Raw genomic sequence first — 57,236 nt, 5'->3', positions numbered from 1 at the left:
CGCCATCATCGGCATCACGCTGGTCCTGATCGCGGTGTTCATCCCGATGGCGTTCTTCCCGGGCTCCGTCGGCATCATCTACCGACAGTTCTCGATCGCGATGGTGACCTCGATCGCCTTCTCGGCCTTCCTTGCGCTCTCGCTGACGCCCGCGCTCTGCGCCACGCTCCTCAAGCCGATCGAGAAGGGGCACGGCCACGCCAAGGGCGGCGTGTTCGGCTGGTTCAACCGCCTCGTCGAGCGCGAGACCGCGCGCTACGGCCGCGGCGTCCAGGCCTTCATCGCGAGATCCGGCCGGGTGATGCTCGTCTACCTCGCCCTCGTCGCGGGCGTCGCCTACGCCTTCGTGCGCCTGCCGGAGGGCTTCCTGCCGGTGGAGGACCAGGGCTTCTTCACCGTCGACATCCAGACCCCGCCCGGCTCCTCCTTCAACCGGACGCTGGCGGCGGTGAAGAAGGTGGAGGACCACCTGCTGGCGCAGCCGGGCGTCGCCACGGTGACGATCGTCAACGGCTTCTCCTTCTCGGGCCAGGGCCAGATGACGAGCCAGGCCTTCGTGACCCTGAAGCCCTGGGGCGAGCGCGACGCGGCAAATTCCGCGGCGAAGCTCGTGGAGGGGACCAACAAGGCGCTGGCGAGCTACAAGGACGCGGTGATCCAGGCCCTCGAGCCGCCGCCGATCGACAACCTCGGCAACGCATCGGGCTTCTCGTTCCGCCTGCAGGATCGGGCCCAGAAGGGCTACTCGGCGCTTATGGCGGCGCAGGAGCAGCTGCTCTCGCTCGCCAAGAAGAGCCCCGTCCTGCAGAAGGTCTACGTCGAGGGCCTGCCGCCCGCGCCCCAGGCCGAACTCGTGATCGACCGCGAGAAGGCGGCCGCACTCGGCGTCGGCTTCGCCGACATCAACGACACGATCCAGGTCAATCTCGGCTCGGTCTACGTCAACGACTTCCCGAACCGGGGCAAGATGCAGCGGGTGATCGTGCAGTCCGAGGACCTGCAGCGCCTCAACGCCGCCGACCTACTGAACTACGGGGTGAAGAACAGCCAAGGCACCATGGTGCCGATGTCCTCCTTCGCCGACCTGCGATGGGGCGTCGGTCCAGCGCAGATCATCGGCTTCAACGGCTACCAGTCGGTGCGCATCACGGGCGAGCCGGCTCCCGGCTACACCACGGGCGAGGCCATCGCCGAGATGGAGCGGCTCGCGGGGCAGCTGCCGAAGGGCTTCGGCTACACCTGGACCGGCCAGTCGCTGCAGGAGAAGCAGGCGGGGAGCCAGGCCTCCCTGCTGCTCGCGCTCTCGGTGCTGATCGTGTTCCTGTGCCTCGCCGCCCTCTACGAGAGCTGGTCGATCCCGTTCTCGGTTCTGCTCGTGATCCCGCTCGGCGTGATCGGCGCGGTGGCGGCGGTCTACCTGCGCGGCATGCCGAACGACGTCTATTTCAAGATCGGCCTCATCACGATCATCGGCCTGTCGGCCAAGAACGCGATCCTGATCGTGGAGTTCGCGCGTGACCTGTGGAAGCCCGGGACCTCGATCGTCGACGCGACGATCCGGGCCGCCACGCTCCGCTTCCGGCCGATCGTGATGACGTCGCTCGCCTTCATCTTCGGCGTGGTGCCGCTCGCCATCGCGACGGGTGCCGCTTCGAAGAGCCAGCAGGCCATCGGCACGGGCGTGATGGGCGGCATGATCTCCGCGACCGTGCTGGCGGTGTTCTTCGTGCCGGTCTTCTTCGTGGTGGTGATGCGGATCTTCAAGCGCAGGCAGGTCGAGGACGGCACGCGGCCGGTGACGGAGCCCGGCGCCGTCCGAGGGCCGGAGCCGCACCGCGTGCCGGCGGAGTGAGGGGCGCAGCCGCCAGGGCTGCGGCCTAATCGATTCCCGCGATCGCGAGCCGCAGGTGCTGCGGCCCGCGAAGCGCCGCGCCCGGCCGGTAGGGCGGCGGATCCGCGATCAGGCGGGGCTTCCGGAGCCGTCCCGCGAGCGCCGCGAGGGCAGCCTCCGTCTCGAACCGGGCGAGCGGGGCGCCGACACAGTAATGCAGGCTGCCGCCGAACCCGAAATGGCGGTTGTCGTGGCGGTCCGGATGGAAGCGGTCGGGATCCGCGTAGGCGCAGCCGTCGCGCCCGGCCGCCGCGAACAGCAGCACCACCGGCGCGCCCTCCGGGATCGTGACGTCCGCGATCGGGATGTCGGCCAGGGCCTTGCGGGTGCGGAACTGGACCGGCGGGTCGAAGCGCTGCACCTCCTCGAGCACGCGCGGCGCCCATCCGGGCTCGGCGCGCAGGCGCTCGAGCGCGTCGGGGCGGCGCAGCAGCGCGAGCATGCTGTTCGTGATGAGGTTCACGGTGGTCTCGTGGCCGGCCACCAGCATCAGGATCGAGGTCGCGATGAGGTCGTAATCCCCCATCCGGCCGATGCCGGAGGGCGCTTCGTTGGCGAGGCCCGACAGCATGTCGTCCGCCGGATGGCGGCGCTTCTCCGCGATCAGGTCGGCCATGTAGGCCGAGATCTCGTCGAAGCAGCGGCTGTTCTTCGCCCTGATCTCGGCGTCGTCGAGGCTGTCGGGCTCGAGCGCGGTGGCGAGCTGCGTCGCCCAGCCGTGGAATTTCGGCTCGTCCTCGGTCGGCACCCCGAAGAGCTCGCAGATCACCGTCACGGGCAGCGGGTAGGCGAGGTCGTCGACGATGTCGATCTCGCGCGCGCCGCACTTCCTGTTCAGGAGGTCTGCCACGAGCCGGTCGGAGCGCCGGCGCATGGCCTGCACCCGCTCGCGGGTGAACTGATGCATCACGGCGGCCCGAAGCCGGTCGTGGTCCGGCGGGTCGCGGAAGATGAAGGGCCGGTGCGTGTCGGTGATGTGCTCGCGGATCGGCTTGACGATCCAGTCGGTGAACGGGTTCCCGGTCAGCGGCCGCTCGGAGGGCGGCAGCGTCTCCGAGCTGATCCGGGGGTCGTACAGGAGGCTTGCCACGCTCGCATGCGTCGCGGCCACGTAGGTCCCGTCGTGCTGGCGCGAGACCGGGCTCTCGCGCAGCCGCGCGAAGAGGGGATAGGGATCCGCCCGGTTCTTCGGGTCCTTGATCTGATCGAGGAGGGTTGGGTCGGCCATCGGGTCCTTCCGGCGGGTGTCGAGGGGCGGCACGCCACCGGGCTCAGGAAAGGCCCGGCGCCAGCACCGCGAGGCGCGCCGGCTGATCCGTCGCGGCGCTGATCGGCGGGAAGGGCGCGCGGTCGGCGACCTGCGCCGCGTAGGCCGGCAGCCAGCGGGCGCAATCGACCGAGACGGCGGCGATGCAGCGCCCGGCCCGGCCGTAGACCGCGAGGAAGCGCCCCTCCTCCGGAGAGCCCTGCGCGATCACGAGGCCGTCGGCGCCCTTGGTGAGGCCCACCGACTTGATGTTGAGCCGATGCTGCGTCGACCAGAAGGTCGGCAGGGCGCCGTAGGGTTTCCCCGGCGCCCCGCCGGCGAGGAGCCGGCCGGCATGCTCGGCCTGCTCGATCGCGTGGCCCCAATGCTCCAGCGCGACGCGCGCGCCGCCGTAGAGCGGGTGGGGGAAGCGCGCGACGTCGCCCGCCGCCGCGATCCGGGTGTCGGGGCGGCCATCCGCGTCGAGCGCGTGGCCGGCCGCGTCGCAGTCGAGCCCGCCCTCGTCCGCGCTGAGCCCGGCGCCGTCGAGCCAGTCCGTGTTGCGCACCACGCCGAGCGCGATCACCACGATGTCGGCCTCGATCGCGCCGCCGCCCGCGAGATGCGCCCGGGCGACCCGGCCCCTGCCGTCATCCTCCAGCCACTCGACCTCGGCGCCGCAGCGCAGGTCGAGCCCCCGGGCGGCGTGAATCGCCCCGATGACGGCGCCGAGATGGGTGCCGAGCACCCGCGCGAGCGGCGTCGGCGCGGGCTCGACCAGGGTGACGGGAAGGCCGAGGGCACGGCAGCCCGAGGCCACCTCGCAGCCGATGAAGCCGCCCCCGACGACGAGGACGCGCCGGGGCCCGGCCGCGAGATCAGCCCGCAGAGCCGCCGCATCGGCGCGGTCGCGCAGCGTGTGGACGCCCGCGAGCCGGCCCTCGTGCGGGTTCGGCCAGGAGCGCGCCCTGGCACCGGTCGCGATCAGGAGGCGGTCGTAGGCGAGACGCGAGCCGTCCGCGAGGCGCACCGCGCGATTCGCTCGGTCGAGTCCGGTCGCGGCGACGCCGAGTTTCCACTGCGCGTCGAGGGGCACGAGGTTCGGCAGCGCGGTCGCGTCGGCCGCCACCTCGCCCGTGAGCACGTGCTTCGAGAGCGGCGGGCGATCGTAGGGCCGATGCGGCTCCGCTCCGACGACGGTGAGCGACCCCGCGAATCCGGCACGGCGCAGGCTCTCCGCGCCGCGCAGGCCGGCGAGCGAGGCTCCGACCACGACGGCGCGCTCCGCGGCGGTCCGGCTCATAGCTCGCCCTGCCCCGGATCCTCGACGCGGATGGCCTGGACCGGGCAGGCGATGCGGGCGCGCTCGAGATCGGCGCGAGCCTCGGCCGGCGGCGCCGGGTCGTAGAACAGCGCCTCGCGCCCCTCGATGACGAAGTGCTCGGGCGCCGCGTAGCAGCACTGGGCGTAGGCTTGGCAACGGTTGAGGTCGACCACCACCCGCAGTCGCCTGGCGCTCGGGCTCGGGCTCGGGCTCGGTTCGGGCGTGGCTTGGCGGGCGGAATCGGACATGGAGGCGGAAAGCGTTGGCGGCGCCGGCGGTTCCCGCGGACGGCCGGTCGCGCCGCGCTCAGGCCGGCAGGCCGATCCGCCCCCAACCCGGCAGCTTGAGGGCCGGGCGGCGCAAGTCGAGACCCGCCACCGCGCCGAGCAGGTTCAACTCGACGCCCTCGACCCAGCCCAGGGTGAGGCCGGCATAGCCGCCGAGGCTCAGCCGGATGCCGGTGCCGCTCGGCGTCACCTCGGCGATCCGGCCCGGCGGGGTCCAGTCCTTGCCGAGCGCCGTCGGCGGCAAGGTCGCCCCGCTCGCGGGGATGCGAGCCAGGACGTGGGCCGCGAAGGTGTTCGAGTTCGGCCCCGGCCAGGCCTGATAGGAGCCGAGCGCCCGGTGCGGATAATCGGCCACCGCGGCGCGAATCGCCGGGATGGCGCGGGCGGCGGCAGGCCCGTCGAGGGCGAATACGCGCTCCGGAGCGTTGCCGAACCAGCGCCCGTCCGGCGCGAAGGCGTCGGTGCGCACCGGGCTTCCCCACCCGACCACGTCGTAGCGGCTGTAGCGCGGCGCGCCGGTCTCCTTCACCACCACCCAGCTGTGATGGGCGAAGACGCCTCGCCAGCGCCCGACCCGGGCGGCGTAGATCCGCACCAGCGCCTCCGGGTGCGACTGCGCCGGCGGCAGCAGCCCGGCGCTCGACCAGTCTGCCGCCGCCCAGCTCGACTCACGCTCGCTCCGGCTCAGCCACCACAGGGCGCGGGTGGCCAGCGGCAGCAGGAACACGATCAGGACGGCAAGGACGATGAAGCGCGCGGCGACAAGCAGGGCAGTGAGCATGCCCACCGCATGTCATGTGCGGCCCCGCTCGGCGCAAGCGGAAGCGGCGTCGCAGGAGCGTCCGTCCCGGCGCCCGGGGTGACGCCGCGCCCGCAACGACGGAGGCCGGCCCCGTCGCCGGGGCCGGCCTCCGCATCGCTCGCGCATCCCCTCGGCCGCGCGCTTCCGTTCAGCAGGGCGCGCAGGACGGTGCGGCTGCGCGCTCGAGGCTGCCGTCGAGGCTCAGAACCCGGCGATTATGCGCGATCGCCCCGCAGCAATCGCAGGCCGCGTTCTGGAGACGCGCCCGGTCGAGGAGATCGACGCGGCCGCGCGTCGAGCGGATCAGGCGCTCGCCCTCGATGATGTGCAGCGCGACCGTCACGCTCGCCCGCCGTACCCCCAGCATCTGCGCGATGTGGTCGTGGGTGAACGGCAGGGTATCGCTCTCCAGGCGCTGGTGCGCCTGCAGGAGCCAGCGGCACAGACGCTTCTCGAGAGAGTGGCGGCTGTTGCAGGCGGCGATCTGGTAGGCCTCTTCCAGGCTCATGCGCACGTATCGCAGGAGCAGGGCGCGGGCCTGCGGCGAGGCTTCCATCAGGCGCCGCAGGGCCGCCGCGGGCACCCTGTAGGCGGGCGCCCCGACCTGGACGACCGCCCTGTGGGACGCCGGATCCGTGCCGAGAAGGGCCGAGGCGCCGACGAGATCGTGCCGGCCGACCATCGCGACCTCGACCTCGGCATTCGCGGCCGGACCGCTGCGCACGAGGACCGAGACGAGCCCTCCGGTGGGGAAGGTGACGTAGGCCGGGCTCGCACCGGAATGGACCAGCGTCTCCCCGGCGGTCATGGTGACGGCCTCGAGCTCCTCCGCCCAGTTCTGCGGCGCATGCCGCAGCAGGGCTTCCAGAAGGCCATTGCTGCCGGGGGGCGGACGATGCGAGACGCCCTGCTGCCCATCCCTCGGACCGACCAGTGCTGCCCCGTTCAGGAGCGTGGCGCTCACCTCCGGGATGCACAACCTGATGTTGGTCTCGTTCATCTTACGGCGACTCCCGTCCTCACAGGCGCCCGACGGATGCCCGAAGACACCCGGAAGGCACGCGCGGCCAGTTCATCGCAGCCCCATCCGTACTAACCTGAGCAGCCGGCGGCGGCGTCGCGATCTCTCTGGCTTTCCTCAGGGTCCGATTTCGGCGCAGGGAGCGCGCGGCGCCAATAACATATGATGGTACTAATGATTCAAGCTCGCCTTCTAGTACCTTTTCCCGCGCGAACGTACTCCGTTGTACGACCTTCTTTTGGCTAATTAGGTGGCACAGCCAAGCTATGGCCGCGCTGCCACCTGAAGGTGCACTTGCGGAGCATGAAACGGCTTGCGGAGCATGAAACGGAATGCGCCGCCCGAAACGCGCCGAGTTTCCTGGACGGGCCGGCACGGCTCCGTTAAGTTTTCCTTCACGAAGCCGCCGTCCTGCCGGCGCAGCGTCGCCGGGATGCGAGACGCGCTCGTGCCTGCGCCGGATAACCGGGAGAGCACCATGCCGATCGGAGCGCGCCGCGGTCTCGGAGCCGCCCTGTTGCTGGGGCTGGCACTGGGCGCCCCGCCGAGCTGGGCGGAGGATCCCGCGCCGCCCGCGCGGGCCTGGACCGATCCGCCGGTGCGCGGCAGCGCCGCCTCGCCGGCCGCGCAGCCGCTCCCTCCCAAAGCCGCCGAGGCGGCATCCGAGAAGCCGGCCGAACGGGCCGAGGCCGCGAAGCCGCCCGCCGCGCGTCAGGCCCGCCGCTCGAGCCGCCAGAAGGCCGCCGCGGTCAGCGCCTCCCGCGCCGTGCGCCGGCACGCCGAGCGGCGAATCGCCGTGGCGGCCCTCCATCCGACCCGCCCGCCTCGCGCGCGCGCGCGAAGTTCGGCTTCGTCGCGGACGAGCCCCTACGCGACGTTCGTGGTGCGCGAGCGCTACGCGACGCCCTACGGCGCCCCATACCCGGTCGGACAGATCGGCGCGCCGGTCTACGGCTACACGCTCGCGGACGACCGGCTGCGCCGCATCGAGGCCGCGCAGCGCGCCGGCTACATCGTGGTCCGCGCCCGCTCCGTGCAATTCCCGGACGGGCGCTCGCTGCGCACCTACCGGCCGCTGGAAGAGGGTGACGACGACGAGTGAGGCCCGCGCGGGCTCCGTGCCGGCGGGTTAGCCGCCGTCGCGCGGCAGGTTGTCGGGCTGCATGAAGCGGAAGCTCACGTCCGGCCGCCGGGCCGAGGTCTCGCCGGCCTTGATGATGGCGACGCGCAGGGCGGCGCCGCCGACGAGCACCGCCAGCGCCGCCAGCGCACCCTCGCCGCGGCCGGGCCTGCGGCCGGTCAGGCGCGCGGCGGCGTAGAGGCCGAGGGGGAGCGCCGCGCCGAGCCCTGTCGCCACCACCTTCTCGACCGCGCCGGCCGTGCCGGCGAGCGCCGGCGCGACGCCCCGGCGCCGGTAGACCGCGGCCGAGACCACGTCGCCCGCGAGATCGACCGCCAGCGCCACCGCCGCCAGGGTCTCGAGGCGCCGCCTCAGGCCGCCGTCGCGCTCGCCGAGCCAGAGCGCCATGGCGCCGCTCGCCACCGCCGAGGCGCCGAAGCGCACGGCGAGGCTCCGGGGCGCGGCGGCCCAGAGCGGCGTCGAGGTCGCGGCGAAGAGCGCGGCCGTGTAGGTCGAGAGCCCCGCCCCGAGCGCGGCCGCGGGCAGGCTCGCGGCGCGGGCGAGCGTCCGGGCCGGGCCCGGCGCAATGCTCCGGTCGGCGGCGAACTGCGCCGCCGCGGTGAGCGAGGCGACACCCGTGAAGCCGGTCAGGATCCAGGTCCCGATCGACATGGGCGAGGTGCCCTTGGCGACCCGGAACATGTTGTAGAAGCGCTCGGGCGTGTGCAGGTCGTAGACGAGGAGGGCCGAGCCGATGGTGGGCGCCAGGAGCGCCGTGTAGCGGCCCCGGCGCACCAGGTCCTCCGCGCCCCGCCCCATCGAGAGGTCGGCCACCGTCGCGATCAGCGCGCTCGCCCCCGACAGGCCCGCCAGGAAGACGTAGCCGCCGACGACGCCGGCCTCGAACGGCGCGGGTTTCAGCGCCTGGCGCCCGTAATAGGTCGGCCCCCGCCAATGGCCGCCCACCCGCCCAGGCTCCGGCATGTCGCGCAGGGAGGCGGAGCGCGGGCGCTCGGGCACGTCCTCGGGAGACCGGGCGGCGACCGGGTAGGAGGCCGTCACGGGCGACGCTCCGCGTCCGAGAACAGGAGGGCGGCGGCGAGCGTCAGGCCGGCCACCGCCGCGAGGCCCGAGGCGAGGCTCGGGGTGATCCGGCGCGAGGGCCGGGTCGGGGCGGAGGGCAGGTTGTAGACCTCCGGCGCGTCGGTCAGCAGGAAGAAGGCGTTGAGGTGGCTCATCCCGCCGGTGGCGCCGGGCGCCCCCGGCGTGCCGTAGAGATAGGCGGACGGGACGCCGCGCCTGTGCAGGTCCTCGACCCGCTTCCCGGCCCGCGCCTGCAGGTCGGAGAGCTCGCCGAATTGGATCGAGTCGGTCGGGCAGGACTTGGCGCAGGCCGGCTCCAGGCCGCCCTTGAGGCGGTCGTAGCAGAGCGTGCACTTGTGGGCCTTGCCGTCGAGCTTGCTCACCTCGACGACGCCGAACGGGCAGGCCGGCACGCAGTAGCCGCAGCCGTTGCAGACGTCCTGCTGCACTACCACGGTGTCGAACTCAGTCTTGAACAGCGCGCCCGTCGGGCAGGCCTCCATGCAGGGGGCGTGGTGGCAGTGCTTGCACACGTCGCTCATCATCAGCCAGCCGCTCTGGAAGGGCTGCTGGACGGTCGAGCGCACGCCGCCATCGCCGCTCTTCTCGACGAAGCTGACGTGGCGCCACGTATTGGCGGAGAGCGCGCCCGAGTTGTCGAAGCTCTGGCCGGTCAGCCCGAGATTGTCCGCCGGCAGGTTGTTCCACTCCTTGCAGGCCACCTCGCAGGCCTTGCAGCCGATGCAGACGGTGGTGTCGGTGAAGAAGCCGTAGGAGCGCCCGGGCTCGATCCTGACGCCGGCGGTGAGCTCGGATTCGTCGGGGATGACCCGGTCGAGGCTCGATTGGTGGTGCTGGGCGGCCCGGGGATGCATGTGGAAGACGTTGTCCATCACGCCCTCAGATCCGCTCGATGCGCTCGGCGAGATAGCCGATCTCGTTCCGGGCCGGGGAGTAGGTGACCCGGATCCGTGCCTGCTCGCGCTGCAGCGGCTCGAGATCGTCGTCCTCGGCCAGCATGTGGGGAGAGAGGACGAAGAGGTGCGCGACGCCGTCCTCGTCGGTGAGCTGAAAGCGGCTTTCCTGGGCGATCGTGACGATCCCGCGCATCGTGGGCATGCCGCTCCGGCCTCTCGTGTCTCGGGCCGCACGGCGGAGCCGCGCGCTTCAGTTCGGAACGTTCCAGAGGCGGTCATGTTTCCCGGGGCGCGGCCGGGCGCCGCCCGTGCGGAACAAGGCACTCCGGGCGGCGGTTTGCGATGTCGAGCAGTCGGCCGCCGAGCGCTCGACCGGGTCGGTCGCGGGCGGTGCTGGCAGCGGTTCAGCGAGGGCAGCACATGGCGCAGGACGAAGACGGGCGAGGCCATCCCTGGCGGCAGCGCAGCCGCGTCGTCGGCAAGGGCATCGGCGCGCGCCTGTCCGGCTTCCTGCGCGACTGGTCCCTGCCCCGCCAGTTCGCGGGCGAGGACGTGCAGTCGAGCGCCGCCAGATCCTCCGCCTCCGAGCGGCTGCGGCCGCGGCTCGAGGAGGCGGACCGGGTCGGTTCCAGCATCTGCCCGTTTTGCGCGGTGGGCTGTGGCCAACTCATCTACGCCAAGAATGGACGGCCGATCCACGTCGAGGGCGATCCCCGCTCGCCCGTCAACGCGGGCACGCTCTGTCCCAAGGGCGCCGGGACGCTGGGCATGCTGCTCTCGCCCGAGCGCGTCACCCGGGTGCTCTACCGGGCGCCGCGCGCGACGGCCTGGGAGGTGAGGCCCCTCGACTGGGCGATGGAGCGGATCGCGCAACTCACCCGCCGAGCCCGCGACGAGACCTTCGCGGAGACGCTACCCGACGGGCGCATCATCAACCACACGGTCGGGATCGGGTCGCTCGGGGGGGCGACCATGGACAACGAGGAGAATTACCTCATCAAGAAGCTGTTCGGCGGCGGTCTCGGCATGCTGAACATCGAGAACCAGGCCAGGATTTGACACTCGTCCTCGGTGCCGAGTCTCGGCACCTCCTTCGGGCGCGGCGCCGCCACCATGGCGCTGTGGGACCTCGCCAATTCCGACTGCATCATCGCGATGGGCTCCAACATCGCGGAGAACCATCCGATCGCCTTCCGCTTCGTCACCGAGGCGCAGCGCCGCGGCGCGACCATCATCCACGTCGATCCGCGCTTCACCCGCACGAGCGCGCTCGCCGACATCTATGCGCCGCTCCGCTCCGGGACCGACATCGCATTCCTCGGCGGCATGATCCGCCACATCCTGGAGAACGACCTCTGGTTCCGCGACTTCGCCCTCGAATACACGAACCTCGCCCACATCATCGAGGATGGCTACCAGGATCCGGAGCAGAATGACGGGGTGTTCTCGGGGTTCGACGCGGATATCCGCGCCTACAGCCAGGACACCTGGCAGTACAAGGGCAAGACGGTGCCCTCCTCCATCGCCGAGCACCGCGAGCAGACCAAGGAGCAGGACGGCGGCGACTACGAGAGCATGACGGAGAGCCCGCCGCCGCAGGACCGCACGCTCCAGCACCCGAACTGCGTCTACCAGATCCTGCGCCGTCACTACGCGCGCTACACGCCCGAGATGGTCGAGCGGGTCACCGGCTGCCCGCAGGAGACCTTCCTGAAGGTCGTCGAGACGCTGGCCAGGAATTCCGGCCGCGAGCGCACGGGCGCCTTCACCTACGCGGTCGGCTGGACGCACCATTCGACGGGCGTGCAGATCATCCGCGCCTGCACCATCGTCCAGGCGCTGCTCGGCAATGTCGGGCGCCCCGGCGGCGGCATCTTGGCGCTGCGCGGCCATGTCAGCATCCAGGGCTCGACCGACATCCCGACCCTCTACAACATGCTGCCGACCTACCTGCCGCAGCCGAACGTCTTCCACGATCACGCGACGCTCGACCGCTACCTCAAGTCCGAGACGCCGACCACGGGCTGGTGGTCGAACATGCCGAAATACGCCGTGAGCCTCCTGAAGGCCTGGTACGGCGAGGCGGCCACCAAGGCGAACGACTGGGGCTACCAGTTCCTGCCGAAGCTCACCGGCGACCTCAGCCAGGAGCCGATGACCATGGCGATGGTCGACGGGGTGATGCGGGGTCAGTTCATGCTCGGCCAGAATCCGCTGGTCGGCGCCGTCAACGCGGATTTCGTGGAGCGGGGCCTCGGCCGGCTCGACTGGCTCGTGGTGCGCGACTTCGCGATGACCGAGACGGCGAACTTCTGGCAGAAGGGCCGCCTCGTCGAGCGCGGCGAGGTCGCGCCCGAGGCGATCGACACGGAGGTGTTCTTCCTGCCCGCCGCGATGCCCGGCGAGAAGGAGGGCTCGGTCACGAACACGAGCCGCCTCGTGCAGTGGCACGACAAGGTCTGCGAGGCGCCGGGCGACAGCCGCTCGGACCTGTGGTTCATCTACCATCTCGGGCGACGCCTGAAGGAACTCTATGCCGGCAGCCGGGAGACCCGTGACGGCGCCATCCAGGCGCTGACCTGGGACTATCCGGTCGAGGGCGCGATCGAGGAGCCGAACGCGGAGGCGGTGCTCGCCGAGATCAACGGCTACCGGATCGCTGACGGCGAGCCTGTGGCCACCTACAAGGACCTGAAGGACGATGGGTCCACCGCCTGCGGCGGCTGGATGTATTGCGGCGTCATGCCGAAGGAGGGCCACAACCTCGCCCGCTCGCGAAAGCCCGACGGGCCGGACGGGCCGGGCTCGCATCTCGGCTGGGCCTTCGCATGGCCCTCGAACCGCCGCACGCTCTACAACCGCGCTTCGGCGGATCCCGAGGGCAAGCCCTGGTCGGACGCCAAGAAGATGATCTGGTGGGATGAGGGGCAGGGGAAATGGACCGGCCTCGACGTGCCCGACTTCGTCGAGGACAAGCGGCCCGATTACCGGCCCGACTGGTCGAAGCGCCCGCACGGCATGGATGCGCTCGGGGGCAACGACCCCTTCATCATGGAGGCCGACGGCAAGAGCCAGATCTTCGTGCCGACCGGCCTGCGCGACGGACCGCTTCCGACCCATTACGAACCGATCGAGAGCCCCGTCAGGAACCCGCTCTACGGGCAGCAGTTCAACCCGGCGGCGAAGCTCTGGGGCCGGCCCGGCAACGAGCTCCACGCGCCCGAGGACCCGCGCTTTCCCTATGTCTTCACGACGTTCCGCCTCACCGAGCTCCATTGCGGCGGCGTGCCGACGCGCGTGATGCCCCACACCGCCGAGCTGCAGCCGGAGGCGTTCGTGGAGGTCTCGCCGGAACTCGCCGAGGAGCTCGGCATCCGGCATCTCGGCTGGACGGTGCTGTCGAGCTTGCGCGGCGAGATCGAGGTGAAGGCGATGGTGACGGAGCGGGTGAGGCCCTTCACGATCGACGGGCGCACCGTGCACCAGATCGGCATGCCCTGGGTCTACGGGCGCGAGGGCTATGCCCGCGGCGCTGTGGCGAATGTGCTGCTCGCGATCACGGGGGATGCCAATACCAGTATTCACACGACCAAGGCGCTCACCGTGAACCTGCGGGCGGGCCGTCTCACGCAGCTCAAGCGGGAGGCCCGCCATGCCCGCTGACGCGCCGGGCGGGGCAGCCCCTGATCGCGACGCGGATCGGCGGGTCGAGCGCCCCGGCCGGAAGGCGCTCGCCGCCCTCGACCGCGTCCTGAGCCAGCGCCCCAGGAAGGACGATCACGCCTTCAGCCGGGCCACGATGTGCCTCGCGGCCTTCCGCGACGCGTTGATCGATGGGCACCGGCGCCAGGTCTGCACCCGCGAGCGCCTCGTGCACCTCAACGGGGTGATCAGCGTGGTGCTGGCCGGCCACTTCCCGCTCGGCGACGTGCCCTGGGACGAGATTGACAGGGCGCGGGGCTGGCTGAGCGATCTCGTGGAGGCAGTCGAGCCGGAGTGAGGGGCGGGCCCGGGCCGGACGACGCTGCGCGGCCGCACTCCGTTCGCGGACGGGAAGGCCCGCCGCATCCCGCCGGAATCGGCCTCGATTCGGGCCGGCGAGGCAAATCGCCATCACGGGCCGCCGACGAAACCCCGCGCTCCGAGACCCGGCGCAGTCCGGGCTCAGCGAATCCGGCCGGGACGGGTCGGCTCGAAGACGATGCGGCGGTGGAACGCGCACCAACTCTTGCCGTCGGCCACCGGCGCGCCGCAGCAGACGGCGCGGTCGTTCGGCTCGCCGATGATGAACTTGCAGACGAAAGCGCCCGACTGGGCGAAAGGAACGCGCAGCTCGGCGGACGGCTCGGCAATCTGCTCAGCGTCGCCGATCTGGGACATGCGAACAAGTTGATTCATGTGGCGGACGGGCTCGTGAACGGTTCAGGATGCGTGGGCTGAAGCCCGGCTGGCATTGTGATCTTGCGCGTGCTGCGTCCACCGGATGCGTCCTCCGAACCCGCGCCGACGGCGGTCTCGGGGGATGAACCCCGTGCGGCCCCAAGGGAGCGGGGCGCAACAGCGTCATCGTGCTGTTATAACTGGGGTTCTTACTCCGCGAAACAAGTCCCGCATGCACATGACGCAACCGCACACAGACATTTTCGGCAGGTGGCTCCGGCGCGACTGAGCCTTTTCAGGATGAAGCGCACAAGCTGCTCAGGCCCGGCCGGCTTTTACCAGGAATGCGAGCAATGAAGCCTCGGGCCGCTGCCTTCCCGCGCCCTGGCTCGGACATACGAGATCTTTCCTGCGTAGTCTGGCGCGGGGACGGTTCACTCCGCGGGTGTCGATCGCGTGCGCCGATGCGCCCGGCGCGGCCGAGATGCGGTCTTTGGACGCTTCCGGGCGGCCGGGCAGCCATCCTCCGAGGCGGCGCGAGGCGCCTTCCTTGAGCCCGACGCCGCCGGCGTGTAGTGCCGCGCGGGCGGGCTTGAGAGGAAGATCCCGATGCGCGTTCTCGTCACCGGCTCGGCCGGATTCATCGGCTACCATGTGAGCCGGCGCCTCCTCGCCGAAGGCCATGCGGTGACAGGACTCGACGGGTTCTCGGATTACTACGACGTCGCCCTGAAGCGCGCTCGCCACGCCGACCTCGCGCGGCATCCGGGCTTCGAGCCCGTCGAGGGGCGCCTCGAGGATCCCGGCCTCCTGCACGGCCTCCTGGGCCGCGCGCGCCCGGAGATCGTCGTCCACCTCGCCGCCCAGGCCGGTGTCCGCTACAGCCTGGAGAATCCGCAAGCCTATCTCGACGCGAACCTGATCGGCAGCTTCAATCTCCTGGAGGCGGTCCGCGCCCATCCGGTGCGCCACCTCCTGCTCGCCTCCACGAGCTCGGCCTACGGCGGCAATGCCGCCCTGCCCTTCCGGGAGACCGACCGGGCCGTGAGCCCGCTGACCTTCTACGCCGCCTCGAAGCTCGCCATGGAGGCGATGGCCCATGCCTACAGCCATCTCCACGTCATCCCGACGACCGCCTTCCGGTTCTTCACGGTCTACGGGCCCTGGGGACGGCCCGACATGGCCCTGTTCCTGTTCACCGCCCGGATCCTGGCGGGCGAGCCGATCGAGGTCTTTTCCGGCGGCTCGGCCGAGCGCGACTTCACCTATATCGACGACCTCGTCGAGGCGATCCGGCGGCTCGCCGACGCGCCCCCGCCCGCTCCCGGCACGGGCGGGCCGGTCGGCGCCTTCGACACGCTGAGCGGGAGTGCCCCCTACCGCCTCGTCAATATCGGGGGCGGGCGCCCGGTTCGGCTCGACCGCATGATCGACGCGCTGGAGCGGGCGCTGGGGCGGCGGGCCGAGCGCGTGGCGAAACCCCTGCCCCCGGGCGACGTCGCCCGCACGCACGCGAGCACTGAACTCCTGCAGGCGCTGATCGGCACGGTGCCGGGCACCCCGATCGAGGTCGGCATCCCGGCCTTCGTGGCGTGGTACCGGAGCTATTACGGGGCGTGACGCCCGCCCCCGTGCAAGCGCACGCCGGATGTGGTTGAGTGCCGGCCCGACGCCGCAGGCCAGACCCAAGGACAGATCCCCCCATGGCGACATCGCCCCTCGTCACGCCCGCCTGGCTCCACGAGCGCCTCTCCGCGCCCGACATCGTCGTGCTCGACGCCTCCTGGTACCTGCCGGCCGCGGGCCGCGACGCGCAGGCCGAGTACCGCGCCGCCCACATCCCGGGCGCGATCCGCTTCGACATCGACGCCGTGAGCGACGAGGGATCCGGCCTGCCCCACATGCTGCCGCGGCCCGAGGTTTTCGCCTCGCGGATGCGCAGCCTCGGCATCGGGGACGGGATGCACGTCGTGGTCTATGACGGGATGGGCCTGTTCTCGGCGCCCCGGGTCTGGTGGATGCTGCGCACCTTCGGGGTGCGCGACGTCGCCGTGCTCGACGGCGGCCTGCCCGCCTGGGTGGCGGCCGGCTACGCCACCGAGGACGGCGAGCCCCATCCGCGCGACCGGCGCCATTTCACGGCCCGCCTCGACAACGGCGCGGTGGCGGATTCGGGCGACGTTGCGCGGGCGCTCGACGGCGGCAGCGTCCAGGTCGTCGATGCCCGCTCGGGCACGCGCTTTCGCGGCGAGGAGCCGGAGCCGCGCCCCGGCGTCCGCCCGGGTCACATGCCGGGCGCGCTGAACCTGCACTACGCCGCGCTGCAGGACGACGGCCGCCTCAAGGACCCGGCGGCCCTGCGGGCGGTCTTCGCCGGGAACGGCGTCGATCTCGACCGGCCCGTGATCACGACCTGCGGCTCCGGCGTCACCGCCGCGATCGTGTCTCTGGCCCTGGAGACGCTCGGCCGCCCGGCCCGCTCCCTCTACGATGGCTCGTGGTCGGAATGGGGCGCCGACGAGAGCCGCCCCGTCGCGACCGGCCCGGCGCAGGCTCCCCGCCGACCCTGATGCTCGGGACGCCATGATGCACCCCGGCCACGCCGGGGCGGCGTCGCACCCGCGTGCCCCTGGCTGCCCGCCTCGCCCGGCACCTCGTCATCGGCCCGTCACGCAAGCAGGATCGGGTCATTTTTGCAACGCCCGCAGCGGGAGCGCGGTGGCATCGATGCAGCCGGTTGTCCACGTTATAGCACTTGCTATATTCCGTGCCGGCATCGTGGCAGGGGGCAGGCTTGGACGGGCAGGACGCGAATCGGGGCGGGTGGAGCGGCCGCAGGAGGCTGCTGGCCTCGGCGCTCGCCGCGACCTGCCTCGCGCCTCTCGGCGCGGGTGCCGCCGATCTCGCCGCGCCCCGGCCTGCCCCGGCGCCGTCCTACATCGACTGGTCGGGCGGCTATGTCGGCCTCGAGGGCAGCGCGGGCGCGTCCTTCGGGGCGCTCGATTTCGGTCCGACCACGATCGGCGGGCGCACCGTGCCGGCGTTCCGGACGGGCGACGCCACCGGCCGCTCTGACCGGGGGCGCGATGCCACGACGGCGGTCGGCGGCCTTCTCGGCGGCTACAGCTGGCAGACGGGTCCCTGGCTCTACGGGATCGAGGTCGGCATCGCGGGCGCGAACCTGAAGCGCCCGGTGGCCTCGCCCGCACCGGGCTTCGGCTACGAGGCGGCCGATCCCGCCTTCAGCCTGATCCGTGCCAAGACCGACATCTACGGCACGCTCCGGGCCCGCCTCGGCTTCAGCTTCGAGCGCTCTCTCGTCTACGCGACCTTCGGTCTCGCGGGCGCCGAGACGCGCCTGCTCGCGAGCTATCCGGACCTGGCGGGCGGGGGCGCCGCCACGGCCCGCCGCGACCTGTCGCGGCTCGGCTTCACCCTCGGGGCGGGCGTGCAGTACGCCGTTACCGAGGAACTCGCCCTCGGCCTCGACTACCGCTACCTCGATCTCGGGCGCAGCGCCCGATTCGGCCTCGGCACCGTGCCGGGGCCCGATGGCGGCCCCGTCTCGACACGGGTCGGCTTCACCTCGCACCAGATGCTGGCACGCCTGTCCTGGTATCCAGGCGGCCTCACCCTGCCGCCCGAGCCTGACGAGGCGGCGCCCCACGACCCCGCCGCAGCGACGAGCGACCGGGTCTCGCTGCACGGCCAGACGACCTTCGTGAACCAGGGCGTGACCGGGTTCCGCTCGCCCTATCGCGGCGAGAACAGCCTCGTGCCGCATCAGGCGCAGGCGACCACCACCGCGACCGCCTTCCTCGGCCTCAAGCTCTGGGAGGGGACCGAGCTCTACTACAATCCGGAATTCTCGCAGGGCTTCGGTCTCTCGCGCACGCTCGGCGTCGCCGGCTTCGTCAACGGCGAGGCCCAGAAGGCCGGCGCGCCCTTCCCGAAGCTGCGCTCGAACCGCTACTTCCTGCGCCAGACCTTCGGCCTCGGCGGCGAGACCGAGGATGTGCCGGACGGCCCGAACCAGGTCGCGACCCGCCGCGACGTCGAGCGGATCACGGTGGTGGCCGGCAAGTTCGCGCTCGGCGACTACTTCGACGGCAACGTCTACGCGCACGACCCGCGCGTCGATTTCATGAATTGGTCCCTCTGGGCCTCGACCGCCTGGGACTTCCCGGCGAACCTGCCCGGCTTCACGCAAGGGCTGATGGTCGAGTACAACCGGAAGGAGTTTGCGATCCGGGCGGCCTACACGCAGGTGCCCAAGGAACCGTCGAGCGACGTGCTCGATCCGCGCCTATTCCGCCGGGCCGGCGCCACGATCGAGTTCGAGGAGCGGCACGTGCTGCCGGGGCTCGACCAGCCCGGCAAGATCCGCCTCGGCCTGTTCAGCAACCTCGGCAATTCTGCCAACTACCGCGAGGTCGTGGCGCTGACCCAGGCCGGGCTGTTCGGCGACGTCAACGACGCCGCCGCCGCGACCCGGCGCCCGCGCCGCAAGAGCGGCGTCTACCTGAACCTCGAACAGGCGCTCACCGCCGATCTCGGCGTCTTCGCGCGGGCGAGCTACGCGGACGGGCGCAACGAGAACCTGTCCTTCACCGATGTCGATCGGAGCGTATCGGGCGGCCTCTCGCTGAAGGGCACGGCCTGGGACCGGCCGGCCGATACGATCGGTCTCGGCGCCACCGTGAACGGCCTCTCGCCGGCGCATCGGACCTACTTCGCCGACGGGGGCCTCGGCCTCCTGATCGGCGACGGGCGCCTGACCTACGCCCCCGAGCGCGCCGTCGAGGCCTACTACGCGCTGGGCCTCACCAAGGCGCTCACGGTCTCGCTCGATTATCAGTTCGTCGCCAATCCCGGCTACAACCGCGACCGCGGCCCGGCCCATTTCTTCGGCACCCGCCTCCACGCGGATTTCTGAATTCCCGCCACCCTTTCCTGCCTCCCCGATTCGGTGCTGCGCGCGAATCAGCGACGCGTCAGCGCCTCGGCGCACCGTCGCCGCGCCGGAATCCGGCCTGCCAGATCGCCGGGCAACGGCTCCGCTCGGGCCGCATCCGGCGGGCCCGCTCGGTGCGCTGCCGTACGGCACAAGTCGTTGAAAGTGCCGGCAGAAAAATCGGAGTAAAGACATTAAACCTAAGAGAATAAACCAATATACGGCACAAATGTAGTAATTGATACTAAGATTTGGATGCGCCAAATGTTAAGCAATTGTCCATTTTGCCGCATTTTGGCCCTTTTTCGACTTACAACCGCGGCCGTCACAGCGTCCCGGATATTTCAAGAAAAAGGACTGAAATATTGGCTATCGACCCGAATAATCTCGCCGCTACGGCGCATCTCACGTTCAGCGATGAGTTCAATAGCCTGGACATGCGTCACGACCATTCGGGCTCGGGAACTTGGAATACCACCAATACCTACTCCCCAGGTGGCTATGCGGCGGAGCAGACGTGGTTTGTCGACGCAGACAGCAACAACACCGGCATGACGCCGTGGTCGGTCAATAACGGCGTCCTGAACCTGACCGCCTATGACCACGATTCCAATGGCAAGCCGGTGACCTCGGGCCATCTCGACACGCAGGGTACTTTCTCGCAGCAGTACGGCTACTTCGAGATGCGCGCCGAGATGCCGACAACGGGCACGGTGGCCGATGGCGGCCAGGGCGATGGTGTCGGCGGTGGCGCGTTCTGGCTGCTCAACCAGGACGGGTCCTGGCCTCCGGAACTCGATATCCTCGAGCAGGCGAACTGGGGCGGCATCTACACGACGCATTCGGGCGTCGGTGGTCATTCGGCCGAGAGCAGCTGGTCCAACATCCCGGACATCGGCTCCGCCTATCACACCTACGGGGTGGACTGGGAAGCGGACAAGACGACCTGGTACGTCGATGGAAAGCAGGTCTTCCAGGCTGACACGCCCGCCGACATGCACAGCCCGATGTACATGCTGCTGAACCTCTACGGCAACGACGACGGCGGTTCGGGCGATTCGACGATGCACGTCGACTACGTGCGGGCCTACGCCGAGGGGCCGGGCGCTGCCACCGCCGGCACCGGTTCCGCCGCCGTCACGGCGCCCGCCGATACCGCGGCGCCCGGCACCGAGACCGGCGCCGGTGCTCCGTCGACGGGTGATGCCGCGACCGCGACCCCCGTCGTCACGGCTCCGACGAACGAGGCCGCCTCCGGCACGGCGGGCTCCGGGACAACGAACTCGGGCACCGCGGCCGATCCCGCTTCGCAGACTCCGGTCGCGTCCCACCCGACCGATTCCGCCGGCACCACGACGCCGACGCATTCGGCCACCCCCGCGGCGCCGACCGAGACGGCGGGCGCAACGCAGCCGAGCGGGACCGCCGACACGGGCTCGGCCCAGCCGGCGAACCCGGCGAGCCCGGCCGTCCCGACCGACACCGCCTCGGCCGGATCCCAGGACGGCGCGTCCGGCCAGTCGCATCACGGTTGGGGCCACAGCGGGGGCCACCAGGATGCCTTCCATTTCGGCCAGTCCCTCAACACGGGCTCAGCCGATGCGGGGAGCGGCGCCGGCGACTGGCACGACCTGTTCCAGGGCGCGACCGCCCAGGCCGGCTGCAGCCGGGCTTCGGTCGCGGAGACCGGCTCGGAGGCCGTCCTGGATCAGGGCGCGGCGCATTGGTCCGACCATTACGCGGATGCGTCCGCGGCGCACTACGCCGGGCATCACTGAGGCGTCCCGGTCCGGACGCACCGCCGCGCAGGCGGCGGTGCGTCCGGACCGGTCGGGAACGGCGGGTCGGCTCCCGGTCGAGGGAGCCGATACCCGGGACGGAGGCGGCCCGCGCGATCGGCGCGGGCCGCCTCTCCGCGTTCGGGCCATGGGCTGGGTTGGGCGAAGACGAGTCCCACCAGCAGGAACAGCAATCCGGCGCTCGAGGGTGAGAACAGCGCCTCCTCCTGCATCAGTCCGTTCGCGAGGAGGCCGAGCGTCGCGCAAGCGAGCACGAGGCTGAGGCCGTCGCGGCGCGAGGCGAGGCGTCGGAACACCGCCCAGACGAGCAGCAGGTATGGCAGGCAGGCGATGCCGAGCTGATCGACCATCACGCCGATGGCGCTCTCGATGCCGCGGGTCAGGCCGGCCTGCTGGGCCTCGATGAAATCGATCTGCCCGTTGATGCCGGCCTCCGTCAGGTTGCCGCCCGTGCCGACGCCGTGCCCCAGGGGGTTGGCCAGGAAGGCCTTGAACCCGCCGATCAGGCCGAGCACGTGGAAGTCGCCGTGCCGCAGGCCGAGCAGGATCGCCACGAGGCTGACGAGGCCCCACAGCACCCCGAGCCCGAGCATCCTCAGGGCCGGCCCCTGGCCCGTGAGGCTGCGCGGCGCGAGCCGGACCGCGGCGCAGATCAGCAGCAGCAGGAAGGCGCCCTTGGAATTGATGCCGTAATGCAGCGGCACCTGGAGCAGAAGGATCGTTATCGGAGCCCGGGCCAGCAGCGGCAGCGAGGCGACGACGACGGCATAGCCGAAGCTGATCGGGTGCCCGGTCGGACCGACGAGCCGCACACCGGTGAGGCCGCTCTCGGCGAGGTTCGGATCGTTGAAGAGCGTCGTCTGCTGCGCCTGAAGCCATTGCGCGAAGCCGAGGAACAGCCGGAACTGGATGTCGGAGGCGCGCTCGGTGATGCGCAGGAGATACTGGTCGAAGCCGATAAGGTCGTAGAACGATTCCCTGAACAGCATCTCGGCGTAGCCGAAGACGAGGATGGCCGCGAAGGCCACGCCGAACCAGCGCAGCGGTTCCCGCCCGCAGACGCGCCCGAACGCCAGCCCGAGAATGAGGCTGACGGGCACGAGGGTCATGTTGCGCGCGTAGGCGAGCGCGCCGCCAGGCCCCGCCACCGCGACACCGAGGGCGGTGTGGGCGCCGATGAGCGCGAGCGCGAGCGCGCCGAGCCGGATCAGCCGCCGGTCGGCACGCGGGAAGGTCCGCCCGGTGGCGAGGCATTCGAGCGAGACGGCCGCGAAGATCGACGCGGTGATCAGGAAGCTGAGCGCCCGGGCGGTGTTGACCTCGGCGACCGAGGAATCCTCCCTGACCCAGAGCGCGATGGCGACGTTCTGGAAGATCAGGGCCAGCATCAGGAAGGCCGGCACGGCGGTCCGGAAGGTCAGCAGGAAGAACACCGAGAACAGGGCCGGCAGGACGAGCGCGGGCGCGCCGTAGGTCAGCAGGATCGCCGGGCAGAGGCCGAGGAACAGGATCCCCGTGGCCACGCCGGCCATCGGCGATCCGGCGCCCGGTCGTGGGAGGAGTGCGTGACGCATCCGCATGCGCTGGTCCCGTCCTGCCCCGTGCAGGGTCCGCTCCAGTACAAGCAGAGGCGCGGCGCGCGGGCGAGCGGCCATCGGTGGTAGTCCGAACGATGGGTTCGCGACGGCCCCGCGGCAGGGGGCGCCGGCCGGGGCCGGTCAGCCCCGGATTCGAAGCCGGCCGAGGCCGCGAGCTACACCGTTTGAGCCGGGGTGCCCCGCCGATGATCCGTTGCGATCGCGGATGAAGCCCGCACGATGAACCGTGATGGCCGGGCAGCCCGCCCGGCCGGCATCGCGACGGGGGCGGCGGGTCATGAAACTCTCGCAGGTCATCGAGATAGAGGACTTGCGCGGGATGGCGAGGCGCCACCTGCCGAAGATCGTGTTCGATTGGATCGAGGAGGGGGCGGGGGACGAGGCCGCGACGCGGGGCAATCTGGAGAGCTTCCAGCGCCATCGCTTCCTGCCCCGCTATCTGCGCGACGTGTCGCGGCGCGAGCAGTCCACCACCCTGTTCGGGCAGTCCCATGCCAGCCCGTTCGGGTTCACGCCGACGGGCATGCAGGGCCTGATCCGGCCGGGCGGCGAGCGCCTGATGGCGCAGGCGGCCGCGCGGGCCGGCATCCCCTACGTCCTGTCGGGCCTGTCGACCACGCCGATGGAGGAGGTTGCGGCGGCGGCCGGCGGCCGGATGTGGTACCAGCCCTACCCGACGGCCGATCAGGCGATCGTCGACGACCTGATCCGGCGCGCGCGGGATGCGGGCGCCACCACGCTGGTGGTCACGGCCGACCTGCCGGTGGAGGGCCTGCGCCTGCGCAGCCTGCGCAACCGCCGGTCCGGCCGGCCCAATCCCGGGGTGGTGCTCGAAGCGTTGCGCCATCCGCGCTGGATCCTGGATTACCTGCGCGCCGATCCGAGGCTGCAGGATCTGGCGCCCTACGCGCGGGCCGGGGCGAGCCGGCGCGAGCTGCACCTGTTGTTCGGGCGCGAATACACGCCGGTGCGGGCGAAGCAGACCTGGTCCGATCTCGAGCGCTATCGCCGGCTGTGGCCGCGCAGCCTGGTGGTGAAGGGGCTCGTCAGCCCGAGCGATGCCCTGCAGGCGGTCGAGCTTGGCGCCGACGGCATCGTGGTGTCGAACCACGGCGGGCGCCAGCTCGAGCGGGCGCCGGCCCCGCTCGACGTGCTGCCGCAGGTGCGGGCCGCGGTCGGGGACCGGGCCGCGATCCTGCTCGACGGCGGCATCCGGCGCGGCTCCGACATCGTGACGGCGCTCTGCCTCGGGGCGCGCTTCGTCTTCATCGGCCGGGCGGCGCTCTACGGGCTCGCGGCGGGCGGCCAGGCTGGCGTGAGCCGCGCGGTCGAGCTGCTGCAGGAGGAGATCGACCTCGTCCTCGGCCAGATCGGCTGCACGGCCATCGACCAGCTCGGACCCGAATGGCTGTGGCAGCCGGACCTGCCGCGCCAGGGCGTCGGCGCGCCCTCCCGCAACACGCTCTCGCTCGTCGGCTGCGCGCCGCCCGTGGCGGTCCCTGCCGGGCCCGCCGCCGCGCGCGAGACCGCGGGCGGGCGCGCCCGCTGAGCGAGGCGCGCCGCTTCGGCACTCGGAGCGGCGGCATCAGGCCGAGGCTGCCCCCGCTGGCGGCACGGTCGCCCGCCCCGTCGCGCCTACCGACCAAGGGCTACCCCGAAAGGGGGATGGCCTCGCCCCGGGCCGCGAGGGGGCGATCCCGCCGCCCCGGCGGCGTCGGGGCGGTTGCGGCCTCGTCGCGGCGCGTGCCGGGCGGGTGACGAGGCGTCGGGCGCGCCGAAGCGGTACAGATGCAGATCGATGATCGGTCGAGCACGACAGCCATCTCATGGTCGTAATACTTTTTTATCGTGCCTTAATTGCTAAGCGCCGATGATCATCGATCGTACATCTGCTTAGATCGTCCGCATCAGAACGTTCGCGCCGAACCTTCGAGTTCCGATCGCGCGACGGCTTCTCGCGTGGTCCGCGGATGTGGGGTCGATGCATGAGGAACGGTCGTAGGTCCCGTCTGCTTCCGCCGGTCGGCCTCCTCGCGATTTGCGTCGCACTTCTCGCTCCGATCGGGCCGGCGCGGGCCGCATACCTGCTGCAATCCGGCGATGTCCTCGAACTCGTGGTTGCAGGCGTGCCGGAGCTGCGCCAGCGCTCAACCATCGGGGTCGACGGCGACGTCGCGTTCCCGCTCGTCGGCCAGATCGCGGCGGGCGGGCATGAGATCGGCGATCTGCGGACGCGGCTCCTCAACCAGCTCGGTTCGAAGGTCTACCAGCAGCGCACCAATGACGGCCGCGAGGTCACGCACGTGATCCAGCCGGAGGAGGTCTCGGTCTCGGTGGTCGAGTACCGCCAAGTCTATCTCAGCGGCGACGTGGCCCGGCCGGGCGAGCAGCCCTTTCGGGCCGGCATGACCGTCCGCCAGGCGGTCGCGGTGGCGGGCGGCTTCGACGTGCTCCGCTTCCGCATGAACAATCCGGTCCTCGAATCGGCCGATCTCCGGGCGGAGTACGAGAGCCTCTGGGCGGATTACGCCCGCGAGCAGGCCCGGATCTGGCGCGTGCGCTCGGAGCTCGGCGAGAAGATCGAGACGGACCCGGCGGAGCTCAAGCTTCCCGTCGCCCCGGAACTGATGAAGCGCCTGATCACGGCCGAGGACAACCAGCTCAAGACCCGCAACGGCGATCTCGAGCGCGAGCGCAAGCACCTCCAGGACGCGATCCAGACCTCGACGGCGCAGCTCGCGGTCCTCGCCGAGAAGCGCAAGAAGGATGAGGAGGGCAACCAGGCCGACGTGGCCGATTTCGAGAAGATCCGCGAGTTGTTCCAGCGCGGCATCACGGCCAACGTGCGCATCACGGAATCGCGCCGGGCGGTGCTGCTGTCCTCGACGCAACTCCTCCAGACCATCGTCGAGATCACCAACATCGAGCGGCAGCGCAACGATTACAGCCGGCAGCTCACGCGTCTGAACGACCAGCGCCGCCTCGACCTGCTGCGTGAGCAGCAGGACACCAACGTGCGGGTGGCCCAGCTCACGGCGCGCCTGCGCGCGGTCGGCGAGAAGCTGCTCTACTCCAGCACCATGCAGTCCCAGCTCATCCGAGGCACCGGCGCCCGCCCCGAATTCCTCGTCTATCGGTCCGGCTCCAAGCACGCCGTTCCCGGCAACGAGGACACCGAGCTGTCGCCGGGCGACACCGTCTTCGTGGCGCTTCGCGGAGACGCCGTTTTCAACCAGGCGATGCAGTGACGCGCCGGTCCGCTTTGGATGGGGATCCAGTCTGATGTTGCAGCTCCGCGATAAGTTTGGTGTCGGTGCCGGCTGGACGGTGCCGGACGCGCCGGAGGCCGAGGTCGTCGACTTTGCCGGCATCCTCGCCTTCCTGCGGCGCAACGCCCGCATCTGCGCGCTCTTCACCGTCCTGGCCACGCTCCTCGGCGTCGCCGGGCTGACGCTCGTGCCGCCCCGCTACACTGCCCGTACCACCATGCTGCTCGACGTGCGCAAGCCGCGGGCGGTCCAGGACCAGGGCGCGATCCCGAACAACAGCACCACCGCCGGCTTCGTCGAGAGCCAAGTCGTGGTCCTGCAATCCACCGTCACGATCGAGCGCACGGTGGCGATGCTCCGCCTCGCCGACGACCCGGAGTTCAACGGCTCCCAGGACCTGCGGGCGGTGGTCGCCCGCCTGTGCCCCTCGCTGCTGAGCGCCGTCTGTCCGCGGCTGCTGACGAACGACGAGCCCGCGCGCGCGCGCGCCGCCGTCGAGCGCGTGCGGGAGGCCATGGTGGTGCAGCGCATGGGCCAGTCCCAGGTGATCGAGGTGACCTTCACCTCCGAGCGCAAGGAAAAAGCCGCCGAGATCGCCAACGCCCACGTGCGCAGCTACCGCGACGCCGAGGCCGCGGCTGCGACCCGTATGACTCGCGAGGCGATCGCGTGGCTGGAGGAGCGCATCGAAGCCCTGCGGCGGGGCGCCCTGGAGGCGGATGCGCGCCTGCAGGAATTCAAGAGCGGCAATACCGCGACGACGGATGCGCGCCAGCGCGCCTTCACGCTGCGCGAGCTGATCAGCGCCTCCGACAACCAGCAGGCGCTGTACCAGGGCTTCGTGCATCGCTACGCGGAGACCGCGCAGCAGCTCTCCTTCCCTCTGTCCGACATGCGCATCCTCACCGAGGCGACGCCGCCCTCCCGTCGCGCCGGTCCGCCGGCTTCCGCGCTCCTGGCCTTCGCCGCCATCGGAGGCCTCGTGCTCGGGCTGACGGTGGCGGGCACGCGGGAGAAGCTCGCCCAGGCGATCCACACGCCGGACCAGTTCGAGAAGCTCGCGGGCCTGCCCTGCCTCGCGGTCCTGCCGGCGATCCCGGCCTTGGGCCGCCGCGGCCGCGCGCCGGTCGGCCGGGACCCGGCGTCCCGCCTCTGCGCGGCGGGACCGGAGCCCGACGTGCTGCGGTTGGCCGTGAGCGACCCCGGATCGGGCTTCTCGCGCGCGATCGGGCTCCTGCTGGCCCGGCTCGAGACCCGGCCTCGGGTGAACGGCGCCGTCGTGATCGGGTTTGCGCCGGTCGCGGACGGTTCCGACCATGCTGTCCTGGCGGCCAACCTCGCTTTCCTGGCGGCCGCGCTCGGCCGCCGGACGCTGCTCGTCGACGCCGACGGGCGGGAGGCGACCCTGACGGGCCTGCTCGCCCCGGAAGCCGAGGCCGGCGGCGTCGGGGTCGCGGCGGTGCGCTGCTCGATCGAGGGGGCGCTCTACCGGGACGAGGCGACCGACATGGCCTTCCTGCCGAGTCGGTCGTTGTTCCGCACGGAGGCGGGCCATCCCGTGATCTGCCCGGATTGGGTGTCCTACGTGATCTCGGAAGCCCGCCACGCCTACGCGCTCGTCGTCGTGGCCATGCCGCACCGGTTGCAGGCCGGGGACGCGCATCACGCCATCGACGCCCTCGACGACCTCGTGCTCGTCGGTGCGGCCGGCCGCCTGCGCGCCGAGGAGGTGCGGGAGATGATCCGCACGATCCGCGGCAACGAGGACCGGGTGACGGGTCTCGTCCTCAGCGACGTCGCCGATCCGGCGATGCGCGCGCGGAACGGGCGCGGATAGGCCCGGGAAGCCGGTCCGGGCTCGGGGCCGGGGCGGATCCCAGGCCGCGAGCGCCGGTTCAGGCGTTCGGTTCCCGGCCCATCCTGCCAGCCGAGCGGGTGCGACCGAGCGCGGGCTGCGCGCCGCCGCCGGGATCGGCGAAGGCGCAAGGCCCCGTCCCGTCTCCGGGCATGCGCGCGGATGAAGCGGCTTTCGCGAGTTTTCTCCCTGATCCGGAGGTCATGGGAAACACCCGAATCCTTCACGGCTCGGCGTTTCGCGCCGAACCGGTGGCCGCTCCGGCGGAAAATGCTTCAAACTATTGATCTGGCGCGCTTTCTGATTGCCGAACCGGCAGCCACTTTGGCGGAAAGCGCGCTAGGGAGATCCGGTCAGGGCCGGCCCGAGGGTGGGGTCGAGGCTCTCGCGGCCGTCGACGCGGTGGATGAAGCCGAAGCCGTCGGCGTATTCCCAGTGCGTCCAGCCCAGGCAGTGCCGCTCCGCCGAGCCTCGCACCGCCGCGACCCAGGCGGCGCGGGCCTCCGGGGCCGCCCGGAAGGAGAGCACGCCGAACTCGTTCACGATCACCGCACGGTCGTTGCGCGCCGACCACGCCGCGACGCCCGCCAGGATCGCGTCGATCCGCTCCTGCGTCCACGGCTCGCGATATTCCTCCGCGAGGTTGTCGGCCGCGGCCGCGTGCCCCCTCTGGCGCAGGCTCGCGACCGCGGAGGCGAGGTCCGCGGACGTCGACGGGAACGGAATCCGCTGCCTGACGGGTGCCGGATTGGCCTCCCAGCTCTGGCCCTGGTGGGTGAAGCTCACGGGATCGTAGAAATGCACCGCGTAGATGATGTTCTCGTCCTCCAGCGGCGTGATCGCGTCGAGCGCCTCGGGCCGCTGGAAGAAGGTCGGCCCGTAGATCAGGGTATGACCGGGAGCGATGGTCCGGATCTGCGCGACCACCTTCGGACCCTGCCGGGCCCAGACCTCGCGCTCGACCACGGGCTCGTTCAGGACCTCGAAGAACACGCGGTCGGCCGGGGTGCCGGCATAGTGCCCGGCGAGCCGCCGCCAGGCCGCGAGGAGCACGACGAGCGCCCGATCCGGGTCCTGCCTGTGCAGCTCCTGGAACCGCGCCGCCGGGTGCATGTCGAGGGAGACCGCGTAGCCGAGCCGCAGCAGCGTGGCGAGCGCGGCGTCGATCTGGCCGAGGGAACGGGCGGCCACGGCCGGGCCGCCGAAATCGTCCGAGATCGCCTCGAGCGTGACCGGCAGGCGGACGTGGGAGAGGCCGAGCTGCCGCAGGCGGGCAAGCATCGCGACGTCGGGCTCGCGGGGCGGCCACTGGTCGGTCCAGCCCGGCAGCGAGAAGCCGCGCGCGAGCGCCTGCAACCGCCCCGGCGGCACCGCGCCGCGGCCGGGCGCCGCGCAGGAGCGCGCCGTCGCGGCCGGCCCGGGATCGGGCGCGGCAGGTCCCGCCTGCGCCGCGAGCGCCAGCAGCACGGCCATGCTCGCGGCTGGAATCGCGATCCGGCGCAGCGCCGAGGCGGTGGTCGGATTCGTTTCGGTCATCGGCACTCCTCCAATCCGGCCCGGGACGCCGGGCTCGGACCCTGTCGGATCCGGGGCCCCGGCAAGCCTCCGCCGGCAAGCCTCCGCTGTCCTGCCGAGGATGGGCGAAGCGGGGCCTCCCGACGCCTTGATCATCCGGACTAGGACAGGGGTCTTTCGCATCGGGACGCGGCAGGCCGCGACGCGCCCGGACAGCCGCGGTGAGGCCGCGCCCCGGAGGCCGCGCTCACGGGACTGCGCCCAAGGAAACTCTCCCCATCGTGACGGAGAGAGCGGTCCGGACGTTCAGGACAGCCGGGCGGCAATCCGGAAAAAGGAGTACCTCTCCCGAGCAGATCCGCCTTGGCGTCGGCCGTTGTCACCTGTCCTTGCCTTAACAATACTGCTGGAGTTGTTGATACGCGATGGGATTCGGCCCGCGACCGCTTGGGTCGCTGGCTTCACTGATAGCGGGAGCTGACGCCATGCCCATGCAAGCGGCGAGGAGGCGGATCCCGGCGCCGATCCTCAGGGCGACCGCCCCGGCGGTGCGGACGGCGCTCGTGGCGCTCGTGGCGCGCTTGGCGCGCGGCGCGCGCCGGCGCAGCGTCGGGCCGGCGGATGGATCGAATGCTTGATCTCGCCGGGCTGCGGCGCCGGGTCCCGCGCGGTGCGGGGCCTCTCGCGCGCCTCATGGGACCGGGCGCGCTCCTGCTCGGCGCGACCCTGCTGCTCGTCTCCCAGCCGATACGGGCCCTGCGGGCAATGCCGGGCGATTCCGTGATCCGCTTCCACGAGGAGGCGGGCGTGCGCCCGGGCGAGATGCGCGTCTTCCTGCACCGGCCGCCGGGCTGGAGGCCCGAGGACGGGCGTCTGCTCGTGGTTCTGCACGGGGCGGAGCGTAGCGGCGCGCTGATGCGCGATGCCTGGCGCCGGGCCGCCGACGCCTACGGGGCCCTGGTCATCGCGCCCGAATTCAGCGCCCAGCAGTTTCCGGGGCCGGCCTGGTACAATCTCGGCAACGTGCTCGACGCGCGCGGAGTCATCCGGCCCCGCGATGCCTGGACCTTCTCGGTGCTCGACCGGGCGGTCGAGGCGGTCCGCGCCGCGACCGGCGCGGCCGCCCCGCGCTACACCCTCTACGGCTTCTCCGCGGGGGCGCAGTTCGTCCACCGCTACGTTCTGCTCACGGGCGCCCCCGGCATCGACCGCGCGGTTGCGGCGAGCGCCGGATGGTACACCCTGCCCGATCCCGGCCTGGACTTCCCCTGCGGCCTGCGCGGCACCGGGGTGGAGGCCGGCACCGTCCGGGGCCGCCTCGCCTTCCCGCTCAGCATTCAGGTCGGCCAGCGCGACACGAGCCCCCGGGATTATTTCGGAAGCGAGGGTCACGAGGCCTGCGCGGATGCCCAGGGTTCGAACCGTTTCGCCCGCGGCCGGTTCTTCGTCGAGGCGGGGCGCCGCGCGGCGGCGCAGCACGACGCTCCCTTCGCCTGGCGCTTCGTCGAGGCGTTGGGCGTCGGCCATTCGGAGGACGGGCTGGCCGACCAGGCGGCCGGAACCTTGTTCGCCCTCTCCACGCGCTGAGACGCACGGCCGCCCGCGGAGCGGGCAGCAGGATGCGCGCCCGGCCCGGCCGGGCGCCTCTCCCACAGGGACGGGGCCGATGGGCGGGGACGATGGACCGGGCCGACGGGTCGGCGCCCGATCGGCGCGCCGGTCGGAGATGGCGGGGGGTCAGCCCGCCGCTGCCCCGGGCTCGGGCGCCTGAGCTGCCGCGCCGGGTTCGGCCTTCGCCAGGAAATCGTAGACATGCGTCACCTCCGAGAAGGAGACGCGGCGTCCGAGATGGAAGCGTCCATCGTATGCGAAGCCGGCCTCCTCCCAGAGCCATGCCGGATCGGCGACCCGGTTCCGGTTCCAGCCCAGCACCAGGAATGCGCCCGGCTCCAGAATCCGCGAGAGGCCCTCGAAGGCCCTGCGGATCTGCGGCTCCGCGTCGATGCCGAAGCCCAGGACGCCGCTGGCGACGATGCCGTCGAATCCGTAGCAGGCCTCGACCTCGTCGAGGCGCGTCGCATCCGCCACGATATGGCGGCCGGGCGCGCCCCAGCGCGATACGGCCGGATCGATGTCGAGGGTCCAGACCTCGATGCCGCCCGCGCGCAGGGCGTCGGTGAAGGTCGTCGTGTACTTGCGGACGCCGATGTTCAGGACCCGGCGCGCTCCGGACCGGATGACGGCGCGCTGGATCACCTCGTTCAGATAAACCCGATCCGGCGAGGTCGCGATCTGTCTCTGGAAGACGAAATCGTAGATCGGCCGGCGCAGGTTCGGCGGGATCAGCAGCTTGGCGCCGCGTCCGAGCGAGGGCGCATGCAGCATGGCGCGCTGAACGGTGTCGAAGACTCTCATGAGGTCGTCCCTTCTCGCCGCTCGAACCGCAGTTGGGCGCGCATGAAATCCGCCGCTGCTCGGCAAGTTCCGCCGGGACTGTGGCATGGAGATATTGGTCAATCAACGGCATAGTACACGAGTGTTAATATCCATAACGATATAATGCCGACGCCATGCTCCTTGGTGATTGCACGAAGCCATAGATAGTCCGAAAGGATTATGGTCGGTTCGTCTCGCTTGTACGGAGGGGCAGGCTGCCGGGGGGCGGCCACGCCCGGTGTCGTCATCCCGATTCTCAGCGGTCTGCCGGGACGCGACTTGCCGTACGCGCCCGTCAGCGCCCCCGGTCGCCGCGATCGCGGCATCCGGCAAAATCCAGGGGAAGCCGCGTCGCATCAGGGCTCCGACGACGGGCAAGCAGGCACGGCCAAGCAGGCACGATCATGCAGGCACGGCCAGCGGGCGCGCCGCACCGAGAGACGAAGATCCGTCGTCCCGAACGGCCCCGGACTCCCGAAGACGGCGCCCGGACTGCCTAATACGTCATGGCAGGTTACCTCATTCGAGGCGACTCTTTCGCGTTACCATGTATTGCATCTGAATAATACTTATTAAGCTTGGTACATTAATCGACACGACGAAGTTTTGCTGCAACAAAGGCAAATTGAAATGTTCTTGCTGGCGAGCAATACATCGACCGGCGGGCTTGTCTTGGAGGAACTGCCGATGAGTCTCGACACAAGCGCTGCCCCCTACACGGCGATCACCGACTTCTACCGCCTGATCCTGCAGCGCGATCCGGACGATGCGGGACTGCAATACTGGCTCGCGGCAGCCAGCGGCGGTAAGTCACTCTCGGACATCGAGCACGCCATCATTGCTTCGGCAGAGGCGCAGACTTTCGTGGATCCGATCGTCAGGTTCTACCAAGCCTCGTTCGGCCGCGTGCCGGACAAGGCCGGCCTCGATTATTGGGTTGATCACGTCGCCAATGGATCGATGTCGCTCAAGAATGTCGCCGACGCGTTCGTGAACTCGCCGGAATTCGTCGGCGCACACCCCAATGGCGCGGTGGTGACAGCCGAATACATTGCGTCCCTCTACCAGAGTGCCCTGGGACGTGAGGGAGCAGCATCGGAAATCCAATGGTGGCTCGATGCCGTCAAGACGCCGGGCTCGGGCTACGGGACCTGCGGAGATGTGTTGCTCGGCTTCGTGCAATCGCCTGAGTTCATTCAACGGTCGGACGCGGCTGTCGACAACTTCCTCGCCGACGCGGGTGACGGCAGCGCGACCTACACCGGCGCGCTGATGCCTTCCAATGTGCCGCCGGGCGGTACAGGTAGCGGCGGCACCGGCGGCGGCACCGGCGGCGGCGGCACGGGCGGTGGCACCGGCGGCGGCGGCACCGGCGGTGGCACCGGTGGTGGCGGTACCGGCGGCGGCACCGGTGGTGGCGGCACCGGCGGTACGCCCGTCCCACCCCCGCCCGTGATCGGGCATGTCTCCGGAGCGTCCGGCTACGATGCCGGATTCACCGTGACGACGGGAGCGGCCGTCACGGTGACGGTCGGCGGCACCGTCCTCGACGCGGCCGCGCTCGGGGCCAAGTTCGACAAGGGCAGCGCGAACGGCCTCGATACCTACACGGCGAAGGCAGGTGCCTTCGCGGGCAGCGAGGCGGTCTCGGTCTCGGCGACGGTCACCGACTCGTCCGGCAAGACGAGCACGGCAACCGTCCTGGCACTCGACCCGATCGATACGACGGCGCCGGACGCACCGACCGTCTCGCACCTCGTCGGGACGGGAGGATTCGACGCCGGCTTCACGGTCCCCGCGGGCGCGGCGATCGTCGTGACCGTCAACGGCAGCGCTCTCACGCCCGCCCAACTCACCACCGACTTCACGAAGTCCAGCGCGAACGGCGTGGACACCTACACCGAGAAGGCGGGCGCGTTCACCGGCGCGGACACGGTCGTCGTCGCGGCGACCCTGACGGATGCGGCCGGCAATACGAGCCAGGCCACCGCCTTGACGCTCAATCACAGCCCGCCGCCGCCCACGAGCCACGTCGTCAACATCGAGAGCGGCGCCGACCTCACGGCCGCGAACGCGTCGACATATGCCGCCTACGACACGCTCGACGTCTCGGGCGGCTCCGGCACCTACGACGTCTCGCTCGTCGACAACTTCAAGCACTTCCAGATCGATGCGGGCATCAAGGGCGCCCAGACCGGAGCGATCAGCCTCGTCAACCTCCCCTCGACGAGCGTGACCTTCGACATCCTCAGCGCCAAGAGCCAGAACCTGAGCACGAACCAGGACCTGTCGATCTCCCTGAAGAACGAGACCGGACTGTCCGACAGCGTCACGCTGAACCTCACCAGCGTCGACGGCGACGATGACGGCGTGATCGAGGGCGCCATCACCACCGGCGTCGTGACGATCAACGGCTTCGAGCACGTCACCGTCAACGCGAACGTCTCGTCACCCGATGCGGGCATCGCCGCGAGCCAGTACAGCGAGACGACGACGCTGATCGCGCACGATCTGAGGACGCTGACGATCTCGGGCAATGCCAGCGTCTGGGTCAAGGGCACCGGTACCGTCGGCAACGATCAGCTCGGCGACGTGACCGCCTCGCAACTCTCCACGATCGATGCCCATCAGGCGACCGGCAACGTGACCGTCGACTACTCGCTCGGGCACGGCGTCTCCTATCTCGGCTCGGCCGGGGTGGACACGATCACGACCTCGGACGGAGGAACGGTCTACGGGGCGGGCGGCAACGACCGGGTCACCCTGGCGCTCCACACGATCCCGGCAACCCCGGCGACGCCGGCGGTCCAGGAAGTCCAGACATTGACCCTGGCGGGCAACACGCTGGCGGGCGCGGCCGATTCCGGAACCAATACCGTGAGCGTCACGATCGGGGGCGTCATCGTCACGACCGCGCCGGTCGATATCGGCGACAAGGCGGCCGTGGTCGACGCCCTGAAGACGGCGATCGAGGCCGATGCCATGGCCAAGGGCCTCGTGGACGTCACGACCGGTTCCAGCGGCGACGGCGTCGGCGGCGCCTACGAGGTGCAGACGCTCACCTTCGGCGACGTCACGGGAACGCCGAACGCCAGTTCCGACCGGGTCACCCTCACGATCGGGACTCACGAGTACCTATCGAATCCCGTCGACCTCAACAACAAGGCCGCGGTGGCCTCCGATCTGGCGGCTATGGTCAACGCCGATCCAAACGCCACTGCCGCGGCGACCGTCAGCGGGACCGCCCTGGTGCTGACCTACAAGGTCAAGGGCGACGTCGTCGACCTAGCGACCTTCAACGGAGATCCCGCCGGGACCTTCGGGGCGATCGCCGGCACGGTGGCCGAGACGACCAAGGGCGCTCCGCCCACGGGCGCGAGCCCGACCGATCAGTTGATCCTGACCTACAAGCTTGCCGGCGACGCCACCACGGCGACGTTCAATGGGGACGCGGACGCGGACGGCCTCGGCCAGGCTGCCACGGCTGCCACGGGTTCCTTCGTCGAGACGACGAAGGGGGCGCTCGAGGTGCCCGGGACGCCGGCATCGACCGCCAGCGCCGGTCTGCAGGCCGACACCCTCGTCTACAAGGCCGCGTCCGACGCCCAGGTGACGGACGATCACAGCGGGCATCTCGCTGCGTCGAATGCCGGCACGGTCGAGACCATCGTCAATTTCACGTCGGCGGCGGACGCGGCCGCCGCCAATATGGCCGGAGGTACCACCGCCTATCATCACGACGTGCTCGACTTCAAGGCGTTCGGCTTCACGGATCTGTCGAGCAACGGCGTGCTGACGCTCGCGTCGGCCGACCCGTTCAGCGGCAGCTTCCCCGCTTCGCAGACGGACTTCTTCCGGGAGGGGGGGGAACATCACGATGTCGCGGTCAGCCAGTTCGGCGGCAACACGTACGTGTTCGTCGATGCTAACCACGATGGCAACTTCAGCGCCGCGGGCGACATGGTCCTGAAGCTTGCGGGCACGCATGCGCTGAGTGCCGCGGACTTCGTCGTGTAGCGGCGCGCGAGCGCAGGGTCGGTCAGGCGGCGGGATGCGTCATCGCATCCCGCCGCGTCGCGTCAGGACAGGTTCGGCTCAAGCCGTGATCCCGATGCGGAGGGACCCGGGCCGAACCGTCCTCCCGGGCCAGGCGGCCGGGCGCCGGCCCCGCTCTACGTGCTGCCGCAGGTGCGGGCCGCGGTCGGGGACCGGGCCGCGATCCTGCTCGACGGCGGCATCCGGCGCGGCTCCGACATCGTGACGGCGCTCTGCCTCGGCGCGCGCTTCGTCTTCATCGGCCGGGCGGCGCTCTACGGGCTCGCGGCGGGCGGCCAGGCCGGCGTGAGCCGCGCGGTCGAGCTGCTGCAGGAGGAGATCGGCCTCGTCCTCGGCCAGATCGGCTGCACGGCCATCGACCAGCCCGGGCCCGAATGGCTGTTCCACAGGTCGAGCGCCTGCGCACGGGCGCGGACGGGCCGCCCCGGGCGAGCCCGGCGGTCCCCGCCGAAGCGAGGCCCGGATTGCCTGAGGCGGCCCCGCCGAGCGAGGCGGAGACCGTCAGGGCACGTCCGCGGGCGGACCCGCCGCGGCCCGCGCGCGTGAGCGGCCGTTCGGGGCCGCCGGCAGAGCCGGCCTCGGCCATCGAGGCGGCGCGAGATCGTGGTCGATGGCCCAGATCGCCGCCTGCGTCCGGTTCTTGACCCGGATCTTCCGGAGGATCGCCTTGATGTGGACCTTCACGGTCGCTTCGGTGATCGCGAACTTGCGGGCGATCAGCTTGTTGGACTCGCCCGCCACGAGGCAGCGCAGCACGTCCCGCTCGCGGCTCGACATCAGCGGATCGGATTGCGGCGGCGCACCCCCGTCCGGGCGGGGTTCGGGCGCCGCCGCGGCCTCGGCGTCGTCCTCCGGGTGCGGCAGGACGGCGGCGAGCATTCCCGCGGTGAGCACGGTATCGCCCAGCATGATCACGTCGAGGGACTTGACGAGCCGCTCGCAGCTGATCGTCTTGAGAAGGTAGCCGTGGGCGCCGGCCCGGATTGCCAGGAGCGCGTCCGAGGCGTCGCCGCCATCCGCCAGGAGGATGACTCGTGCGCCCGGGAAATTCTTCCGGATCGCCAGCACGTGGCAGACGGTCGCGGCCCGATCCTCGTCGATTCCGATCAGGAACAGCACGGTCCCGCCGGCCCGCGGCCGCGCGATGTCGAGCGCTCCGAAGGCGGACGCGGTGGCGATCACCTGGAACCCTTCTCCGCTGAGGATGTGCTTCAGGCCCTCGCGCAGCAGAGGGTGCGCGTCGACGATGACGATCGCGACATCGTTCCTGCACGGGAGGGCCGAGGGGCCCGCTGCCATTCGTGCCATCTCCCTGACCTCTGGTCTGCCCGCCGGCATGGACTCCGTGATCTCGGGCCCCGTGATCTCGCCGCGGTCGCGGGGCGTGCCTCGGGGCCGCCGGCGGGACCGCCGCGATCCGCGATCGCGGCGAGACGACGGGGCGCCGGTCCTGCGCCGGCCGGCAATCCCCTCCCGGGCCTCGCGGCCGAGCCTCGACGATGGACGTGATCGCCGGATCGTCCGCGCGGTGCCGCGCCGCCGCGCGGAGCGGCCTCGGCTCAGGGCCCCCCCGTTCGATCGCGGCGTCGCGCCTCTTCTGTGCACTTTCCTGATCTTAACTTAAGACATATCTGCAAAATTCGCCCCACCGGCAAGTGCATCCCGGAAAAAGAATACTTCTTAGTTGTCTTTAGCACGAAAGTGCTAGGCTTGCGCAGGCATCCCCTCCGCTTCGGGCGGCCGTGTCTCCCGATTCGTCCTTTCGCGGACATGCCGAGCCGGGGTCACCCGAACCGAGATTGCGCTCGGCGCCGCCTCGCTCGTGCTGGAACGCCCGCGCCGCGCCGACCGCGGCCGATCGCCGGGACCGCGCTCAGAAGGCGCGGATCCGGCCGCTCGGGATCGGGCCCCGCGAGGACACCGCCGAGCCGTCGATGCATTCGAGGCGCCCGGCCCGGTTGAGGGTGTGCAGCCGCCGTCCCGGCCATTCGGGACCCGGCCGCACCACGGCCCGGACGATCTGGCTGAAGCCCTCCTCGTCGAGCCGGGTGACCTCGGCAAGGCCCACGGCCCGCCCGTAGCCGCCCCGGCAATCCTGCACGGGCCGCCAGAGACGGCCGCCGCGCCGTACCAGGCCCCCGGCGGGGCGGGCCGCCGAGGCGTCGATCAGGATCGGGTTGGCCGGGTGCGGCCGCCAGGGGCCCGCGAGCGCGTCGGCCATGAACAGCGAGAGCGTGTCGGAGGGGGCCCCGCCCCCGTCCCGGGTGGTGCCGAACATCCAGAAGCGCCCGTCCTGGCGGTGGATCGTGGCGTCGCTGAGCTCGATCCCGTCGAGGAGCACCGCCTCCTCCACCCAGCGGGTCGGGAAAGGGTCGGCCCGATAGAGCCGCACGCTGCTGTCGGCCGAGCTTTCCGGCACCATCCAGATCTCGCCGCCCTCCTCGATCAGGAAGGGATAGGACAGGTGCCAGGGCGTCTCGAGAACGGGGCGCGGCGGGCCGGACGGCCCGTTGGGCCCGAAGGGGATCGCCGAGATGATCCCCTTGCGCGTGCGGTGGTCGAAATCCTCGGCGAGCAGCCAGGTCTCGCCCCGCCAGACGGCCGGGAACGGATCGGCCAGGAAGCGCAGGCCCGGATCCGGCACGTCGCGCCAGGCCGGCCCGCCGAGACCCTGCCGGTCGTACACGTCCGGCCCGTCGACGAAGCGCCAGCCGATCCGCCAGTGCGGCGCCCGCGTGCAGAGGCGGTAGAGCCAGCGCACGGCCGCGTAGGCGAGGTTGCGGCCGGCATAGCGGGCCACCGCCGCCGCGCCGGCCGATGCTGGCGCAACCGGGCCGGGATCGGGCCCGGCCATGGCACGCGACAGGACCGCGACCGCCAGCGTCGCCGCCCGGGCCACGACGGATTCGTAGGCCTCGTGCAGGCTCTCGGCCGTCTCGGTGGAGGGCAGCGCCCGCCCGAGGACGCGGGCGCTGCCGGCCTCGGCGATCTCGAGGAGGGGGGTGCGCCCGGCCAGCAGCGCGCCGAACAGGGCGGCCTCGTCCGGCACCCCGTCGTAGAGGAGGCGCAGGGCTCCCGGACCGCCGCTGCCGGCGACGCTGAGGTCGAGCACGCGGCCCGGCCTGGGGTCGGCCGCGGTTTCGAGGGGCTCGACGCGGTCGCTCGGACGCGGGCCCGGCAGGCGGCGGACGAGCTGCTCCAGGGAGAGGATCAGGTCGACGGACGAGGGCAGCGGAGCCCCGTCCGCCGTGGCGAGGAGAGCGGGCGCGCCGCGTCCGGAGAGCCGCACCGCGAGGTCGACATGCCAGCGTCGCAGGCGGGACTGGTCGACGAGGAGGGCGGTGTCCATCGCCTCACCCCCTCCCCGCGCCTGCCAGGCCGCGGATCAGCGCGTCGTAGGCGCTCACCATGCCGTCGACCGGGTAGCGCGCTGCGAGGCGCCGGCCGCGCTCCGCCAGGATCGCCGCCCGCGCGGGCGCGTCGACAAGGCCCGCGACGGCTTGCTCGAAGGCGTCCGGGTCGCTCGAATCGGCGAAGACCGCGCAGGGCTCGCCGTCGACGGCGAGCACCTCGCGCAGCACCGGCAGGTCGTTCGCCACCACCGGGAGCCCCGCCTGCGCCGCCTCGACGGCCGCGAGCCCGAAGGTCTCCATCTCCGAGGGGAACACGAAGACGTCGAGGCTCGCCAGGAAGTCCGCCACGCCCTCGGGGCCGAGCTCGCCGAGCAGGTGCAGGCGGTCGGTGCAGCCCCACTCCCGGGCGAGCGCCGCGAGGGGGCCGCCCTCGGTGCCCTGGCCGGCCAGCGCGAGGTGCCAGGTCGGGTGCTCGCGCAGCATCCGCACGGCGACGTCGAGGCGCTTCTGCGGGTGCAGCCGCGCCGCGCAACCGAGCAGCACCACGCCGGGCGGCAGCCCGAAGCGGGCGCGGGCCTGGCCCCGGTCGAGGGAGCTGCGCTTGACCGCGACGCCGTGGTCGATCCGCGTCAGGCGCTCGCGGTAGCGCCTGGGATGGGCCCGGTAGCTCGCCTCCGCATCCGCGGAGACCGCGACGATCCGGCCGTAGAGGCCGAGGCGGCCGAGCCAGCGGTCGAGGAAGCGTGCCGCGGCCGGGCTGCCCTGGGCGGTGGTGTTCTGGTTCGCCACCACGCGGGGCGCGCCGGCAAGCCACGCCATGGGTGCGCCGATCACGTTGCCGTAATGCTGGAAGCACAGGACGACGTCGGGCCGGAAGCGCCGGATCTCGCGGCGCAGCCGCAGCAGCAGGCGCAGGAGATCGAGCGGCCCAGAGGGGCGCGCCTCGGCGCAGAAACAGGCCGTCGCATCGCCGTCGAAGGCGGCGGTGCGCCGGAAGAAGAAGAGCTGGCGGATCAGGTGCCCATGCTCGGAAAGGCCTTGGCCGAGGAGCCGGGCGATCTCCTGTGCGCCGGCATTCTCGGCCTGGGTCTGCAGGAGGAGGAGCCGCAGGCCCCCCGCCGGCGCGGCGCGGTGCACGGCCGGCGACGGGAGGGGCGATGCGACGGTCGGAGCGGATCCCGGATGGGCGCGGCCGCCCGCGGCGGCGGGGCACCTCCCGTCGCGTTGCCCGAAGACCTGAACCAAGGCGCCCCTCCCCTCGCAACCCGCAAGCCGACGATCCCAGCCCCCGCCGGAGACAAGCCAGGGTCTGACACGCCTCGGCTGCCGTTCGCGACTGCTCGTGCGGGCTACTTCCTCCGGTGGAGCGCGGGCCGCGCCGGAGGGCGACGCGAGGGGCATGCAGGGCCGGCATCGGCCTCTCAACACTGCATGAGCTTCCGAAAATGCGCAGAATTACCCCCAAATACCATTCGGAAATGCGTGAATTGCACGGTTAATTTTCTGACAATTCAAATTGTTTTGTTGGAAACGTACGCTTTACGGCGGCGTCAATATTTGGGGGCTGTGCCTATGTCACAAAACGTGTCGAGCTTTGTTGCCGGAAATCTCACGCACCCGCCGCGAGCCAGCGGACGTTATGCGGACGGCGCCAAGCGTCTCCTCGACATCGCGCTGTCGGCCCTCGCTCTCGTCGCGCTCGCCCCCCTCCTGATCCTCGTCGCCGGGGCGATCCGGCTGGATACGCGCGGGCCGATCCTGTTCCGGCAGACCCGGCGGGGCCTCGACGGGCGTCCCTTCCGGATCCTCAAGCTGCGCACGATGAGCGTGATGGAGGACGGCGCCCGGATCGAGCAGGCGCGCGCGCAGGACCCGCGGGTCACCCGCGTCGGCGCCTGGCTGCGACGCACCAGCATCGACGAGCTGCCGCAGCTTGTGAACGTGCTGCGGGGCGAGATGTCGCTCGTGGGACCCCGCCCGCACGCCATCGCGCACGACGAGTATTACGGGGCGCTGATCGACGAATACGCCATCCGCCACCGGGTCAGGCCCGGCCTGACGGGCTGGGCGCAGATCAACGGCAGCCGCGGGCCGACGCCTGAGCTCAGCGACATGGTGGACCGCGTCCGGCTCGACGCCTGGTACGTGCGCAACCGGTCGCTGCGCCTCGATCTCCTGATCATCCTGCGGACCGCCCGGGTGGCCGCCTTCAGCGAAGGAGCCCTGTGATGACGGGCGGCGTCCTCTCTCCGCACCTGATCGGCGCCGGCGCGGACGCGGTCCGCGTCGGCGGCATCCGGACGAACCGACTGACCCGACGGGATCTCATCGAGCGGATGATCTCGGATTGCCGCGCGGCCAGGATCTCGGGTCTCCCGCCCAAGCTGGTCTTCGCCTCCAACGGCTCCGTGATCGCCCGCTACCACCGCGATCCGGCCTTCCGGTCCTTCATGGACCAGGCCGACATCATCGATGCGGACGGGATGCCCCTCGTTCTGGTCTCGCGCTGGATCGGCAGGGCACCGCTGCCCGAGCGGATCGCCACGACGGATTTCATCCTGGACGCGCTGCAGGCCGCCGTCACGGCGAGGCTGCGGTTCTTCTTCCTGGGCGGGCGCGACGAGGACAATGCGCGCGCCATCGCGCAGTTCCAGTCCCGCTTCCCCGGCCTCGAGATCGCGGGCGGCCGCGACGGCTACTTCCGTCCGGACGAGGAGGCCGCGATCTGCGAAGACATCCGCGCCCGGGAGGTCGACGTGCTCTGGCTCGGCCTCGGCAGCCCCCTCCAGGAGAGCTTCGCCGTCCGGAACCGTTCGCGCCTCAACGGCGTCGGCTGGATCCGGACCTGCGGCGGCATGCTCGACTACTATTCCGGGCGGGCGCCCCGCGCGCCGCTCTGGATGCAGAAGGCCGGGCTCGAATGGCTGTTCCGCTCCGCGCAGGAGCCACAGCGGCTCGGGTCGCGATACCTGCGCACGAACCTGCCGGCCCTCTACCACCTCCTGACGAAGACGGGGGAGCCGGGCGCCTGAGGGCGGCCGACCGGGGGCGAAGGCCCGTGCCCCGGAAACCGGCCTCTTCCCGGCCTCTTGCCCGCCTCTTGCCGTCCCCTTCCCGGCCTGGCCGGCCCTCAGCCGGGAGGGGTACCACCTCCGGCCCCGGACAGCTCCTTAAAAGGATTTGTCTCCGGCTTGGCGATCGACAAGATTGGATCTCGTCGATCGTGTACTGTTGAAAAATGCAGTCATAGGCTTTCAGTCAGATAAAACGGAAAGAATGTGGGCTCATGATGAAGCTCATCGAGCGATCCCGGATCCGGAAACCGTACCCGGCTCCGACCTCGAACGCCGGTCCGGGGCGGCCGTTGCGCGTCGTGCTTCTATCGCCGCCCGGCGATTTGGGGCTGATCGTCCTGCGCTGCCTGGGCTCGTTGGGGGCCAAGACCTTCCTGGTCTGCGAGCCGCGTTCGGCGATCCGGTTCTCGTCCTACGCGGCCGGAACCCTGGTCGTGCGCGAGGGGGTCTTCGAGGATCCGCGGCTCATCGCCGACGCGATCAACGCGGCCGATGCCCAGGAGCCCGTCGACGTCGTCATCGCGAGCACGACGGCGGCCGCGCGCCTGCTCGCGGGCATCCGCGACCGGATCCGCCCGGCGGTCTTCCCGATCCCGGACCTCGCGACCCTCGCGACGCTCGACCACAAGCACAGCTTCGCCCGGCTCTGCGGCGAGTGCGGCGTGCCGACGCCCCGCACCCTGTTCTACGCCTCGCCCGCCGCCGTCTGCGTCGCGACGATCCGCGACGAGATCGGCTACCCTTGCGTCGTCAAGCCGGTCGGCGCCTCCGGCGGCGAGGGCGTCAGCTTCGTCGCGCGTGAGAGCGACCTCGCCGGGGTCCTCGCCGGCGAGAGCGGCGTCCTCGACGGCGGCCTCCTCGTGCAGCGCTTCATGCCTGGCAACGATGTCGGCCTCAGCGTCTTCGCGGTCGAGGGCGAGATCCGGCACTGGACCACGTTCTACTGCGACGGCTACTGGTCGACCCGCTTCGTCGAGATCCCGGAACTCCTCGCAGCCGGGCGCCGGCTCGTGGAGCATACGCGCTACACCGGCGTGGCGAATTTCGACGCGCGGCGCTCGTCCGCGACCGGCGAGCTGACCTTCCTCGAATGCAATCCGCGCTTCTTCCGCCGGGTCGACGCCGCGCGCCAGTGCGGGCTGGATTTCGTCGCGGCGGGCCTCGTCACCCTGGGCCTGGCCGCGCCGGAGCCCGAGACGCTGACGCGGGGCTGTCACTTGGCGGCGCGCGACCTCGTCCTACCGATCGGCCTGCGGATGGTCCTGTCCGGCGCCTATCCGCTCGGGGCGGTCCGCCACGACGCGGTCGAGTTCCTGAAGGATCCCGCACCGGTCGCCGGCTCCGCCTTCCTCGAACTGTTCAGGCACGTCCTCGGCAAGCTCGCGCCCCGGCGCACTGTCAAGGTGGGCAAATGCCCGAACGCATGACCCTGTAAGCCGAACGGGCCGGAGAGAGCCCGCATCTTCGATGTCCCAAGGGGGGGCGTACGCCCAGTTCGGAGCCCGCCGCGTGCCCGGCGCCCGTCCTGCCGGCACGAAGCCGATTCCAGACCTGAACCCTTGGTCCCCCGGGGCCGGCCCCGCGATCCGATCGTCCCATCTTGCAGAGGCCGAACCGTGCAGGCGAAAGCGAAGAAAGCCCATTTCTGGCTGGTGATGGACGTGCTCGGCAGCCAGGGCATCCCGTTCGTCGTCTTCCTCGTGATCGCGCGGATCATCGGGCCGGACTATTACGGCGAGTTCACCCTGGCGATGGCCTGCGTCGGCCTGATGAACGTGGTCATCTTCCAGGGCATCGCGGACGCGCTGATCCGGGTGCCGGATCTCGACGAGCGGCACGTCTCCACGGCCTTCTGGATGAACCTGGCCCTGGCCTTCCTGACCGTCCTGCTCGCCCAGGTGACGGCGGACGGGCTCGCGACCTTCTTCCACGCACCCGACATGGAGGGCGTCATCCGGTGGCTCTCCCTTCTCGGCCCGCTGCAGGCGCTGATCAGCGTGCAGGTGGTGCTGTCCCGGCGCAATCTCGACACCTCGATCCTGGCGCGGCGCACCTTCCTCGGCCGCAGCATCGGCGGCGCGGCCGGGATCGGCCTCGCGCTCGCCGGCGCCGGGATCTGGTCGCTCGTCGTGCTCCAGCTCCTGCAGGCCCTGATCTCGGTCTGGGTGCTCTGGCGCGCCGATCCCTGGCGGCCGCGCCGGGTCTTCGACCTGGCCCATGCCCGCACGCTGGCGCGCTTCGGCAGCCACTTCATGGGCGGCAGCCTCATCACGGCGCTCGGCGCCTGCGTGGACAGGTTGCTGGTCGGCTTCTTCTTCGATCCCACCACGGTCGGCTGCTACGCTCTCGCGGCGCGGCTGATCGAGATGGCCCGCGTCCTCGTGCTGACGCCGATGCGCTTCATGATCATGCCCGTGCTGAGCCGCCTCGCGAACCCGCACGAGTTCTCCCTCTCCTACGACACGATGGTGCGCTCCGCCCTCGTCGTCTGGATGCCGGTCGTCCTCGCCCTCGGCCTCAACGCCGCGATCCTGCCGACCGTCTTCGGGGACAAGTGGCAGGGTTCGGTCGTCGTCCTGCAGGCGATGAGCCTCGCCGCCTTCACGATGCCCGTCTGGGCCTTCGTGGGCGAATCGCTCTCGGCGGTCGGACGGCCCGACCTCTATCTCCGGTTCGCCGCCGGGCAGGTCGGGATCGTGGCCGTCTGCGTCGTGATCGGCGCCCAGTTCGGGCTGACCGGCGTCGGCCTCGCCTGGTCGGCCGGGTCCGCCTGCATGGTGCCGCTGGCGCTCCTCACGCTCCGGAAGGTCTGCGGCTTCGACTGGGAGATGCAGGTCGCCACGACGACCCGAATCGCGCTGGCGGGCCTCGGCTTCGTGGCCTGCGTGCTGGCGGTGGATCACCTCGCGGTCGCGCGGCCCTGGCCGGCCCTGGCCTCCACCGTGCTCGCCACGGGATGCGGCCTCTGCGTCTACCTCGCGCTGATCGAGTTCGTCCTGGTGCCGGGCTACGTCTCGCGGGCCCTGCGGGATCTCAAGGGCATCGTCCTGCCGGACGGGCGCGGCGCCGAGCGCGCCGCCGGCACCTCGCGCTGAACCCCTTCGCGCGGCCTCGCCGCGGGAATGCGGGTGATCGCCTCCGCGCTCGGCCGGCAGGGACGCGATGGCAATCCTCCTCCTCACGCGTCTTCAGGAGCATCCGCGCGAGACCTACCTCGCGACGAGCGGCGCCCTCGTTGTCGGCCGGATCGACTGCATCTGCGCCGATCCCGCCCCGGCCGAGCGCTGGTCCTGGGGGATGAACCTCGATATCGGGGCCCTGCCGTTCCGGCGCGGCGGCGTCGAGGGATCGTGCGCGGAGGCCGCCGCGGCGCTGAATCGAGCCTGGTCGGAGTGGAAGGCCTGGGCGGGCCTGCGCGACGCCGAGGCGCCCGGGCCCTGACGGCGCGGCTACGGGATGCGCGCCCGCGCCATGTAATCCTCGGCGCCGGCCCGGGCCCGCAGGACGATCGCCCGGACGCGATGATGCCGGGCCTGGTCCCGGAGCGCCTCGGCCTCGCCCGCCCGGCCCTCCTCGGCGCGCGCCGCGGCGAGGTCCGCGAATTCGCCCGCGATCGCCTCGGCGAGGTCGGCCGACGCGATTCGGGTCTCGGGCGAGACGGTTTTCGGCGAGAGGGACTTGGATGAGCGGGTCACGGGAGATCCATGCGGCTGACTCGGATCCTGTCCTGACACCGCGGCGGCATGATGGCCGTGACGGCGATCACACGGGGCTTGGGGGCCGCGCACCCGGCCCGCAAGCGCGGCTGCCTCCAGCCGCCGCGCGCTGCGGCGCTCCGCGTAACGGCGGCGGCGCGCTCAGCGCCGCCCCGACAGGGCGGACCTGATGCCGGCGTCGCGCGGCGCGATCCAGTTGAAGACGTGATCCCACTTCAGGTCGAGAAGTGTTTTTCGGAGCTTCTGCATGTCTTCCGGAGACGGCCTGCCGCTCTGTTCCTTCATGCGCTGAATAAACTCTCTGTCATTCCTGTTCATGCAGGCACCAAGTCGCTCGAGGGCCGCGCACCCTACCGGCATCATCGTACCCGGCAAGCCCACGCGACATGACATCGTGCGCGCGATGTTACGATCTGCGCGCGAGGAATCGACGCCGCCGGCCTCCCGGCCCGCGGCCCCGCTCCCGCCATCCGGCCCGTCCGCCCCGAGGCCGTGCTTGAACGAAGCTGAAATTCGAGGGATTCTGCTTGAGAAACGTTCAAGTCGTGAGAGCGCCGTGTCCATCCGTGAGCTTCGCACCTTCCTGGCCGTGGCCGAGGGCGGCTCCTTCGCCGCCGCGGCGCGCGCGGTCGGGCGCACGCAATCGGCCGTCACGGTCCAGATGAAGGCGCTCGAGGACGAGTTCGGCACGACCCTGTTCGACCGGTCGCGCCGGCCCCCGGGCCTCTCGGCGATCGGCAGGACCTTCCTGCCCCACGCGACCGAGGCCGTCGCCGCCTACGACCGCCTGTTCCGGGTGGTGTCCGACACGCTGGTGGAGGGCCACCTGCGGCTCGGCGTCGTGCCGAGCGTGATCACCGGCGTCATGCCGCGCGCCCTCGCCGCCCTGAGGGAGCGCTATCCCGCGCTCCACGTCGAGCTCGCCATGGGCCTGTCGAAGGACCTCGTCGGGCGGGTGCAGCGCGGAACCCTCGACGCCGCCATCGTCAGCGACTTCAAGCTGACGAATGCGGGCCTGCGCTGGTCGCCCTTCCTCAAGGAGCCGCTGATCGTGATCGCCCCGGCCGAGGTCACGGTCCGCAAGGCGGAGGAGGCGGTGACGCTCTACCCGTTCATCCGCTACTCCCGCAACGCCTGGGTCGGGCAGATCATCGACGAGTTCCTGAAGCGGCGGAACCTGCAGGTCCGGGAGGCGATGGCGCTCGACACGCTCGAGGCCATCCGGGCGATGGTGCATCACGGGCTCGGCGTCTCGATCGTGCCGCGCCGGGCCGGCGACGGGACGGGCGAGCATCCCGTCCGGACGCTCCGCTTCTCCGGCCCGGCCCCGCAACGGGTCGTGGGCATCGTGCAGAGGGAGGAGCAGGCCAAGACCGCGCTGGTGGAGGTGCTCCTCGACGTCCTCAAGCGCGAGGACGCCTCGCCGCGGCCTCGGCCGCCGCGATGAGGCGCCGGGCCGGGCTCCGTCAGGCGGCCCGCACGCCCGCGAGGAAGCGGTCGACCTCGGCCCTGAGCTGCTCGGACTGGCGCGACAGCTCGGAGGCGGCGCCGAGGACCTGGGCGGCGGCCGCGCCGGTCTCCTCGGCCGCGCCCGCCACGCCCGCGATGTTGCGCGTCACCGCGCCCGTGCCGGCGGCGGCCTGGGCCACGTTGCGCACGATCTCCTGCGTCGCCGCCCCCTGCTCTTCCACCGCCGCGGCGATCGTGGTCGCCACCGCGCTGATCTCGCGGATCCGCCCCGTGATCGACTCGATCGCGCTCACCGCCTGGCCGGTCGAGCCCTGGATCTGGCCGATCTGCCCGGCGATCTCCTGCGTCGCCCGCGCGGTCTGGTCGGCGAGCGCCTTGACCTCGTTCGCCACGACCGCGAAGCCGCGGCCCGCCTCGCCGGCCCGCGCCGCCTCGATGGTGGCGTTGAGCGCGAGCAGGTTCGTCTGGCCGGCGATCGCGGTGATCATCGTGACGACGTCCCCGATGCGCGCCACCGCCGCGCTCAGCTCCTGCACCCGCCCCGCTGTGCGGCCGGCCTCGCCCACCGCCTCCTGGGCCAGCGCCGCCGAGCCCGAGACCTGGCGGCCGATCTCGGCCACCGAGGCGCCGAGCTCCTCGGCGGCCGCCGCCACCGTGCCGACATTCGCCGCAGCCTCCCCGGCGGCGCTCGCGACGCTGGTGGACTGGCTCGCCGTCTGGCTCGCCGTGCCGGACATCCCCTGCGCGGTCGCCTGAAGCTCGGTCGCCGCCGACGTCACCGTCCCGACGATCCCGCCGACCTTGGCCTCGAAGCCGCGGATCAGCCCGTCGAGCCGCTCCGCCTGGCGGACCTTGGCCGTGCGCGAGGCCTCCTGCTCGGCCGCGAGCCGCCGCTGCTCGAGCCCGTTGCTGCGGAAGACCGCGACCGACCGCGCCATGTCGCCGACCTCGTCGGTGCGGGCCGTCAAGGGCACGTCGGCCTCGAGGTTCCCGCTCGCGAGAGCGGTCATGGCACCGTTGAGCGCCCGGATGGGACGGCCGAGATGGCGCGTCAGCGCGACGGAGAGGCCGACCGCCGCCGCCGCGACGAGGGCGAGGATCGCGCAGAGCGTCAGGATGGCCCGGTCATGGGCCGCAACGAAATCCGAGATGTCGAGCGCCACCTCGATCGTGCCGATCGCCTGGCCCGAGTAGTTGCGCAAGGGTCCCGCGAGGCCGGCGGTCGGATGCCCAGCGAGGCGAAGCTCCCGCCAGGGCGTCGGTGCAGCCAGCGCCGCGCGATGGTCGCCGTCGGCGAGCAGCGTCTTCTCGGCGAAGGTGGCGGCGAGCGTCTGGGACTTGTCGTCGAGGCGGACATGCACGGCGATGTCGACGCCGAAGCGCCGCTTCAGCTCGGCCAGGAAGTCCTGGCCGAGGGAGGCGCCGATATCGGTGATCCCGACGAGGGCGCCGCGCTCGTAGGTCGGCACGGCGGCGAAGACCGCGATGCTGTCGCGCCCGGGCTCGACGCCGACGACGGTCCGGCTCGCCTGTATGGCGTCGCGGATCATCGGCCGCCGCTTGACGACGTCGTCGCCGTTCGCGGCCGGTGCGCGCACGCGGGCGAGATTGAGGCCCGAGGGCAGGTGGAAGCTGATGAGGTTCAGCTTCAGGTCGTCCCTGAGTGCCGGGAAGATCGCCTTGAACCGCTCGACGAGGGCCGCATTGTCCTTCCGGGCGAAGGCCTCGGCGACGCGGTCGTCGTTGGCCATGGTCAGGCCGATGGCGAGGGCGCGCTGCCCCTGCGCGGCCATGGCCTCGGTGACGGCCTCGTAGCGCTGCTGAAGCGCGGCCCTGATCGTGAGATCGGCGGTGTCCTGCAGTTGCCGGTACCCCGCGAAGCCGACCGCGCCCGCGGATGCGAGCGTGGTTGCCAGAATGGAGAGCGTGAGCTTGCTGCCGATCGCGTGCAGCGACAGCCTCTGGCGCAGGTTCATGGACTTCTCGGAGGTGCGAAGGAAGGACGGCGCGCGATTTCTGGCGCATTCATGCTTAAGGAGCTGCTAATCTCTTGTTCATCTGAACTTTTCCTATCCATCGTGTCGCGCCGCCCTCGTGAGGCCCGGGCGGCGAGCCTCGCGGCCGCTAACGTGAGAAAATTCGAAGACGAACTTGAATCCAATTCGATAGGTCCGAACCAAGCACCCTGTTAGAACGCCCCCGACCTGTTGCGGAGATCCAGGAGCCGGCCTTGTCGCAGGCGGAGACGAACGTCCTCTCGGTGTCCATCTGGCGCGGCGGCGCGGATGGGTCGTTCCAGACCTACGCGGTGCCGAGCCGCGAGAACCAGACCGTCCTCGACGTCGTCACCCACGTGCAGCGCCACGTCGACCCGACGCTGGCCTACCGCTTCGCCTGCCGCGTCGGCATGTGCGGCTCCTGCGCCATGACGGTGAACGGGCGCCCGCGCTGGACCTGCCGCACCCATGTCTCGAAAGTCGCGAGAGGCGGCCGGCTCGAGATCGCGCCGCTCGCCAACATGCCGGTCATCAGGGACCTCGCCGCCGACATGCGGCCGTTCTTCGAGAAGTGGCAGGGGGCCGGCGGCGCGTTCGAGCCGACGCGCACGCGCCGCGATCCCGTCGAGCCGATCCGGCCGAGCGAGCCGGATCGTGTCGCGGTCGACGAGGGCATCGAGTGCATCAATTGCGGCGTCTGCTACGCGGGCTGCGATACGGTGCGGTGGAACCCGGACTATCTCGGGCCCGCGGCCCTGAACCGGGCCTGGACCCTGATGAACGACCGCCGCGACGGCGCGCACGCCCCGCGCCTCGCGGCCATCGCGGCGGACGGGGGCTGCCACGCCTGCCACAGCCATCAATCCTGCCAGGATTTCTGCCCGCAGGGCCTCAGCCCGACCGGCTCCATCTCCGGGCTCAAGCGGCTGGCCACGCGGGCCTATCTCCGGGGTGAGCTCAAGCCATGAACGTCCGGCTCTATCTCTGGCAGCGGGGCACGGCCGCGCTGATGGCACCGCTGGTGCTGATCCATCTCGCGGTGATGTTCTACGCGACGCGACAGGGCCTGTCGGCGGCCGACATCCTGGCCCGGACCCGCGGCAGCCTCGCCTGGGCGGCCTTCTACGGCACCTTCGTCGCGGCCGCGGCGATCCACGCCTCCATCGGCATCCGGGTCATCCTGGCCGAGTGGACGCCGCTCCCGGGCCGCGCCGCCGGGATCGTTGCAGGCCTGTCCGGGCTCGCCCTCGCGGGGCTCGGCGCGCGGGCCGTGTTCGCGGTGGTGTTCGCGTGAGCGGGCCGCATGAGAGGGTTCGCGAGGGGGTTCGCATGAGATCGCCGCGCGCCTATCGGCGCAACGCCCTCTGGGTCGCCGCCATGGTGCACCGGCTCTCCGGCATCGGGCTCGCCGTCTTCCTGCCGATCCACTTCCTGACGCTCGGCCTCTCGCTGCGGGGCGCCGCGGAGTTCGACGCCGTCCTGCGCTTCGCCGACAGCCCGGCCGTCAAGCTCGCCGAGGGCGGCCTCGTCTTCCTCCTCGCCGTGCATTTCCTGGGCGGCCTGCGTATCCTCCTCGTCGAGAATTTCGACTGGCGCGTCAACCAGCTCAGGCTCGCGACCGCCGCCGGCGGGGCCGCCGCCATGGTGGCCTTCGCCTTCCTGATCCGGGTCCTGTGAGGTCGCGATGGCCATCGAGCGCATCGAAACCGACATCCTGATCCTCGGCTCGGGCGGCGCCGGCCTGTTCGCGGCGCTCCACGCCCACGACCGCGACCCGTCGCTCACGGTGACGCTCGCCACCAAGGGTCTGCTCGGCAAGTGCGGCTGCACCCGGATGGTGCAGGGCGGCTACAATGTCTCGCTGCACGCCGGCGACTCGGTCGAGCGCCACTTCATGGACACGATTCAGGGCGGCAAGTGGCTGCCCGACCAGGAGCTTGCCTGGACCCTCGTGTCGACCGCGCCGGAGCGCGTGCGCGAGCTCGAGAACGAGGTCGGCTGCTTCTTCGACCGGAACTCGGACGGCTCGCTCCACGGCAAGGCCTTCGCCGGCCAGACCTTCGACCGGACCGTGCACAAGGGCGACCTCACCGGCATCGAGATCATCAACCGGCTGATGGAGCAGGTCTGGAAGCGGCGCGGAATCCGCAAGATCGAGGAGCACCGCGCCCTGGCGCTGATCCCGGACGCGCGGGGCGAGGCGCTCTCGGGCGTGCTGATGGCCGATATCCGCAGCGGCGCCTTGCGCTTCGTGCAGGCGCGGGCCGTGCTGATGGCGACCGGCGGCGGCCCGACCATGTACCGCTACCACACGCCGTCGGGCGACAAGAGCATGGACGGGCTCGCCATGGCGCTGCGGGCGGGCCTGCCCTTGCGCGACATGGAGATGGTGCAGTTCCACCCGACGGGATTGCTGGCCGGTCCCGACACCCGCATGACGGGCACGGTGCTGGAGGAGGGCCTGCGGGGCGCGGGCGGGCACCTGCTCGACGGCGACGGGCGGCGCTTCATGGCCGATTACGACCCGGCGCTCGAGCGCGCCACCCGCGACGTCGTCAGCCGCGCGATCTACGCCGAGATGAAGGCCGGGCGCACCACGCCGAACGGCGGCGTCTACATCCGCATGAGCCAGCTCGGGCCGGACAATGTCAGGCGCCAGTTCAAGGGCATGGTCGAGCGCTGCCGCGATTGCGGCTTCGACCTCGCGGGCGGCCTCGTCGAGGTGGTGCCGACCGCCCACTACTTCATGGGCGGCCTCGTCTGCCGGCCCGACACCGCGACCGAGCTGCCCGGGCTCTTCGTCGCGGGCGAGGACGCGAGCGGCATGCACGGTGCGAACCGCCTCGGCGGCAACGGGGTCGCCAACTCGACGGTGTTCGGCGGCATCGCGGGCGACGTGATGCCGGGCTGGATCGCCGAGCACGGCGGGCAGCGCCCGCCCGACGAGGCGCGGCTCGCCGCCGAGGCCGCGCGCAGCCTCCACCCGTTCGGGCGCAAGCCCGGCGACGTCAACGCCCTGCGCGAGCGCCTGATGGACCTGATGTGGGACGAGGTCGGCGTCGTGCGCGACGCCGCCGGCCTCGCCCGGGGCCTCGCGGGCCTCGACGCGATCGAGGCGGAGCTCCTCGAGACCGGCATCCCCGCGGGCGAGCGCGCCTTCAACCTGACCTGGCACGACTGGCTGAACCTGCGCTCGCTCGTCGAGACGAGCCGGGTCATCGCGCTCGCGGCCGAGCGCCGCCGCAACTCGCGCGGGGCCCATTACCGCTCCGACTTCCCGGAGCCGGGCGACCTCGACGCCTCGACCTTCACGCTCGTCCGGCAGGGGCCTTCGGGCCTCGCGATCACCGACGAGCCGGTCCGCTTCACCCGCGTCAGGCCGGGCGAGACGCTGCTCGATGCCGCGCCCGGGCCGGGCCCCGCTCGCGACGCGCGGCGTCCGGTATCCCTCGCATCCGAGAGGCGGCCATGATCCCCCTGTCCACGATCGAGCGCACCGCCGAGGCCCTGATGGCCAAGGCCGCCATCGAGATCCCGGACGATTATCTCGACGGGCTGCGCCGCTGCGCCGACACCGAGCGCGGCGACCTCTCGGCCTTCGTGATCCAGGCGATGCTGGAGAATTACGAGGCCGCCAAGGAGGACCGCCGGGCCATGTGCGGCGACACGGGCGTGCCGCGCTGGTACGTGAAGTACGGCAACGAGGCGCGCCCCGAGGGCGGTCCGGTCGGCGTTGAGGCGGCGCTCCGCCGCGCCACCGCGCAGGCGACCCGCACGGTGCCGCTGCGCCCGAACCGCGTGCACCCCCTCTGGCGGACCGACCACGACAACAATGTCGGCATCAACGCGCCCGAGATCGAGTATGCCTTCCACCCGGATGCGGACTGGATCGACCTGACCACCGTGCACAAGGGCGGCCTGTTCGGCTCCGACTACCGGATGCTGTTTCCCGGCGACGGGATGCAGGGCATCCGGCGCTTCTTCCTCGACACGCTGGTGGCCTTCGGCAAGCGCGGGCTTGCCTGCCAGCCGGCCATCGTCGGGATCGGGCTCGGCGGCTCGAAGGATGCCTGCATGGTGCTCGGCAAGCAGGCCTCCTGCCTGCGCACCGTCGGCAGCCGCAACCCGGACCCCCGCATCGCGGCGCTCGAGGAGGAGTTCCGCGAGCTCGGCAACTCGATCGGGATGGGCGCGATGGGCTTCATGGGCTCCTCGATGGTCGTCGCCTGCAACATCGAGGTCGGCTACTGCCACACCGGCGGCATGCCCATGAGCGTGCACATGTTCTGCCTCTCCTCCCGCCGGGCGACCGCCCGCATCCACGGCGACGGCCGGGTCGCCTACCGCACCGACCCGGAGTGGTTCACCGACTACTCGCGGCGCGAGACGGTCGAGTGGGCCGGCGCCCTGCCGGCCGCGGCGGAGTAAGGGCCATGGCGGGATCGTTGAAGACGATCGAGCTCAAGCTCCCGGCCTCCACGGAGGAGCTGCGCGCCCTCGAGATCGGCACCGTCGTCTACCTGACGGGCCGCCTCTTCACCGCCCGCGAGGGCGTCTACAAGCGGGCGATCGAGGACGGAGCCGGGATGCCGGCCGCCAATGTCGATCTCGGCACCGCCAACTTCCACTGCTCGCCCGCCGCCACGATCGAGCCCGACGGCCGCTTCAACGTCGGCGCGGTCACCGCCACGGCCTCCTTCCGCTTCGCCAAGTGGCTCGACGGCTGGTTCAAGCTGTCGGGCTGCAACATCATCATCGGCAAGGGCGGGATGACGTCGGAGATCTACCGCGACGTGTTCGTGCCGAACAACGCCGTCTACCTGACGACGGTCGGCTACGGCACCGGTGCGCTGCTCGGCCGCGGCATCCGCGACGTGCCGGGCGTCTACTGGCGCGACGAGCTCGGCCTCGCCCAGGCGGTCTGGGTGCTCGACGTCGAGCGGTTCGGCCCGTTCTTGGTCGAGAGCGACCTCGACGGCGCGTCGCTCTTCGAGCGCGAGAACGAGCGCATCGCCCCCGGGTTGGCCCGGCTCTACGAGGGCACGCGGCCCGCGACCCTGCGGCGCTACGGTGAGACCGACGACAAGACCGACGAGGTGATCTGATCCCGGTTCGGGTCGCCGATCCGGGTTCAGGGCGGAAGGAAACGGTCGCGCTCCTCGCGAAAACGCCGCGCGAGGAAGTCCCGGCAGGCCGCGATGCGGCGCGCCTCGTGGGTGTCGGGATGCGACATCAGCCAGTAGCTCCGGCGGAAGCGCGTCTCGGGCAGGATCCGGACGAGCTCGGCGCAGCCCGCCGCCGCGAAATCGTGCAGGATGCCGATCCCCGCCCCGGAGCGGACGGCCTCGAACTGCCCGACCGCCCCGGCGCAGCGGAACACCCGCGCCGCCGCCTCCAGGAAGGCCGTGTAGTCGAGCGCCTGGGCGTAGGAATAATCGTCGACCCCGATCACGGCGGCGTGCCGGGCGAGGTCGTGCGGCGTGCGCGGCGTGCCGGCGCGGTCGAGATAGCTGCGCGCCGCGTAGACCCCGAGGCTGTAGTCGGACAGCTTCGACAGGATCAGGCGGCCATGCGCCGGCCGGTCGAGCCCGATGGCGAGGTCCGCCTCGCGGCGCGACAGCGAGAAGGAGCGCGGCAGCGGCACCAGCTCGATCACGAGGTTCGCATGCCGCCGCGCCAGCGCGCCGAGTTCGCGGGCCAGGAACAGGTTGCCGAGACCGTCCGGCGCCCCGATCCGCACCGTGCCGGAGGGCTCGGCCTCCTCGGCCCGCATCCGGGCGGTGGCGGCCAGGATCTCGGCCTCGATCCGCTCCGCCACCGGCATCAGCCGCTCGCCGGCCTCGGTCAGGACCGAGCCGTTCGGACGCCGGTGGAACAGGGCGGTGCCGAGTGCGGCCTCGAGCCCCGAGAGGCGGCGCGCCACCGTGGCGTGGTTGAGCCCGAGCCGGCGGCCCGCCTCCAGCATCTGCCCCTGCCGGGCGACGGCCAGGAAGATCTGCAGGTGGTCCCAGTCGAGGGGATCACTGGCCATGGGCTTCAAGACGCGCACAATGGTTGGTCATTCCCGCGTGTTGCCGTGCGATTTTCGTAGATCCATGACGGCATGACAGCAAGCCGCGCCGGCAGCGCGGGCGATCCCGGAGCATTCCCATGGACAGGCAGATCGAGCATTACGTCGACGGGCGGCGCGTCCCCGGCCGCTCCGGGCGCAGCGCTCCCGTCTTCGACCCCGCTCTCGGGCTGCAGACGGGCGAGGTGCCCCTCGCCGACCGCCGCGAGGTCGACGCTGCCGTGGCGAGCGCGAAGGCCGCCTTCCCGGCCTGGGCCGGCTCGACGCCCCTGCGGCGCGCCCGCATCCTCAACCGCTTCCTGCGGCTCCTCGAGGAGCGCGCGGACGAGCTCGCCGCTGTCATTACGGCCGAGCACGGCAAGGTCCTGTCCGACGCCAAGGGCGAGATCCAGCGCGGCATGGAGGTGGTCGAGTTCGCCACCGGCATCCCGCAGCTCCTCAAGGGCGAGGTGACGGAGAATGTCGGCACCCGCGTCGACAGCCACGCCTTCCGCCAGCCGCTGGGCGTGGTGGCGGGCATCACGCCCTTCAACTTCCCCGCCATGGTGCCGATGTGGATGTTCCCCGTCGCGCTCGCCTGCGGCAACTGTTTCGTCCTGAAGCCGTCCGAGCGCGACCCTTCCGCCTCGCTCCTCATCGCCGAGTGGCTGACGGAGGCCGGGCTGCCCGAGGGCGTGTTCAACGTGGTGCAGGGCGACAAGGAGGCGGTCGACGCGCTCCTCGAGCACCCGGGCGTCGCCGCGGTGAGCTTCGTCGGATCGACGCCGATCGCCCGATCCATCTACCAGAATGCCGCGCTGCACGGGAAGCGCGCCCAGGCGCTCGGCGGCGCCAAGAACCACATGATCGTGATGCCCGACGCTGACCTCGACCAGGCGGTCGACGCCCTGATGGGCGCCGCCTACGGCTCGGCCGGCGAGCGCTGCATGGCGATCTCGGTGGCGGTGCCGGTGGGCGAGGAGACGGCCGACCGGCTCGTCCAGAAGCTGGTGCCGAAGGTGCGCGCCCTCAAGGTCGGGCCCGGCACCGACCCCGAGGCCGAGATGGGCCCGCTGGTGACGCGGGCGCATCGCGACAAGGTCGTGGGCTATATCGACCAGGGCGTGCGCGAGGGCGCCGAGCTTCTCGTCGACGGGCGCGGCCTGAAGCTCCAGGGCTACGAGGACGGCTTCTTCGTCGGCGGCAGCCTGTTCGACCGGGTCACGCCCGAGATGACGATCTACCGGGAGGAGATCTTCGGGCCGGTGCTGGCGGTGGCCCGCGCGCCCGACTACGCGACCGCCGCGCGCCTCATCAACGAGCACGAATACGGCAACGGCACCGCGATCTTCACCCGCGACGGCGACGCGGCGCGCGAGTTCGCGCACCAGATCGAGGTCGGCATGGTCGGCATCAACGTGCCGATCCCGGTGCCGATGGCGTTCCACTCCTTCGGCGGCTGGAAGGCCTCGCTGTTCGGCGACCACCACATGCACGGGCCGGAGGGCGTGCGCTTCTACACGCGCCTCAAGACCATCACGAGCCGCTGGCCCACCGGCATCCGCGCCGGCGCCGACTTCGTGATGCCGACGATGAAGTGAGCCGCCGCCCCGCGGCTGCCGGCCGGCGACGGGTCGAACCGGGGCGGTGGGCGGTGGTGCACGCCGTCGCGAACGAACCCGCCTCGACCTCCCCTTCCCTGCTTACCAGGGAAGCAACTGGGAAAGCGGCCGAAGCCGTGCGGACGGCAGCAACTCGTATTGGGAAAAAAGCTTTTTGGCAGCAGATGTTTAGTCGAAATTTCCCTGTTGGGCAGAACAGCGGACTGCACGAGGCGGACAGGGATTTGTCACGACGTCTGCAGGCTCGATCGAGGCGCGTCAGTGCCCCTCCGACCCATGCCGTGACCGAGGGCTCGACCAGTGGCTCTCGTTTTCTTTGCTGCGGGCGAAGGGCTGCACGGGCTTCAGTGGAATAGGAAGCGGAGATCCTATGTCGTGCCGCGCGATGACCGGACCGCACAG

At 71.2% G+C, this 57,236-nt stretch carries 46 protein-coding genes and 1 pseudogene (1 of these 47 running past the window's edge); 28 read left to right on the top strand and 19 right to left on the bottom strand.

Going from position 1 to position 57,236, the window contains the following annotated elements:
- A protein-coding gene (locus WDW90_RS13635; protein WP_336487933.1) for a multidrug efflux RND transporter permease subunit crosses the window boundary here: on the top strand, positions 1-1,852 show its 3' portion. The gene continues 1,319 nt to the left of window position 1, outside the view; the window shows 1,852 of its 3,171 coding nt (coding positions 1,320-3,171); its start codon lies off the left edge, out of view; its stop codon occupies positions 1,850-1,852.
- Between the two features lie 25 nt (positions 1,853-1,877).
- Here WDW90_RS13635 and WDW90_RS13630 read toward each other — a convergent pair whose 3' ends face one another.
- The 5 genes from WDW90_RS13630 to WDW90_RS13610 all read right to left on the bottom strand — a co-directional run bounded on the left by WDW90_RS13630 (position 1,878) and on the right by WDW90_RS13610 (position 6,550).
- The gene (locus WDW90_RS13630; protein WP_336487932.1) at positions 1,878-3,119 is read right to left on the bottom strand and encodes a cytochrome P450; all 1,242 of its coding nucleotides are present in this window, start codon (positions 3,117-3,119) and stop codon (positions 1,878-1,880) included.
- 43 nt (positions 3,120-3,162) lie between these two features.
- On the bottom strand, positions 3,163-4,440 hold the full coding sequence (locus tag WDW90_RS13625) for an NAD(P)/FAD-dependent oxidoreductase (protein ID WP_336487931.1): 1,278 nt from the start codon (positions 4,438-4,440) through the stop codon (positions 3,163-3,165).
- Positions 4,437-4,709: a ferredoxin gene (locus tag WDW90_RS13620; protein ID WP_431311035.1), complete on the bottom strand. Its 273-nt coding sequence runs from the start codon at positions 4,707-4,709 to the stop codon at positions 4,437-4,439. The genes WDW90_RS13625 and WDW90_RS13620 overlap by 4 nt, the downstream gene beginning before the upstream one ends.
- 58 nt (positions 4,710-4,767) lie before the next feature.
- Positions 4,768-5,529 (bottom strand): DUF3750 domain-containing protein, encoded by a 762-nt coding sequence (locus tag WDW90_RS13615; RefSeq protein WP_336487930.1) that lies wholly within the window; start codon positions 5,527-5,529, stop codon positions 4,768-4,770.
- 169 nt (positions 5,530-5,698) lie between these two features.
- Positions 5,699-6,550: a Crp/Fnr family transcriptional regulator gene (locus tag WDW90_RS13610; protein WP_336487929.1), complete on the bottom strand. Its 852-nt coding sequence runs from the start codon at positions 6,548-6,550 to the stop codon at positions 5,699-5,701.
- Between the two features lie 499 nt (positions 6,551-7,049).
- Here WDW90_RS13610 and WDW90_RS13605 point away from each other — a divergent pair, with 499 nt between their 5' ends.
- Positions 7,050-7,673, top strand: a complete 624-nt coding sequence (locus WDW90_RS13605) for a hypothetical protein (protein ID WP_336487928.1) — start codon at positions 7,050-7,052, stop codon at positions 7,671-7,673.
- A 27-nt stretch (positions 7,674-7,700) separates the two neighbouring features.
- Here the strand turns inward: WDW90_RS13605 and nrfD are convergent, their stop codons facing one another.
- The 3 genes from nrfD to WDW90_RS13590 are packed head-to-tail and all read right to left on the bottom strand — an operon-like array spanning position 7,701 to position 9,893.
- Positions 7,701-8,753: an NrfD/PsrC family molybdoenzyme membrane anchor subunit gene (nrfD, locus tag WDW90_RS13600; RefSeq protein WP_336487927.1), complete on the bottom strand. Its 1,053-nt coding sequence runs from the start codon at positions 8,751-8,753 to the stop codon at positions 7,701-7,703.
- The gene (locus WDW90_RS13595; RefSeq protein WP_336487926.1) at positions 8,750-9,667 is read right to left on the bottom strand and encodes a 4Fe-4S dicluster domain-containing protein; all 918 of its coding nucleotides are present in this window, start codon (positions 9,665-9,667) and stop codon (positions 8,750-8,752) included. The genes nrfD and WDW90_RS13595 overlap by 4 nt, the downstream gene beginning before the upstream one ends.
- A gap of 7 nt (positions 9,668-9,674) precedes the next feature.
- The gene (locus WDW90_RS13590; protein WP_336487925.1) at positions 9,675-9,893 is read right to left on the bottom strand and encodes a hypothetical protein; all 219 of its coding nucleotides are present in this window, start codon (positions 9,891-9,893) and stop codon (positions 9,675-9,677) included.
- A 218-nt stretch (positions 9,894-10,111) separates the two neighbouring features.
- Between WDW90_RS13590 and fdh the strand changes: the two genes are divergently transcribed.
- Positions 10,112-13,354, top strand: coding sequence for a formate dehydrogenase (gene fdh, locus WDW90_RS13585; RefSeq protein WP_336487924.1), 3,243 nt, complete (start codon positions 10,112-10,114; stop codon positions 13,352-13,354).
- Positions 13,344-13,691 (top strand): hypothetical protein, encoded by a 348-nt coding sequence (locus WDW90_RS13580; protein WP_336487923.1) that lies wholly within the window; start codon positions 13,344-13,346, stop codon positions 13,689-13,691. Before fdh ends, WDW90_RS13580 begins: the two co-directional genes overlap by 11 nt.
- 164 nt (positions 13,692-13,855) lie before the next feature.
- Here WDW90_RS13580 and WDW90_RS13575 read toward each other — a convergent pair whose 3' ends face one another.
- Entirely contained in the window at positions 13,856-14,089 is a 234-nt protein-coding gene (locus WDW90_RS13575; RefSeq protein ID WP_336487922.1) for a hypothetical protein, read from the bottom strand.
- 591 nt (positions 14,090-14,680) lie between these two features.
- On the opposite strand from WDW90_RS13575, the gene WDW90_RS13570 reads away from it, so the two are divergent.
- The 4 genes from WDW90_RS13570 to WDW90_RS13555 all read left to right on the top strand — a co-directional run bounded on the left by WDW90_RS13570 (position 14,681) and on the right by WDW90_RS13555 (position 20,803).
- Positions 14,681-15,691, top strand: a complete 1,011-nt coding sequence (locus WDW90_RS13570; protein ID WP_336487921.1) for an NAD-dependent epimerase/dehydratase family protein — start codon at positions 14,681-14,683, stop codon at positions 15,689-15,691.
- Positions 15,692-15,774: 83 nt separating this feature from the next.
- Positions 15,775-16,641 carry a 3-mercaptopyruvate sulfurtransferase gene (gene sseA, locus WDW90_RS13565; protein WP_336487920.1) on the top strand — a complete coding sequence of 289 codons (867 nt, stop codon included), beginning with the start codon at positions 15,775-15,777 and terminating at the stop codon, positions 16,639-16,641.
- A 224-nt stretch (positions 16,642-16,865) separates the two neighbouring features.
- Positions 16,866-19,007 carry a carbohydrate porin gene (locus WDW90_RS13560; protein ID WP_431311034.1) on the top strand — a complete coding sequence of 714 codons (2,142 nt, stop codon included), beginning with the start codon at positions 16,866-16,868 and terminating at the stop codon, positions 19,005-19,007.
- A gap of 455 nt (positions 19,008-19,462) precedes the next feature.
- Positions 19,463-20,803 (top strand): glycoside hydrolase family 16 protein, encoded by a 1,341-nt coding sequence (locus WDW90_RS13555; protein WP_336487919.1) that lies wholly within the window; start codon positions 19,463-19,465, stop codon positions 20,801-20,803.
- On the opposite strand, the gene WDW90_RS13550 is transcribed toward WDW90_RS13555, so the two are convergent.
- Entirely contained in the window at positions 20,797-22,356 is a 1,560-nt protein-coding gene (locus WDW90_RS13550; RefSeq protein ID WP_336487918.1) for a hypothetical protein, read from the bottom strand. The two genes, WDW90_RS13555 and WDW90_RS13550, sit on opposite strands and share 7 nt — an antisense overlap.
- 343 nt (positions 22,357-22,699) lie before the next feature.
- Here WDW90_RS13550 and WDW90_RS13545 point away from each other — a divergent pair, with 343 nt between their 5' ends.
- The 3 genes from WDW90_RS13545 to WDW90_RS13535 all read left to right on the top strand — a co-directional run bounded on the left by WDW90_RS13545 (position 22,700) and on the right by WDW90_RS13535 (position 27,528).
- Positions 22,700-23,971: an alpha-hydroxy acid oxidase gene (locus tag WDW90_RS13545; RefSeq protein WP_336487917.1), complete on the top strand. Its 1,272-nt coding sequence runs from the start codon at positions 22,700-22,702 to the stop codon at positions 23,969-23,971.
- A gap of 436 nt (positions 23,972-24,407) precedes the next feature.
- On the top strand, positions 24,408-25,670 hold the full coding sequence (locus tag WDW90_RS13540) for a polysaccharide biosynthesis/export family protein (protein ID WP_336487916.1): 1,263 nt from the start codon (positions 24,408-24,410) through the stop codon (positions 25,668-25,670).
- A 34-nt stretch (positions 25,671-25,704) separates the two neighbouring features.
- On the top strand, positions 25,705-27,528 hold the full coding sequence (locus WDW90_RS13535) for a GumC family protein (protein ID WP_336487915.1): 1,824 nt from the start codon (positions 25,705-25,707) through the stop codon (positions 27,526-27,528).
- A 357-nt stretch (positions 27,529-27,885) separates the two neighbouring features.
- Here WDW90_RS13535 and WDW90_RS13530 read toward each other — a convergent pair whose 3' ends face one another.
- On the bottom strand, positions 27,886-29,082 hold the full coding sequence (locus WDW90_RS13530) for a glycoside hydrolase family 5 protein (protein WP_336487914.1): 1,197 nt from the start codon (positions 29,080-29,082) through the stop codon (positions 27,886-27,888).
- 464 nt (positions 29,083-29,546) lie between these two features.
- Between WDW90_RS13530 and WDW90_RS13525 the strand changes: the two genes are divergently transcribed.
- Entirely contained in the window at positions 29,547-29,699 is a 153-nt protein-coding gene (locus WDW90_RS13525) for a hypothetical protein (protein WP_336487913.1), read from the top strand.
- A complete protein-coding gene (locus WDW90_RS13520; protein WP_336487912.1) occupies positions 29,692-30,648 on the top strand; it encodes an alpha/beta hydrolase family protein in 957 nt (318 codons plus the stop codon). The genes WDW90_RS13525 and WDW90_RS13520 overlap by 8 nt, the downstream gene beginning before the upstream one ends.
- A 150-nt stretch (positions 30,649-30,798) precedes the next feature.
- Here WDW90_RS13520 and WDW90_RS13515 read toward each other — a convergent pair whose 3' ends face one another.
- Entirely contained in the window at positions 30,799-31,476 is a 678-nt protein-coding gene (locus tag WDW90_RS13515; protein WP_336487911.1) for a class I SAM-dependent methyltransferase, read from the bottom strand.
- Positions 31,477-32,184: 708 nt separating this feature from the next.
- Between WDW90_RS13515 and WDW90_RS13510 the strand changes: the two genes are divergently transcribed.
- A complete protein-coding gene (locus tag WDW90_RS13510; protein WP_336487910.1) occupies positions 32,185-35,514 on the top strand; it encodes a DUF4214 domain-containing protein in 3,330 nt (1,109 codons plus the stop codon).
- A 153-nt stretch (positions 35,515-35,667) separates the two neighbouring features.
- Positions 35,668-36,099: pseudogene (locus tag WDW90_RS13505) on the top strand (alpha-hydroxy-acid oxidizing protein); the annotation flags it as partial.
- Here the strand turns inward: WDW90_RS13505 and WDW90_RS13500 are convergent.
- From WDW90_RS13500 to WDW90_RS13490, 3 genes are all read right to left on the bottom strand, one after another.
- Positions 36,055-36,852: a LuxR C-terminal-related transcriptional regulator gene (locus tag WDW90_RS13500; protein ID WP_336487909.1), complete on the bottom strand. Its 798-nt coding sequence runs from the start codon at positions 36,850-36,852 to the stop codon at positions 36,055-36,057. The pseudogene WDW90_RS13505 and the gene WDW90_RS13500 sit on opposite strands and share 45 nt — an antisense overlap.
- A 574-nt stretch (positions 36,853-37,426) precedes the next feature.
- Positions 37,427-38,902, bottom strand: coding sequence for a glucosamine inositolphosphorylceramide transferase family protein (locus WDW90_RS13495; RefSeq protein WP_336487908.1), 1,476 nt, complete (start codon positions 38,900-38,902; stop codon positions 37,427-37,429).
- A gap of 4 nt (positions 38,903-38,906) precedes the next feature.
- Positions 38,907-40,151 (bottom strand): glycosyltransferase family 4 protein, encoded by a 1,245-nt coding sequence (locus WDW90_RS13490; RefSeq protein ID WP_336487907.1) that lies wholly within the window; start codon positions 40,149-40,151, stop codon positions 38,907-38,909.
- 339 nt (positions 40,152-40,490) lie between these two features.
- Here WDW90_RS13490 and WDW90_RS13485 point away from each other — a divergent pair, with 339 nt between their 5' ends.
- The 5 genes from WDW90_RS13485 (at position 40,491) to WDW90_RS13465 (ending at position 45,421) form a co-directional block, all read left to right on the top strand.
- A complete protein-coding gene (locus WDW90_RS13485) occupies positions 40,491-41,135 on the top strand; it encodes an exopolysaccharide biosynthesis polyprenyl glycosylphosphotransferase (protein WP_431311033.1) in 645 nt (214 codons plus the stop codon).
- Positions 41,135-41,938, top strand: a complete 804-nt coding sequence (locus WDW90_RS13480; RefSeq protein ID WP_336487906.1) for a WecB/TagA/CpsF family glycosyltransferase — start codon at positions 41,135-41,137, stop codon at positions 41,936-41,938. Before WDW90_RS13485 ends, WDW90_RS13480 begins: the two co-directional genes overlap by 1 nt.
- A 254-nt stretch (positions 41,939-42,192) precedes the next feature.
- Complete coding sequence (locus WDW90_RS13475) at positions 42,193-43,407, top strand: ATP-binding protein (protein ID WP_336487905.1); 1,215 nt, start codon at positions 42,193-42,195, stop codon at positions 43,405-43,407.
- Positions 43,408-43,596: 189 nt separating this feature from the next.
- Positions 43,597-45,075, top strand: coding sequence for a lipopolysaccharide biosynthesis protein (locus tag WDW90_RS13470; protein ID WP_336487904.1), 1,479 nt, complete (start codon positions 43,597-43,599; stop codon positions 45,073-45,075).
- Between the two features lie 67 nt (positions 45,076-45,142).
- A complete protein-coding gene (locus WDW90_RS13465) occupies positions 45,143-45,421 on the top strand; it encodes a hypothetical protein (RefSeq protein WP_336487903.1) in 279 nt (92 codons plus the stop codon).
- An 8-nt stretch (positions 45,422-45,429) separates the two neighbouring features.
- Here WDW90_RS13465 and WDW90_RS13460 read toward each other — a convergent pair whose 3' ends face one another.
- Positions 45,430-45,675: a hypothetical protein gene (locus tag WDW90_RS13460; RefSeq protein ID WP_336487902.1), complete on the bottom strand. Its 246-nt coding sequence runs from the start codon at positions 45,673-45,675 to the stop codon at positions 45,430-45,432.
- A 162-nt stretch (positions 45,676-45,837) separates the two neighbouring features.
- Positions 45,838-46,260: a hypothetical protein gene (locus tag WDW90_RS13455; protein WP_336487901.1), complete on the bottom strand. Its 423-nt coding sequence runs from the start codon at positions 46,258-46,260 to the stop codon at positions 45,838-45,840.
- Here WDW90_RS13455 and WDW90_RS13450 point away from each other — a divergent pair.
- Complete coding sequence (locus WDW90_RS13450) at positions 46,253-47,143, top strand: LysR family transcriptional regulator (protein WP_336487900.1); 891 nt, start codon at positions 46,253-46,255, stop codon at positions 47,141-47,143. The two genes, WDW90_RS13455 and WDW90_RS13450, sit on opposite strands and share 8 nt — an antisense overlap.
- Before the next feature lie 19 nt (positions 47,144-47,162).
- Here WDW90_RS13450 and WDW90_RS13445 read toward each other — a convergent pair whose 3' ends face one another.
- Positions 47,163-49,142 carry a methyl-accepting chemotaxis protein gene (locus tag WDW90_RS13445; RefSeq protein WP_336487899.1) on the bottom strand — a complete coding sequence of 660 codons (1,980 nt, stop codon included), beginning with the start codon at positions 49,140-49,142 and terminating at the stop codon, positions 47,163-47,165.
- A 254-nt stretch (positions 49,143-49,396) separates the two neighbouring features.
- Between WDW90_RS13445 and WDW90_RS13440 the strand changes: the two genes are divergently transcribed.
- The 6 genes from WDW90_RS13440 to WDW90_RS13415 are packed head-to-tail and all read left to right on the top strand — an operon-like array spanning position 49,397 to position 54,268.
- Positions 49,397-50,131, top strand: a complete 735-nt coding sequence (locus WDW90_RS13440) for a succinate dehydrogenase/fumarate reductase iron-sulfur subunit (protein ID WP_336487897.1) — start codon at positions 49,397-49,399, stop codon at positions 50,129-50,131.
- Positions 50,128-50,457 (top strand): succinate dehydrogenase, encoded by a 330-nt coding sequence (locus WDW90_RS13435; protein ID WP_336487896.1) that lies wholly within the window; start codon positions 50,128-50,130, stop codon positions 50,455-50,457. Before WDW90_RS13440 ends, WDW90_RS13435 begins: the two co-directional genes overlap by 4 nt.
- 35 nt (positions 50,458-50,492) lie before the next feature.
- Complete coding sequence (locus WDW90_RS13430; RefSeq protein ID WP_336487895.1) at positions 50,493-50,840, top strand: succinate dehydrogenase, cytochrome b556 subunit; 348 nt, start codon at positions 50,493-50,495, stop codon at positions 50,838-50,840.
- 7 nt (positions 50,841-50,847) lie between these two features.
- The gene (locus WDW90_RS13425; protein WP_336487894.1) at positions 50,848-52,635 is read left to right on the top strand and encodes an L-aspartate oxidase; all 1,788 of its coding nucleotides are present in this window, start codon (positions 50,848-50,850) and stop codon (positions 52,633-52,635) included.
- Positions 52,632-53,591, top strand: coding sequence for a fumarate hydratase (locus tag WDW90_RS13420; RefSeq protein ID WP_336487893.1), 960 nt, complete (start codon positions 52,632-52,634; stop codon positions 53,589-53,591). The genes WDW90_RS13425 and WDW90_RS13420 overlap by 4 nt, the downstream gene beginning before the upstream one ends.
- Before the next feature lie 5 nt (positions 53,592-53,596).
- Positions 53,597-54,268: a fumarate hydratase C-terminal domain-containing protein gene (locus WDW90_RS13415; RefSeq protein WP_336487892.1), complete on the top strand. Its 672-nt coding sequence runs from the start codon at positions 53,597-53,599 to the stop codon at positions 54,266-54,268.
- 26 nt (positions 54,269-54,294) lie between these two features.
- Here WDW90_RS13415 and WDW90_RS13410 read toward each other — a convergent pair whose 3' ends face one another.
- Entirely contained in the window at positions 54,295-55,194 is a 900-nt protein-coding gene (locus tag WDW90_RS13410; RefSeq protein ID WP_336487891.1) for a LysR family transcriptional regulator, read from the bottom strand.
- A 119-nt stretch (positions 55,195-55,313) separates the two neighbouring features.
- Here WDW90_RS13410 and WDW90_RS13405 point away from each other — a divergent pair, with 119 nt between their 5' ends.
- On the top strand, positions 55,314-56,813 hold the full coding sequence (locus WDW90_RS13405; protein WP_336487890.1) for a CoA-acylating methylmalonate-semialdehyde dehydrogenase: 1,500 nt from the start codon (positions 55,314-55,316) through the stop codon (positions 56,811-56,813).
- The last annotated feature ends 423 nt before the right edge of the window (positions 56,814-57,236 follow it).

This window comes from Methylobacterium nigriterrae (assembly GCF_037106235.1).
Lineage (GTDB): Bacteria > Pseudomonadota > Alphaproteobacteria > Rhizobiales > Beijerinckiaceae > Methylobacterium > Methylobacterium nigriterrae.
Note: the sequence above shows the minus strand (reverse complement) of the source record. Positions and strands in the feature narration are given on the sequence as shown.

What these genes read in the sequence shown, in the direction of transcription:
- WDW90_RS13630 (WP_336487932.1), bottom strand. Translation starts at nt 3,119, where the DNA reads ATGGCCGACCCAACCCTCCTCGATCAGATCAAGGACCCGAAGAACCGG.
- WDW90_RS13625 (WP_336487931.1), bottom strand. Translation starts at nt 4,440, where the DNA reads ATGAGCCGGACCGCCGCGGAGCGCGCCGTCGTGGTCGGAGCCTCGCTC.
- WDW90_RS13620 (WP_431311035.1), bottom strand. Translation starts at nt 4,709, where the DNA reads ATGTCCGATTCCGCCCGCCAAGCCACGCCCGAACCGAGCCCGAGCCCG.
- WDW90_RS13615 (WP_336487930.1), bottom strand. Translation starts at nt 5,529, where the DNA reads ATGCTCACTGCCCTGCTTGTCGCCGCGCGCTTCATCGTCCTTGCCGTC.
- WDW90_RS13610 (WP_336487929.1), bottom strand. Translation starts at nt 6,550, where the DNA reads ATGAACGAGACCAACATCAGGTTGTGCATCCCGGAGGTGAGCGCCACG.
- WDW90_RS13605 (WP_336487928.1), top strand. Translation starts at nt 7,050, where the DNA reads ATGCCGATCGGAGCGCGCCGCGGTCTCGGAGCCGCCCTGTTGCTGGGG.
- WDW90_RS13595 (WP_336487926.1), bottom strand. Translation starts at nt 9,667, where the DNA reads ATGGACAACGTCTTCCACATGCATCCCCGGGCCGCCCAGCACCACCAA.
- WDW90_RS13590 (WP_336487925.1), bottom strand. Translation starts at nt 9,893, where the DNA reads ATGCCCACGATGCGCGGGATCGTCACGATCGCCCAGGAAAGCCGCTTT.
- WDW90_RS13580 (WP_336487923.1), top strand. Translation starts at nt 13,344, where the DNA reads ATGCCCGCTGACGCGCCGGGCGGGGCAGCCCCTGATCGCGACGCGGAT.
- WDW90_RS13575 (WP_336487922.1), bottom strand. Translation starts at nt 14,089, where the DNA reads ATGAATCAACTTGTTCGCATGTCCCAGATCGGCGACGCTGAGCAGATT.
- WDW90_RS13570 (WP_336487921.1), top strand. Translation starts at nt 14,681, where the DNA reads ATGCGCGTTCTCGTCACCGGCTCGGCCGGATTCATCGGCTACCATGTG.
- sseA (WP_336487920.1), top strand. Translation starts at nt 15,775, where the DNA reads ATGGCGACATCGCCCCTCGTCACGCCCGCCTGGCTCCACGAGCGCCTC.
- WDW90_RS13555 (WP_336487919.1), top strand. Translation starts at nt 19,463, where the DNA reads ATGCGTCACGACCATTCGGGCTCGGGAACTTGGAATACCACCAATACC.
- WDW90_RS13550 (WP_336487918.1), bottom strand. Translation starts at nt 22,356, where the DNA reads ATGGCCGGCGTGGCCACGGGGATCCTGTTCCTCGGCCTCTGCCCGGCG.
- WDW90_RS13545 (WP_336487917.1), top strand. Translation starts at nt 22,700, where the DNA reads ATGAAACTCTCGCAGGTCATCGAGATAGAGGACTTGCGCGGGATGGCG.
- WDW90_RS13540 (WP_336487916.1), top strand. Translation starts at nt 24,408, where the DNA reads ATGAGGAACGGTCGTAGGTCCCGTCTGCTTCCGCCGGTCGGCCTCCTC.
- WDW90_RS13535 (WP_336487915.1), top strand. Translation starts at nt 25,705, where the DNA reads ATGTTGCAGCTCCGCGATAAGTTTGGTGTCGGTGCCGGCTGGACGGTG.
- WDW90_RS13530 (WP_336487914.1), bottom strand. Translation starts at nt 29,082, where the DNA reads ATGACCGAAACGAATCCGACCACCGCCTCGGCGCTGCGCCGGATCGCG.
- WDW90_RS13525 (WP_336487913.1), top strand. Translation starts at nt 29,547, where the DNA reads ATGCCCATGCAAGCGGCGAGGAGGCGGATCCCGGCGCCGATCCTCAGG.
- WDW90_RS13520 (WP_336487912.1), top strand. Translation starts at nt 29,692, where the DNA reads ATGCTTGATCTCGCCGGGCTGCGGCGCCGGGTCCCGCGCGGTGCGGGG.
- WDW90_RS13515 (WP_336487911.1), bottom strand. Translation starts at nt 31,476, where the DNA reads ATGAGAGTCTTCGACACCGTTCAGCGCGCCATGCTGCATGCGCCCTCG.
- WDW90_RS13510 (WP_336487910.1), top strand. Translation starts at nt 32,185, where the DNA reads ATGAGTCTCGACACAAGCGCTGCCCCCTACACGGCGATCACCGACTTC.
- WDW90_RS13500 (WP_336487909.1), bottom strand. Translation starts at nt 36,852, where the DNA reads ATGGCAGCGGGCCCCTCGGCCCTCCCGTGCAGGAACGATGTCGCGATC.
- WDW90_RS13495 (WP_336487908.1), bottom strand. Translation starts at nt 38,902, where the DNA reads ATGGACACCGCCCTCCTCGTCGACCAGTCCCGCCTGCGACGCTGGCAT.
- WDW90_RS13480 (WP_336487906.1), top strand. Translation starts at nt 41,135, where the DNA reads ATGACGGGCGGCGTCCTCTCTCCGCACCTGATCGGCGCCGGCGCGGAC.
- WDW90_RS13475 (WP_336487905.1), top strand. Translation starts at nt 42,193, where the DNA reads ATGATGAAGCTCATCGAGCGATCCCGGATCCGGAAACCGTACCCGGCT.
- WDW90_RS13465 (WP_336487903.1), top strand. Translation starts at nt 45,143, where the DNA reads ATGGCAATCCTCCTCCTCACGCGTCTTCAGGAGCATCCGCGCGAGACC.
- WDW90_RS13455 (WP_336487901.1), bottom strand. Translation starts at nt 46,260, where the DNA reads ATGGACACGGCGCTCTCACGACTTGAACGTTTCTCAAGCAGAATCCCT.
- WDW90_RS13445 (WP_336487899.1), bottom strand. Translation starts at nt 49,142, where the DNA reads ATGAACCTGCGCCAGAGGCTGTCGCTGCACGCGATCGGCAGCAAGCTC.
- WDW90_RS13435 (WP_336487896.1), top strand. Translation starts at nt 50,128, where the DNA reads ATGAACGTCCGGCTCTATCTCTGGCAGCGGGGCACGGCCGCGCTGATG.
- WDW90_RS13430 (WP_336487895.1), top strand. Translation starts at nt 50,493, where the DNA reads ATGAGATCGCCGCGCGCCTATCGGCGCAACGCCCTCTGGGTCGCCGCC.
- WDW90_RS13425 (WP_336487894.1), top strand. Translation starts at nt 50,848, where the DNA reads ATGGCCATCGAGCGCATCGAAACCGACATCCTGATCCTCGGCTCGGGC.
- WDW90_RS13420 (WP_336487893.1), top strand. Translation starts at nt 52,632, where the DNA reads ATGATCCCCCTGTCCACGATCGAGCGCACCGCCGAGGCCCTGATGGCC.
- WDW90_RS13415 (WP_336487892.1), top strand. Translation starts at nt 53,597, where the DNA reads ATGGCGGGATCGTTGAAGACGATCGAGCTCAAGCTCCCGGCCTCCACG.
- WDW90_RS13410 (WP_336487891.1), bottom strand. Translation starts at nt 55,194, where the DNA reads ATGGCCAGTGATCCCCTCGACTGGGACCACCTGCAGATCTTCCTGGCC.
- WDW90_RS13405 (WP_336487890.1), top strand. Translation starts at nt 55,314, where the DNA reads ATGGACAGGCAGATCGAGCATTACGTCGACGGGCGGCGCGTCCCCGGC.